Below are 55,721 nucleotides of genomic sequence, written 5' to 3' on the forward strand. Positions count from 1 at the left end.
ATCGGCGCTAACCGCGCCTCACGCTGGGTCCCGGCTTTCGCCGGGATGACGAAGAGAACGCGTTTCCAGTCAGAAGAAGTCCGCTCTAAAAAGCCCGGATCTGCATCTGGATCGGGCCTTCGGCGCGGCCATGGATGAACTGATCGACGTAAGCGTTGCCGCTATTGTCGATCTCCGACACAGGACCCACCCAGATCAGCTTGCCCTTGTAGAGCATGGCGATACGGTCGGCGATCTTGCGGGCGCTGGCCATGTCATGGGTGATGGAAAGCGCGGTGGCGCCCAGATCCTTCACGCATTTCACGATCAGGTCGTTGATGACGTCAGCCATGATCGGGTCCAGGCCCGTCGTCGGCTCGTCAAAGAAGATGATCTCCGGGTTGGTGCAGATGGCGCGGGCCAGGCCCACGCGCTTCTGCATGCCGCCCGACAGTTCGGAGGGGGAAAGGTTGGCGACATCAGGACCCAGGCCGACGGCACCTAAGGTGGCGACGGCACGCTCCCGTGCCTCCTTCCGGCCCACGCGCTGCCCCTGCATCAGGCCGAAGGCCACGTTTTCCCAGACGGGCAGGCTGTCGAACAGGGCGGCCCCCTGGAACAGCATGCCGAACTTGGCCATGGCGCGTTCACGGTCACGGCCCGTGATATAGGTCGTATCCTCCCCATCGATACGGATGCTGCCCGCATCGGGCTGCAGGATGCCCAGGATGCTTTTCAGCAGCACCGACTTGCCGGTGCCCGAGCCGCCGATGATCACCACGCTTTCGCCGCGCTGGATATCCAGGTCGACGCCGTCCAGCACCACCTTGGGCCCGAACGCCTTCTTCACGCCTTTCAGCGAGATCTTCGGCACATCCATATCCTGCGTCAGTTCCAAGGGCGCCATCGTCATGAGAAGAAGATCCCCGTCAGCAGGTAGTTCAGGACCAGGATAAGGATGGAGGCGGATACCACGGCATTGGTGGTGGCCGCCCCCACGCCCTGCGCGCCGCCGCGCGAGTTATAGCCGTGGTAGCAGCCCATCAGCGAGATGACGAAGCCGAACGCCGCCGCCTTCACCAGACCGGACACCACGTCCATGAATTCCAGATATTGCCAACTGTTGTTGATATAGCTCGACGCGTTGAAGCCCAGCCGGTAGACGGCCACCAGATAGCCGCCGAACACACCGATGATGTCGGCCACCAGCACCAGGATGGGCAGCATGGTGGTGCCGGCGATCAGGCGGGGCACCACCAGATACTTATAGGGGTTGGTGGAAAGCGTGGTTAGCGCGTCCACCTGCTCCGTCACCCGCATGGTGCCCAGTTCCGCCGCCATGGCGGCACCAATGCGGCCCGCCACCATCAGGCCGGCCAGAACCGGCCCCAGTTCACGGGTGATCGACAGAACCACGACGGTGGCGATGGCGCTTTCGGCGGAGAAGCGGGAGAAGCCGGAATAGCTTTGCAGCGCCAGCACCATGCCCGTGAACACGGCGGTCAGGCCGACGACGGGTAGGCTGTAATAGCCGATCTCCACCATCTGCCGACCGATATGCCGGAAATAGAAGGGCGGGCGCAGGCAATGGGCCAGGGCCGTTAGGGTGAACAGGGCCAGCCGCCCAGTCGCCTCCAGGAAGGTCAGGGTGGCACGGCCGATCGCGCTGAGGAAATTCATCTACCTGGCCTTCTGCTTGGGAGCGGAACCCACCCCATCGCTAGACAATGGGGTGTCTTCTGTCAATGTCGAGGGGAAGAGGGCACATGCCCATATTGCGCCGCACCCAAGCCAGTCCCGCATGGAGCCTTTGCATTTCTTTCCCTATGAAGGTTCTTGCCGCGTCGGTGATTTCGCCTTAAAACCGAAACATGAAATGAGCTGTCGGTGTTCCCAGTGGGTTCGCCGTTGCTTGAAACCTTTTACGGATGGACGGTCCCCCCGTGATGGCGGCAGACCAGATGACGGAACAGCAGAACAGCACGGGCCTCACCGCCCGCGCCGTTGGCCTGTCTGCATCTTCCATTCGTCGCGGCCGCCTTGTCCTGGCCGCCACCCTACGACTAATCACCCCCTGAGCGCCCGATGCTGTGCCGCCCTCGCTGCGGCGCGGCCCGCGATCAGGGGAAGAGGCGCCGGACCGGCGCCGCCGAAACCACATATTTCTTCTATCGATTTCGGTGCGGTGCCCCTGACAGGACCGTACCCGACGTGCCGCAAGGGACCAGGACATGAGCATCACCCGCGACAGCAACCGCGTCATCATTTTCGACACCACCCTGCGCGATGGCGAGCAGGCGCCCGGCTGTTCCATGAACCTGGATGAAAAGCTGCGCATCGCCACGGTACTGGAGGAAATGGGCGTCGATGTCATCGAGGCCGGTTTCCCCATCGCGTCGAACGGCGATTTTGAGGCCGTGCGCGAAGTGGCCCGCACCGTGAAGAATGCCACCATCGCGGCGCTGGCCCGCACGGCCCGCGCCGATATCGACCGCGCCGCCGAGGCCTTGCAGCTGGCGCAGCGCAAGCGCATCCACACCTTCATCTCCACCAGCCCCGTCCACATGAACTACATGTTGAAGATGACGGAAGAGGAGGTGTTGCAGCGCACCATCGATTATGTCGGTTATGCCCGCAACCTGACCGACGATGTCGAATGGTCCGCCCAGGATGGTTCCCGCTCTGACCGCGATTTCCTGTGCCGTACGGTGGAGGCGGCCATCAAGGCCGGCGCCACCACCATCAATATCCCCGACACGGTCGGCTATGCCCTGCCGGAAGAATATGCCGCCATGTTCAAGGACGTGATGACCCGCGTCCCCAATTCCGACAAGGCCATCTTCTCTGTCCATTGCCATAACGATCTGGGGTTGGCCGTCGCCAATTCCCTGGCCGGCATCGGCGTCGGTGTGCGTCAGGTGGAATGCACCATCAATGGCCTGGGCGAGCGGGCGGGCAACGCGTCGCTGGAAGAGATCGTAATGGCGCTGCGCACGCGCCATGACCTGATCGGTTGCACCACCGGTATCAAAACGGAACATATCACCCGCATTTCCCGTCTGGTTTCCACCATCACCGGTTTCCAGGTGCAGCCCAACAAGGCCATCGTGGGTGCCAACGCCTTTGCCCATGAAAGCGGCATCCATCAGGACGGCATGCTGAAGCACGCCGAGACCTATGAGATCATGACCCCGGAATCGGTGGGTCTGAACCGCTCCTCCCTGGTCATGGGCAAGCATTCGGGCCGCGCCGCCTTCCGCGCCAAGCTGAAGGAACTGGGCTATGACGATCTGGGTGAGAATGCGGTGAATGACGCGTTCGGCCGGTTCAAGGATCTGGCCGACCGCAAGAAGGACATCTACGACGAAGACATCATCGCCATCATGGATGATGAGGTCGGTCGTCAGCATGACCGCGTGCGTTTCCACGCCCTGCATGTCGTGGCCGGTTCGCGCGGGCCGCAGCATGCCGTGCTGGAACTGGAGATTGACGGCAAGCCCATCCCGCCGGTCGTGGCCTTCGGCAATGGCCCCGTCGATGCCGTCTTCAACGCCCTGAAGCTGGCCTTCCCGCATGAAGCGAAGCTGCAGCTCTATCAGGTGCATGCCGTGACCCAGGGTACCGACGCCCAAGCCGAGGTGACGGTGCGACTGGAAGAGGAAGGCAAGACCGTGAATGGTCAGGGTGCGGATGCCGATACGCTGGTGGCCAGCGCGCGCGCCTATGTGCATGCGCTGAACAAGCTGATCACCAAGCGTCTGAAGACTGCGCCCGTGGCAATGTCAGCGTAAATGCCATCTCCCTCAGGCGCCGGGCGCCGCCATCCGGCGGCTTGGCTTACGCGCACATGTGTGCGCGGGCCAGCGGTCGCTGGCCCCCAAAGGTCGTGGGAGATGACCCTTGGTATTTACGGCGTCGGATGACGGTTTCACGCGACTCCGATTCCACGACTTGAGTCAAACCCCCGTCGGACACCCTTCCGGCGGGGGTTTTTGCCATGTTTTTGCCACGAAGTTTGAGGGTCCAACAGCCCGAAAGGGGGTGATGCGGTGCCTGCACACCCTTCATGTGGCACTGCGAAGGGAACGGGGCGTGGAAATTCCGTTTCCAGGGCTTTCAAGGCTTGAGGGCGCCGCCCCAAATGGTCTATGCAACAAGCGCGACCCGGCATATCCGGGGCCCGGTCGCACCAAGGCGGCAGAATCCGGACATCAGAGATACGCTTAACCCATGTTTTCAAACCTGCTCGGTATGTTCTCCGCCGACATGGCGATCGACCTTGGTACGGCGAACACGCTCGTCTACGTGAAGGGTCGCGGCATCGTCCTCAATGAACCGTCGGTGGTCGCCATCCGCGACCTGCGGGGCAAGAAGCAGGTCTTGGCCGTGGGGGACGAGGCCAAGCTGATGCTTGGCCGTACGCCTGGCAACATCCAGGCCATCCGCCCGCTTCGCGACGGCGTCATCGCCGACTTCGAAGTTGCGGAAGAAATGATCAAGCATTTCATCCGCAAGGTTCACAACCGCCGCAGCTTTGCCAGCCCGGAAATCGTGATCTGCGTTCCGTCGGGTTCCACCGCCGTCGAACGCCGCGCGATCCAGGAAAGTGCCGAGGCTGCCGGCGCGCGCCGCGTTTCCCTGATCGAGGAACCGATGGCTGCCGCCATCGGCGCCGGCCTGCCGGTGACGGAGCCGACGGGCAGCATGGTCGTCGATATCGGCGGTGGCACCACGGAAGTGGCCGTCCTGTCGCTGAACGGCACCGTCCATGCCCGGTCCGCCCGCGTGGGCGGTGACAAGATGGATGAGGCCATCATCGGCTATATCCGCCGTCACCATAACCTGCTGGTGGGTGAAGGCTCGGCTGAGCGTATCAAAAAAGAAATCGGTTCCGCCTGCCCGCCGGAAGATGGTGAAGGCCGGGTCATGGAGATCAAGGGCCGCGACCTGATGAACGGCGTGCCCAAGGAACTGGTGATGAGCGAGCGGCAAATTGCCGAGAGCCTGGCCGAACCGGTCAGCCAGATCATTGAGGCCGTGAAGGTTGCCCTGGAACATACGGCGCCCGAACTGGCCGCCGATATCGTGGACAAGGGCATCGTCCTGACGGGTGGCGGCGCGCTGCTGGCCAACCTGGATTATGTCCTGCGCCATGCCACCGGCCTGCCGGTTTCCATTGCCGATGATCCGCTGTCCTGCGTAGCGCTGGGCTCCGGTCGCGCGCTGGAAGAGGAAAGCCTGCGCAACGTGCTGATTCGCATGTATTGATCGGTCCGCTATAGCGATCCGATATTTACACCATCGCGTTGAAGCGTTACTTTCACAAGGCACTGTAAGCCACCGATTTCGGTGGCTTACCCGATCACGGGACACCACCCCCCGGTGAAGACACGCAATAGCGGATCCGTCGTGCGCATCGCGGCCCCTCTTTGGGGGATGGTGCAGCGATTCTATTTTCCGCTGCTGATCCTGGCTGCCGCCGCCCTGATGATGATCGGGCATGTGAATGGCGGTGCGGTGGAACAGGCGCGCACGCGCGTCACCGATGCCGTTTCCCCGGTTCTGAACGTCATGTCGCGTCCGGCCTCCAGTGTGGCCGACGGGCTGGAATATTTCCGGCAGCTGGTCGATCTGCATGACGAGAATGCCCGCCTGCGCGAAGAGAATTCCCGGTTGCGGCAGTGGGAACAGGCGGCGCTGCGTCTGGATGCCGAAAACCGCTCCCTGCGCTCGCTCCTGTCCTTCAAGCCGGACCCGGCGGCGCGTGTGGTCACGGGCCGTGTCGTCGGTGATCCCGGCGGCGCCTTTGTGCGGACGGTCGTTGTCACCATCGGCGAACGCGATGGTGTGGCACGCGGTCAGGCCGTGATGTCGGGGCAGGGGCTGGTTGGGCGTATCGTGCAGGTCGGCGACTGGTCGTCGCGCGTGCTGCTGATCACCGATCTGAATGCCCGCATCCCCGTCGTGCTGGAAAGCAGCCGGCAGCGCGCCATGCTGGCGGGTGACAATTCCGACCATCCGCTGCTGACGTACCTGCCGCCCAACAGCGAGGTTACGCCGGGTGAGCGGGTGTTTACTTCTGGCCATGGCGGCCTGTTCCCGCCGGGTCTGCCCGTCGGCATTGTTGAAATCGGGGCCGGTGGCAAGCCCCGGGTCGTGCCTATGGCCGACCTGTCGCGTGTGGAGCATGTGCAGGTGGTCGATTTCGGCACCGTAGGCGGCGTGGCCGCCGAAGCGACGCAGCCCGGCGCGATGAAGTAAGGGGCACGGCCTTGGCCGGCGGATTGTTTAACCAGCTCGATCAGACGGCACGCAACCTTGTGCCCTTCACCGTCACTATCCTGGCCATGCTGGTCGGGATGGTGCCTTTGCCGTTGCCCGGCTATGCCATGGTGACGGTGCCCTTCATGCTGATGTGCCTGTTCTACTGGGTCATCCACCGGCCCGACCTGCTGCGCCCGCTGGTGGTGTTCGCCATCGGCCTGTTGCAGGACCTGATCGGCGGCACGCCCATCGGATCGACCTCCATGGTGCTGATGATGGCCTATTGGCTGTTAATCACCCAGCGCCGCTTCTTCCTGGGCCGGTCCTTCGTGATGCTGTGGATCGGTTTTGCATTGGTGGCCACAGGGGCGGCGGCGGTACAATGGTCGGTGTTCGCCCTGATGACGGCCAGCCTTCTGGACGCGCGGCCCGTGCTGGTGCAGGCCCTGATGGGCGTGGCATTGTTCCCGTTGATGGCCTGGCTGCTGCAAAGGCTGCACCGCGCCTATTTGAGCTGAGGGTAACCCATGTCGGCCTTTGACCGGGACGCCGAACGCCAGCGCATGCTGTCCCGCCGCACGCTGGTGCTGGGCGGGCTGCAGGGCGCTGCCGTGGCCACGCTGATGGGCCGGCTCTACTATCTCCAGATCGTGGAGAGCGACCGCTATACCGTGCTGGCGGAGGATAACCGCATCTCGCTGCGGCTGGTGGCGCCGCCCCGCGGCCTGATCACCGACCGGTTCGGCGTGCCGCTGGCCGTGAATGAGCAGAATTTCAGCACCATCATCGTGTCCGAACGCGCCGGCGACGTGCAGCAGATCCTGGATGAGGTGGGAAAGCTGATCCCCCTGACCGAGGCGGATGAAAGGCGCATTCAGCGCGATATCCAGCGCTCCCGCTCCTTCGCGCCTATCACCATCAAGGAAAACCTGACCTGGGATCAGGTGGCGGCGATTGAGGTTAATCTGCCCGACCTGCCGGGCGTGTCCATCGATGTCGGCCAGGTCCGCTCCTACCCGTTCGGCGAGGCGTTGAGTCATGTTCTGGGCTATGTCGGGGTGGCGGCGGAGAAGGATGTCGAAGGGTCCAGCGACCCGCTGCTGACCCTGCCCGGTTTCAAGGTGGGCAAGGGCGGCATCGAGAAACAGTATGATCAGGCCCTGCGCGGCGCCGCCGGCAACCGCCAGCTGGAAGTGAACGCGGTTGGCCGTGTCATCCGGGAACTGTCGCGCGATCCCGGCCAGCCGGGGCGCGAAGCGACACTGACCATCGATGCCAAGCTTCAGCATTATATGCACCAGCGCCTGTCGGCGGAGGAGAGCGCGGCGGCCATCGTCATGGATGTGAATACCGGCGGCATCCACGCGCTCTGTTCCAGCCCCAGTTTCGATCCCAACCAGTTCGCCATGGGTATCGGGTACGAGGCCTATCAGGCCTTGCTGAAGGATGAGCGTACGCCGCTGATCAACAAGGTGATCGCGGGCCAGTATCCGCCGGGTTCGACCTTCAAGATGCTGACGGCGCTGGCGGCCCTGGAATCAGGCATCGTCAATGCCGACCACCGCGTCTTCTGTTCCGGCCATATCGAGCTGGGCAGCCACCGGTTCCACTGCTGGAGCCGCAATGGCCATGGCACGCTGGACATGGTCGGCGCACTGATGAACAGCTGCGACGTCTATTTCTATGACCTTGCCGGTCGGATCGGCATGGACCGTATCGCCGACATGGCCCGCCGTTTCGGCCTGGGTGGCAAGGTCGGGCTGGAACTGCCGGGGGAGCGGCCGGGCCTTATTCCGGACCCGAAATGGAAGCGGCAGGCCCTGAAACAGCCCTGGCACCAGGGGGAGACGCTGATCGCGTCCATGGGCCAGGGCTATGTCCTGACCACGCCATTGCAGCTTGCCGTGATGACGGCGCGGCTGGCCAGCGGGCGGGCGGTACAGCCGCACCTGCTGAAATCCATCGAAGGACAGTTTGCCGAGACGACGGAATGGCCCGCCATCGATGTGAAGCCGGAAAATCTGGCCACCGTCCTGAAGGGCATGAACGCCGTCACCAATGTGCCGGGCGGCACCGGCTATCGTGCCCGCATCAATGTGCCGGGCATGGAGATGGCGGGCAAATCGGGCAGCGCCCAGGTGCGCCGCATTTCCATGGCCGAGCGTAATTCCGGCGTTATCAAGAATGAGAATCTGCCCTGGAAGGAACGTGACCACGCCCTGTTCGTGGCCTTTGCCCCTGTCCAGGCGCCGAAATATGCCTGTGCGGTGATCGTGGAACATGGCGGTGGCGGTGGTGCCGTGGCGGCCCCCATCGCCCGCGATATCCTTCTGGAATGCCAGATGCTGGAGGCGGCGCGCGCCACCGTCGCGCAGCAGCCGCCGCCGGCCACCGACACAACGCCGCCGGCCCCTAACCCTGCGGGAGAAACGCCATGACCCTGGACGTTTCCAGCGACAGCGCCGCCCTTTCCTTCACCGAGAAGCTTGCCCAGATACCCTGGTCCTTCGTGTTCCTGGTCACCATCGTGGCCTGTGTCGGCTTTGCCATGCTCTATTCGGCGGCCAACGGACAGATCGATCCCTGGGCGTCGCGTCAGATGCTGCGCTTTGCCGTCGGTCTGGCGCTGATGCTGTTCATCGGCATGATCGATATCCGGGTCTGGATGAAGATGACCTACCCGCTCTATGGGCTTGTCCTTGTGCTGCTGATCGGCGTGGATCTGTTCGGATCGGTGGGCAAGGGGGCGCAGCGCTGGATCGACCTGGGCTTTGTGCAGTTGCAGCCGTCAGAGATCATGAAGGTCACGCTGGTCATGGCGCTGGCCCGCTATTTCCATGGCGCCTCGCTGGAGGATACGGGCCGCATCCCCTATTTGATCGTGCCGCTGCTGATCGTGGGGGCGCCGGTCGCCCTGGTGCTGGCGCAGCCGAACCTGGGCACGTCGCTGATGCTGATCATGGCGTCGGGGGCGATGTTCTTCCTGTCGGGTGTGCGCTGGTGGAAATTTGCGCTGGTGATCGGCGCCATCCTGATCGCCATCCCGCTCAGCTGGCAGTTCCTGCTGCACGATTATCAGCGCGACCGGGTTGAGACCTTCCTGGACCCCGACAGCGACCCGCTGGGCACCGGCTATCACATCACGCAGTCGAAGATCGCCTTCGGGTCGGGCGGGCTGACGGGGAAGGGGTTCCTGCAGGGCACGCAGAGCCATCTGAACTTCCTGCCGGAAAAGCAGACCGACTTTATCTTTACCATGCTGGCGGAAGAGTTCGGGCTGGTCGGGTCGGTCAGCTTCCTGGTGCTGTATTGCCTGCTGCTGCTGTTCGGTTTCGTCATCGCGGGGCGATGTAGACATCAGTATGGGCGGCTTCTGGCGCTGGGGCTGACGGTCAACCTGTTCCTCTATCTTTTCATCAATGTCGCCATGATCATGGGTCTGATCCCCGTGGTGGGCGTGCCGCTGCCGCTGATCTCCTATGGCGGGACGGCGACCCTGGCCGTGATGGTGGGCTTTGGCCTGCTGATGTCGGTGCATGTCCACCGGGATGTGCGTATGTCCCGCCGCGGCCTGGGCGATTTGTAACAGGGCATGCCGCCAGCGCAAATCTCGGTCGCTGAAAAAAGCACCATTCCCTGCATCGAAAACTATCGACAAGGGGAAATCCCTTTGCTACACAGCGCGCCTCGCCACGGTGAACGCCCTGGCGGGGCCGCGAAAGCGGATGTGGATTGGGCGCATAGCTCAGTTGGTAGAGCAGCTGACTCTTAATCAGCGGGTCCAAGGTTCGAGTCCTTGTGCGCCCACCAACCTTCCTCCCATCTCAAAGAAATCACTGCGTAGATAGTTCTGGCGCCCCTGCAAGGGGTGGTCTGTCTGCGCATCGCCTTGATCCCGCCCCGATCCCACGTCACCATGCCCGTCAGGGGGTATGGGAATTTGCAAGGGAAGGAGGACGCGGGATCATGCGTCACCATCTGTTACTGCCGCTGCTGGCCCTGCTTTGTGCCGGCCCCGCCATGGCATCCGAGAATGCCGCGACGCCGGACAAGGCACGCGAAACCTGCATCGACTCGCGCCGCATCAATGGCTGGACCTCGGAAAACGACCGATCGATCGTTGTCACGCTGGGTGCCAAACAGCGCTACCGCATGGAATTGAGCGGGTCGGCCAGCGTCTTCAATGTGGACAGCCAACCAAACCTTGCCTTCATTCCGCGCAGCGACGGCTCGCTCTGTGCCGGCTGGGGCCATGTCGGGGTGGAGGGGCAGCGCATTCCCATCCTGTCCATCACCCGCCTGACGGACCCGCCGCCCAAGGCTGCTGCGGCCGCACCATCGGAGAAATGATTTGCTATCGCCCGCCTTCGTCCCATTCCGCACCACCGTCTGCGGCATCCAGGAACTGCCCGGCCATGCATTGGCCGGGGTGACCCACCTTGTCTCCATCCTGGACCCGGACCGGGAACCGCTGACGGCGTTCGACGATTACGGGCCGCATCACCGCATCGACCTGCGATTCGACGATGTCATCATCGAACTGCCGGAACGGATGGCGCCGCTGGACCGGCATCTGGAACGGGTGCTGGCCTTCGGGCAGCGTCTGACGGCAGAGGCGGGGGCGCAGGACCATCTGCTGGTCCATTGCCATATGGGCATTTCCCGCTCCACTGCCGCCATGGCCCTGATCCTGACCCAGGCCCGTCCCGACCGCCCGGCGGTGGAGGCCCTGGCGGAGGTGGTGCGCATCCGCCCCCAGGCTTGGCCCAACCTGCGCATGCTGGAAATCGGCGGCGACATCCTGGGCCGGCGTCGCGAACTGCTGGACGCCGTTCGCGAGGTCTATCAGCGCCGCGCCCAGGGGCAGGCCGACTGGGTCCGGTTCCTGCGGGAGAACCACCGCGAGCGGGAATTGACCCATATGGGATGACCCAGTGCCGAATGCCGTAGGTCAGGTCGAGGCGTAAGCCTCGCCCTGACCTACGGGTTGGGGCTGCCGACGATCCGGTCGAACGCGGCCTTCACCGCCGCCGCTTTGGTTCGCAAGGTGGCTTCCACCGTCTCGAACGGGGTGCCTTCGGGCAGGTCGGGGAGGGCGGCGCGGGCGAGGCCGGCTTTCAGGCCGGGCGGGGCCTTGGCGGCATCGAATCCGCCTTCGACGGTCAGGCGCAGGAAGCCCTGAACACGGCGCCAGGTCTTGTGTGCGTCGATCAGCAGGTTCGCCGTCTCCACATCGATAAAGCCGCTGTCGCCCAGCCAGGCCAGCGCGCCGGTTGTATTGGGGTCGATGATTTCCGGGCGTTCCGGGGCGTGCAGCAGGGTCAGGTATTGGGCGATGAACTGGATATCGATCATGCCGCCGCGCACATATTTCACGGTCCAGATATCGTCCGTATGGTGCTGCTGATCGATGCGGCCACGCATGGAGGCCACGTCCTCGCGCAGCTTCGCGGGATCGCGGGGTCGGGTCAGGACCGACACGATCTCTGCTGTCAGATGCCGGCGCAGACTGTCTGGTCCGGTTACAACCCTAGCGCGGGTCAGGGCCATATGTTCCCAGGTCCAGGCGCTATCGCGCTGATACTTGGCGAATCCATCGAAACTGACGGCCAGCGGCCCGGCATTGCCGGATGGACGCAGGCGCATATCAACCTCATACAACTGCCCCTCCGCGGTATGGGCGGTGATGGCATTGACCAGACGCTGCGTCAGCTTGATGAAATAATCGTTGGGGGACAGGGGCTTGGCCCCATCCGACTGCACCACGTCATCCGGCACCTTATAGACCGTGATCAGGTCCAGGTCAGAACGCAGCGACAGGGAGCGGGCGCCCAGGCGTCCTAAGCCCAGGATGGCCATGCCCGCACCGGGCAGGCGGCCATGGCGCTTGGCAAACTCCTCCTCCACCGCGCGCTGAAGACCGGACAAGCCCACCTCGGCCACATCGGTCAGGAAGGCGCCCAGACGGTCGGCGTCGCTGACATGGCGCAGGATATGGACGCCGGCCCGGAAGCGATGTTCGTTGGTCCAGCGGCGGGTGAGGTCCAGCACCTCCTCAAAATAATGCGCGCCGCCAACCAGGGCGTCGAATCCGGCCTCCAGCTCCTCGCGTCCCGGCAGGGTGCCGAAAAAGCCCGGCAGCAGGACGGCATCCAGCGCCTGCGGCTGCCGCGCCAGCTGTTCGGCCAGACGGGGCGCGGTGCCCATCACCTCTGCCACCAGATCCAGCAGATTGGGGTTGGCATAGAACAGGCTGAATAGCTGCACCCCCGCCGGCAGGCGAGAGAGGAACTCATCAAATTTCAGGAAGGCTTGATCGGGCTGGGCCGTCTTGCCAAAGGCCGCCAGCAGCGTGGGGACCAGCTCGGTCAGCAGTTCGCGTGCCCGCTGGCTGCGCGTGGCGCGGTAGCGGCCATGGTGCCAGGCCCGGATCTGCCCCGCCACGGCGGACGGGTTGGCATAGCCCATGCCGCGCAGCGTCTCCATCGTGTCGGGATCATCCTCCGTGCCCGTGAAGACCAGACTGCCGGAGCCGGACAAGGCGGGGCTTTCGGAAAACAGATGGTCGTAATGATCCTCCACCACCGTCAAGGTGGCCATCAACCGGTCGCGGAAGGATTGGGTGTCGGGAAAGCCCAGGAAGGCGGCGATGCGGTCCACCCCGTCATCGGTCTTGGGCAATTGGTGGGTCTGCTGATCATCCACCATCTGCACGCGGTGTTCGACGGTGCGCAGGAAACGGTAAGCCTCTGACATGTCATCGGCCACCCGCTGTTCCACGCGGTCGGCGGCAACCAGGGCGTAGAGCGTCTCCACCGTCCCGCAGGTGCGCAAGGAACGGTCGCGTCCACCGAAGATCAATTGCTGGGTCTGGGCGAAGAATTCGATCTCGCGGATGCCGCCGCGCCCGATCTTGATATTGTGGCCGTTGACGGTCTTTTCCCGGTGGCCCTTATGTGCGCCGATCTGCCGCTTGATGGAATGGATGTCCTGGATGGCCGCGAAATCCAGGTTCCGGCGCCAGATGAAGTGCCGGATGATATCCATGAAGCCCTTGCCGGCTTCCAGATCGCCGGCCACGGGCCGCGCCTTGATCATGGCCGCGCGTTCCCAGTTCTGGCCCAGGCTGCTGTAATAGGCTTCTGCCGCAGAAACGCTGACCGCAACGGGTGTGGCGCCGGGATCGGGGCGCAGCCGCAGGTCGGTGCGGAACACGTACCCATCGGCGGTGCGTTCATCCATGATCCGCACCATTTCGCGCGTGGCCCGCACGAAATGTTTCGTCATCTCCCCGTCCGGCACCTGCACGATGCCATCGTCATACAACACGATCAGATCGATGTCGGAGGAGTAGTTCAGTTCGCGCGCGCCGAACTTTCCCATGGCCAGGACGATGTAACCGCTGCCTTTTTCAGGTTGTTCGGTGTCCGGAACGATCAGGCGGCCCATGGAAACCAGCTGCCGCAGCGCCACGCGCACCGCCAGCTGAAGGGTGGCCTGCGCGAAATCGGACAGGGCGCCCGTGACCTTTTCCAAGGGCCAGTCGCCACCCATGTCGGCCAGCCCGATCAGCAGGGCGGCGCGGCGCTTGGCGATGCGCAGGGCCTTCATCAGCTTGTCGGCACTGGTCTGTGCGCCATGATCGCGCCACAGTGCCTGGACAAGTTCGTCAAAGGCCGCGTCGAAGCCGATTTCCAGCAATTGCCGGAAGAAACCCATCTCCCGTACCAGGGCATGTCCCAGGAACGGGCTGTTGGCGAACACTGCTTCCAGCACGCGCTTTCCATGGGGATCGGCGGCGTAGGAACGGGCGAAGGCGGCGAGATCGGGATCACATCCCGGACCCGCCGCTTCATGCCAATGTTCCAGTCCGACGGCGGCACGTTGCGGATCGCCAAGGCGGGGAAGGGATTCTTGATTGAACATCGGGTGTCTACCGGGCTATCCCAAGCGGACCGCATGGGCGGGGGGCCAGACTGCCCACCGACCCTTGTTCAGGTCAAGCTGCCCGTAACGCCCGGCGCAACCCGCCGGAGAACCGAGATCGATGCTGCGTCGCACTGCCCTTATCCTGCTTGAACTGGTCACCGGCCTGTTGCTCGTGGTCCTGTTGGCGGGCGGGTATCTGGCGTTCCGGTTGACGCAGCAGGGGCCCATCGGGGTGGATTTTCTCACCCCCTACCTGACACAGGAACTGTCGCGGGAAGGGCCGGTCACGCTGGAGATCGACCGGACGGAACTGGCCTGGGTCGGGTTTGGTACGCCCATTGATATCCGGGTGAAGGGGGTGGAGGCGCATGGCGCCAGCGGCGCCCTGCTGGCCGCCGTGCCGGAAATGCGCCTGGGCCTGTCGGTGCCGGCCTTGCTGCGCGGGCGGGTGGCGCCCACGCGCATCGATCTGGTCGAACCCAGCCTTTATGCCGAACGCACCGCCGATGGCGGCTTCCGCCTGGATATCGGCAGCGATAGCTCCGATCCGGAGGCAGGCGCGCGGATTCTGGCCGATTTGATCGACCAGATGCGCCGGCCCCCCGATCCGGAAGCGACCATGGGTGCCTTGCGCGACCTGCGGATCACGCGTGGCAAGCTGGTGGTGGCCAATCTGGCGACGGAGACGAAATGGCAGGTGCCGCGCCTGGACATGCGCCTGCGCCGCGATGTGCGGGGCGTGCGGGGCACGGCATCCGCCGATATCGACATGGGCGCCAAGATCAACCAGATCGCGGCGGAGGTCACCTGGCGGGCCGAGGATGGCGCCATTACCCTGCGCAGCGGGATGGCCGACATTGTGCCGGCGGAATTTGCGGAGATTGCCCCCGTCCTGCATCCGCTACGCGCGCTGGACGTGACATTGGCCGGCACCGTGATGCTGGAACTGAAATCCGACCTGACGCCTGTGAATCTCGTCCTGGGCCTGACGGGGGGCAAGGGCACCCTGTCGCTGCCTGATCAACTGCCGGAGCCGCTGGCCTTTGACCGGGTGGAACTGCATGGCACGCTGGATGATGCGGGGCGGCATCTGGAACTGACGCGGTTCAACCTGGACATGGCCGGTCCCGCCGACCTGACCATCAGCGGCAATGCCCGCCAGCGGGACAAGAACATCGAACTGGCCCTGACGACCGAGATCACGGGCCTGCCCATGGCGGACCTGCATCGCTACTGGCCCAAGGGTGTGAAGGACAATACGCGCGACTGGATGGTCGGCAATCTGGCCGACGGCACCTTCGACCGCACGGTATTCAAGCTGGAAGGGTCAGGGCCGGTCGATGATCCCGGCGCCTTCCATGTTGCCTCCATGCAGGGGGAGTTCGCGCTGTCGGGCTTTACCGTCCATTACCGCCGGCCCCTGCCGCCCGTCACCAACGTGTCGGCGACGGCGACCTTCGACGGCAAAAGCTTTGATATCGCTGTCAAGGATGGCGCCCTGCTGGATATGAAGGCCGGGCCGGGGATGATCCGCATCCTGGGGCTGGATACCGAGAATGACCACCGTATCGATATCCGTGTGGCCCTGGAGGGGCCGCTGTCATCGGCGCTGACGGTGCTGGACCATCCGCCGCTGGGCTATGCTGCCAAGGTCAATCTGGTGCCGGAAAGGGCATCGGGACAGGCCAAGGCGGAACTGCATTTCGCCTTCCCCCTGGTGGCCGCCCTGACCATGGACATGGTGCAACTGGATGGCAAGGCCAGCCTGACCGGCGTGGCCGTGCCCGACATCGTGGCCGATATCGACGCGACCGAGGGCGTGCTGGAACTGGCCGTCACGGGCCATGACCTGAACATGACGGGCACGGCCCTGCTGAACGGTGTGCCGGCACAGGTGGAATGGCTGGAGAATTTCCCCGCCGATGCGCCCATCGGCACACAGGTGCGGGCGCGCGGCCGCCTGGATGATGAACAGCGCCGCCGCTTCCGCCTGGATTTTCCCGATTGGCTGAACGGGCCGGCGGGCGTGGACATGGTTTATACCAGCGAACGCACGCCCGAAGGCCGGCAGCAGACCATCCAGGCCGATATCGACATCACGCCATCGGTGCTTCGCATCGATGCGATGAAGTGGAAGAAGGAAGCGGACAAGCCGGGCCAAGGCCGGGTGACGGTGAAGTTCAAGGATGGCAAGCCCATCCTGATCCCCGCCTTTGTCGTGACGACGGAGGAACTGGCCGCCATCGGTTCCATGGAACTGCGCGCGGCGGATTATGGCCTGTCGCATCTGCTGCTGACGCAGTTCAAGCTGGGCGACAGCGATGCGCGTATCGATATCCGCGATACCGACGGCAAGGGCGGTCTGGCCATCGATGTGAAGGGCGACAGTTTCGATGTCCGCCCCTTCCGGGGCAAGAACAAGGGGCCGGATGGCAAGGTCATCCCGCCCGATCCGGTGGAGGAGGCAGCGCCCAAGACGCCGCTATCGATCAGCTTCGATCTGGGCCGGGCCATCATGGGCGATGATGGCAGGGAAATCCGTCAGGCCAAGGGCCGGATGGAGCGGGACACCAATATCTGGTACCGCACCGACCTGGACGCCCAGGTGGGGGAGACGGGGTTCTTGCGGGTGCGCTATGCCCCCGATCCCGCCGATGGCCGCATCCTGACGCTGGTCGCCGAAACCGATGATGCCGGGGCCACCTTGCGCGGGCTGGATGTCATCAGCCAGATCAAGGGCGGCCAAATGACCCTGTCGGGCCGATCACAGGCCGATGATCCGGGTCAGTCCCTGGTGGGCAAGGCCAGCCTGACCAATTATCAGGTGCAGGACGCGCCCGTGCTGGCGCGCTTGCTGTCCGCCACGTCGCCGCGTGGATTCGCCAATTTCATGTCGGGTCAGCCCATTGCCTTCTCCCGCCTGTCGGGGGATTGGCTGTGGCACAAGGACGGGATCACCCTGCGTGAGATGCGGACATCGGGATCGCAGGTGGGCCTGACCCTGGAAGGCAATATCGATATCAAGCGTGACGACGTGGCCCTGCAGGGCACCATCGTGCCCTTCACCACGGTCAACAAGCTGCTGGGCGTGATCCCGCTGCTGGGTGACCTGCTGGTGGGCGGGGAAGGGCAGGGGCTGTTCGCCGCGACCTATAGCGTGAAGGGGCCGACGGACAAGCTGGATGTCGGGGTCAATCCGCTGGCCGTTCTGGCGCCGGGCTTCCTGCGCAACCTGTTCTTCCTGCCGCAGCCGGCGGGTGAGGATTTGCCGAAGGAGGCGAAGCCGTAGGTCAGGTCGAGCCGCAGGCGAGCCCTGACAGAAAAGGATTGAAAGCCATGCTGTCAGGGCTCGGCTTTCGCCTCGACCTGACCTACGCGTGTCGCTCCAAGCGCTTGAGCGCCATCTCCCGTGGCACCAGAACCGCCGGCCAATCATCCTGCATGATGTTTTCCAGCAGCAGGCCCTCATCCCCCACGCTGGCGGCGTAAAGGTTGCCGACGCGCCGCTCCGGTCGTTCGCCCCCCGTCAGGCCGGTGATGAAGGCGGCGATGCCGTCCGCATCGCCCCCCATGTCGGTTTGCAGCCAGTCGGCCAGCCATTCTTCGGGATCGTGGATCATTGCGGGCAGCTCTCGCCCATCTGCGGGAAGGCGGTATTGATGCGGCCATCGTCAAATTCCGCAAAACGGATGACGAAACGCTCCCCGCCCGGCCCGGTGCAATATTTCGGGTCCGGCTTGGCGGGTGCTGAACAGCCCAGCTTGCCCCAGGGCTTGCCCGGCGCGTGGCTGTGTTTGACGGCGTAAAGGATGGAGTTCGTCACCTGCTCCACACCGCAATTGTCGGGGTAGAAGGTGGAGTTCTTGGATTTACCGTTCTCGAAAAACACCTTGGTGTTGTAGAGGCCATCGGCCTGCGGCGGCTGGGCCTGCACCTCCTTCACCGGTGCCGTGTCGATGATGGCGCGGCTATGCATGCCGACGACATCGCCGTTCTTCTTCACCTCCCCGCACAAGACATGGCGCAGGTTCAGCGACGGGCTGGTCTGGCTCCACCCGAAGCTTTCATCCTCGCAGGAGGGCTTTTCCATCGCCCCGGCGGCACCGCATGCCGCCAAAGCGAAGACCAACACCGCCAACCGGACCATCCGCACCGCCATTATCCGCCCCTATGAAGTTGTGGAAGCATCGTCTATGGGTGACCATATCATTGCCGATGGTTTGCAGGAGAGGGCTGATGAAGCGGGAACGGCTGGTACGGGTGGCGCTGGCGTGCCTGATCGGGCTGATCATGGCGGCGGTCATCGCCTGGATGACCATCCGCCATGATCAGCGGCAGGCGGGCGGCGTGGCCACCAATGTGGCACCGGCCAGCATTGGCGGGCCGTTCACCCTGACCACCCATGATGGCCGCGTCGTGACGGATCAGGATTTCGTGGGCAAGTACAAGCTGGTCTTCTTCGGCTACACTTTCTGCCCCGATATCTGCCCGACGGAGTTGCAGACCATCGCCCAGGCGATGGACCTGATGGGCGACTCCGGCGCCGATGTGCAGCCGCTGTTCATCACCATCGATCCGGAGCGCGATACCGCACCGGTGCTTGCCGACTATGTGAAGCTGTTCCACCCTTCCATCATCGGCCTGACCGGAACGGCGGAGCAGATTGCCGCCGTGGCCAAGGCTTACCGCGTCTATTACGCCCGTTCGCAAGGCGAACCGGACCCGACGCAATATCTGATGGACCATTCCACCTTCGCCTATCTGCTGGCACCCGACGGGTCATTCGTGACCGTTTTCGCCAAGGGCAGCACGCCCGAACAGATGGTCGAAGCGATCAACGCCTACCGCTTGCGCGGGCGTTGAACAGCGCTTTCGTGTAACGAAACGCGGGCCGTTACCGGCATTTCGGGGGCTAAATCACCGGTTTGACGGGCAAAAGGTATGATGCGCTGCGGCATCGGACCTATGCGCGGGGTGGAAATCCAGGTTTTTCAAATACTTAAGGTGGGGTGCCTTACCCTTGACAGTATCCGGGCCTAACCGTATGGTGCCGCCGCTTTCGCACGGTATCCAACTTCTGGCGGAAGGGAGCCCGCTTCATGTCCGATGAGCGTCCGCCCCCGTCTCTGGAGGAACTGGATACCCGCCTGCGTGAGGCCCGCCGCAACGCCGGCATGGACCTGCCCGACCCCGAACAGGGGGCCAGTGGCAAGAACGTGTCGAACGGTGATATGGCGCTGGGCCTGCGTGTCGGGGTGGAACTGGTTGCCGGTGTGCTGTTCGGGCTTGCGCTTGGATATGGCATCGACTGGTGGCTGGATACGAAACCCTGGGGGATGATCATCATGATCTTCCTGGGCGCGATTGCCGGATTTATGAATGTGTACCGCCTGACCTCCGGTCAGGGGTATGCGGCGGGGTTCGACAAGTCCCAAAAGCGGGACGGTGGGGAGTAGGGCATCGTGGCTGGTCCTTTGGAGCAATTCGAGATCAAGCGGCTGGTCAACCTGCCGGTTGGCAATCTTGATCTGTCCTTCACCAATTCCTCTTTGTGGATGGTGATTGCCGTTGTGGCCTCGACCTTCCTGCTGGTCTATGGCATGCGCGGTCGCGCCCTGGTTCCGGGCCGCGTGCAGTCCATCGCCGAGCTTCTGTATGAGTTCGTGGCAGAGATGGTGCGTGACAATGCCGGCCCGCAGGCCCGCAAGTTCTTCCCCTTCATCTTCTCGCTGTTCATCTTCGTGCTGTTCGGCAACGTCCTGGGTCTGATCCCCGGTTCCTTCACCTTCACCAGCCATATCATCGTGACCTTCGCGATGGCGCTGTTCGTGTTCGTGGTGGTCACCGTCGTTGCTTTCGTGAAGCACGGGCTGCACTTCTTCCACTTCTTCCTGCCGCATGGCACGCCGCTATGGCTGGCGCCGCTGATCGTTCCCATCGAACTGATCTCCTACTTCGTGCGCCCCATCAGCCTGTCCATCCGTCTGTTCGCCAACATGCTGGCCGGCCACACCATGATGAAGGTCTTCGCGGGCTTCACGGTGTCGATGGTCGCCGCTGGTGGTGGCATGGCTGCGGTTGGTATGCTCCCGGTTCTCCTGAATGTCGCGCTGTTCGCCCTGGAATTCCTGGTCGCCGGCATTCAGGCCTACATCTTCGCGCTGCTGAGCTGCGTGTATCTGCGTGACGCGCTGGAGATGCACTAAGCATCTCCAACGTCCAACCCGTCTTTTCCAAGAGACACTTCCAACCTAGAGGAACTTCAAAATGGAAGCTGAAGCCGCAAAGTTCATCGGTGCCGGTCTCGCCATGTTCGCCCTGCTGGGCGTCGGTATCGGCCTGGGCAACCTGTTCTCCGGCCTGTATCAGGCTGCTTCGCGTAACCCGGCCGCTCTGAACTCCTACAAGACCTTCGTCTTCATCGGCTTCGCGCTGACCGAAGCGACCGGTCTGTTCGCGCTGGTTATCGCCTTCCTGATCCTGTTCGCCTAATCGGCGGACAGTTTCTTAGAACCGGTGCCCTCGGGCGCCGGGGCTTCAGCGCCGGGATCGCCGCCGCTGCCGGGTATCAGATCCGACAGCGGCGGTTGCTCTATGGGCCCTATGGTCCTTTACTTGAGCTTTTCCTTAAAGGCGCTGATGGGAATTTGGCGTGATCGGCCTTCATGGACCGGTCAGCAGTGAATGGGTGCTTCTATGCCTGTCCAACGCTTTTCGCGGCTGTATGTCGGCGCCTCGGCGGCGCTTGCCACGGCCATCGTCTTCGCGGCGCCTGTCCTGGCCGCTGCCGAGGGCGAGCATGCCGAGCATGCCAAGAAGGGCCTGCCGCAGCTCAACCCGGATAGCTTCGCCTCTCAGGTCTTCTGGTGGGTGCTGACGTTCGGCCTGCTGTTCTGGCTGATGTCCAAGGTGGCGCTGCCGCGCGTCGCCGAGGTGCTGGAAGCCCGCCAGGAAAAGATCTCCAACGATCTGGAGAAGGCGTCGGCCCTGAAAGCCGAAGCCGAGGGCGTGATGCAGGCCTATGAAAAGGCCCTGTCGGAAGCCCGCGCCAACGCGCAGAAGGAAATCGCCGCTTCGGTGGCCGCTTCCGATGCCGAGGCCGCGCGCCGCAACACGGAACTGGGCACCGGTCTGGCTGCCAAGACCCGTGATGCCGAAGCCCGCATCCAGACCGCCAAGCAGGAAGCGCTGTCCAATCTCAGCAGCGTCGCCGCCGAGGCCGCCCTGGCCGCGACGGAACGTCTGTCGGGTGCCGTCCTGTCGGCCGATGCCGCCAGTGCAGCGGTTGAATCCGTGCTGAAGGAGCGTGCGTGATGTTTGCAAGCAGCACTTTCTGGTACGCCGTTGCGTTCGTCATCTTCATCGTCGGTGTTGCCCGCCTTTCCGGCAAGGGCATCCTCGGCAGCCTGGACGCCCGCAGCAAGCGCATCGCCGATGAGCTGGAACAGGCCCAGAAGCTGCGCGAAGACGCGCAGGCCGCTCTGGCGCAGTTCCAGCGCAAGCAGCGCGACGCCCTGAAGGAAGCCGAGGCCATCGTGGCCCAGGCCCGCGAAGAAGCGTCCCGCATCCGTGCCCAGGCAGCGTCCGATCTGGAAGCCGGCCTGAAGCGCCGCGAGCAGCAGGCCGTCGACAAGATCGCCCAGGCCGAAGCGCTGGCGCTTCAGCAGGTCCGTGATCTGGCCGTCGAAATCGCCGTTCAGGCGACCGAGAAGCTGCTGGTGCAGAATGTCGACGAAGCCCGCAATAGCGCGCTGGTCGACGCCGCCATCACCGAACTGCCGGCCAAGCTGCACTGAGCGGCTGAACGGTTCGAGTTACGGAAAAGCCCGCCGAAAGGCGGGCTTTTTTGTTGGTCAAATCGGTTGGCGGATGTTCGTGATGCTAAGTCCCAGATCGTTGGACAGCTGACACCAAGCCCCATCGGCGGCCAAAACAATAGCGCGTTTTTCCTTCGCGAGAGCAAGACACGCGCGATCACCCAATGAAAGGCCCAGCCGTTTCGTGCTGATCCGCATGAGACCTGCTGTTCTGGCTTGTTCAATCGAAAAGCTGATGACGCGCAGGCCAAGGCGTTCAACGACGTCTGAAATGAAGGGCGGCGGCCAGCCGTCTTCTTGCAGCTTGCTGACGATCTCAGCCAAGTTAACAGTACTCACCAAGCCACCTGGTAGGGCCTCCGCAACCTGCTCAGCCCCACGCTCCCGTTTCAGTAAGGCGAGTACTGCCGAACTGTCTAAGACGATATCATTCTCCACGAGCGGCACGGCGTTCCGCAATCAGCTCGTCGGCTAAACTGCGTGAGGGATCCCCGAACCGCACCGCCAGCGCCTGCAAATCTGCAATAGCTTCGACCAGCGATTCCGTCACGAGCTTTCCTTCATGCACCCGTGTCACCGTTCGCTGGTTGAGCGGTAGATGGTTTGCCGCGGTTCTCATAGCGGTGCCTTCTCAGAACCACTCAACAATATGCCGTTCAACGCGATTTGCCATCGCGACGTTCTGCCAAACCAACCCTCACGCCGCCTTCGTGCCGCCGACCGTCAGGCCGTCAATGCGCAGGGTGGGCTGGCCGACGCCGACGGGTACGCCCTGGCCGGCCTTGCCGCAGACGCCGATGCCGGGGTCCATGGAACTGTCATTGCCGATCATGGTGACCTTGGTCAGCGAGTCGGGGCCATTGCCGATCAGGGTGGCACCCTTGACCGCCGGTCCCAATTTGCCATCTTCGATCAGATAGGCCTCGCTGGCGGAAAACACGAACTTGCCAGAGACGATATCGACCTGACCGCCAGAGAAATTGGCGGCAAAGATGCCGCGCTTGACCGAGGCGATAATCTCGTCGGGCGATTTGTCGCCGCCGCGCATCACGGTGTTGGTCATGCGCGGCATGGGCATGTGGGCATAGCCCTGGCGGCGGCCATTGCCCGTGGGCTTCACACCCATCAGCCGGGCGTTCAGCCGGTCCTGCATATAGCCCTTCAGGATGCCATCCTCGATCAGGACGGTGCACTGGCTGGGCGTGCCTTCATCATCCACGGTGATGGACCCGCGCCGCCCCTCGATGGAACCATCATCGACGACGGTAACGCCGGGGGCGGCCACCCGCTGGCCCAGCAGGCCGGAGAAGGCCGACGTCTGCTTGCGGTTGAAATCGCCCTCCAGGCCGTGGCCGATGGCTTCATGCAGCAGGATGCCGCACCAGCCGGGGCCCAGCACGACCGGCATCTCACCGGCCGGCGCCTCGATGGAGCCGAGATTGATCAGCGCCCCGCGCAGCGCCTCATCGACATAGCCCTGCCACACCTCGGGCTCCAGGAACTGCTGATAGGTGCGGCGCCCGCCGGCCCCGTGGCTGCCCGATTCCATGCGGTCGCCATCGGCCACGACGACCGAGACGTTCAGGCGGACCAGGGGGCGGATGTCGGCCACCCGGCTGCCATCGGCGCGGATGATCTGCACGGCCTGCCATTCACCCGACAGGGAGGCGGAGACCTGCCGCACGCGGGCGTCCTTGGCGCGGGCATAGGCGTCGATCTGTTCCAGCAGCTTCACCTTGGCTTCGAACGGCACCAGGACCAGGGGGTTGTCGCTGGCATAGAGCAGACGGTTGGTGCCGATCGGCGCCTCGGCCATCATGCCGCTATGGCCGGCATGAACGGCGCGGACCGTGTCGCCGGCGCGGCGGATGGCATCCTCCGTCAGAACCGAGGCGTGGGCGTAGCCGGTGGCCTCATCAGCGACGGCGCGCAGGCCGAATCCCTGGCTGGTGTCGAAGGACGCACTCTTAAGCTTGCCATCGTCCCAGGCGAAGCTTTCGCTCTGCGCATATTCCAGGAACAGTTCGCCATCATCGGCGCCGCGCAGCGCGTTGGTGACCAGTCCGCCCGTGCGGCCCAGGTCAAGGCCGGCCTGATTGAAGAAGATTTCATCGGTCTGGGACAGAAGCGACATGGCGCGCGGCCTTCCTTGGCAACGGATATAAGGTCTTCCGTCAGAATGGCGATGCGTTGCGCCGCTGGCAAGGCTGCCGGGCACTGCCATGCGCCAGATCAATTGCCCGGTCCCCTGCGACGCAATGCCCATCGGCCTTGCAGGGCGGGGATGGCGGACGATCTTGCCGTTTGTGGGTGCTTGCCTGTATGGTCTGCGACGATATGTGCGCCCCATCCTGGTGGCGCATATGTTGTTCGTGAGCCCCACGCGCGTGTAGTGTCCCGCCGAAACGGTTTGATCCGTTCCGGGTCTGCGTCACGCCGCGACTTTCCCGCCCACCGCCATTGGCGGGTGGTGGAGGGGATGGGCGGGCGGTCCGGCTGGCTCAAGCGGGGGACAACCTCCGGCAACGACGAGAGTGGTAAGGGATGTCTGTAAGCAAGATCGGCGCCGCTGTGACGGCCCTGTATGTCAGCGCGATGGTCGGGGGCTCGGCCTTGGCGCAGGAGGCGGCCAAGGCCGTCGGTGCGCCGCACCCCAAGCAATTGGGTTTTCAGGAAGCGGCTTCGCCCGTGATGGAGCGGCTGCATGATTTCCACAACATCCTGCTGTGGACGATCATCGCTATCGCCGTGTTCGTCACCCTGCTGCTGCTCTATGTGATGATCCGCTTCAACAAGAAGGCGAATCCGGTGCCGTCGACCACGACGCACCACACCTGGCTGGAAGTGGCCTGGACGGGTATCCCCGTTCTGATCCTGCTGCTGATCGCCATCCCGTCTTTCCGCGTCCTGTACTATATGGACAAGGCGCCGAATCCGGAGCTGACGGTCAAGATCACGGGCCATCAGTGGTACTGGAGCTTCGAGTATCCCGACCATGAAGGCTTGGCCTTCGAGTCGCGGATGATCCCCGAAAATGAAATCCAGCCGGGCCAGCTGCGCCTGCTGGAAGTTGACAACCGTATCATCGTGCCGGTCGGCGTTGATGTGCGGGTCCTGGTCACGGGCGCCGACGTCATCCACTCCTTCGCCATTCCCGCTCTGGGCGTGAAGAAGGACGCGATGCCGGGCCGCCTGAACGAGACCTGGTTCAACGTCACCCGCGAGGGTGTGTATTACGGACAGTGCTCCGAAATCTGCGGCACCGGCCATGGCTATATGCCGATCGCCGTCGAGGCTGTGTCCAAGGAGCGCTTCCAGGAATGGCTGGGCCAGCAGAAGCAGGCCTTCAACAGCAATGGCTCCGCGCCGCGTCAGGTCGCTGAAGCGACCGCGCAGTAACGGTTCGGAAGAGAGGGTAATACCATGGGTGCTGTCACCGGGGCGCACGCCCACGATCACCACGATCACAAGCCTGGCTTTGTGAAGCGCTGGTTGTTCTCGACGAACCACAAGGATATCGGCACGCTTTATCTGTATTTCTCGGTGCTGGCAGGCCTCATTGGCGGCCTGTTCTCCGTGATCATGCGCCTTGAGCTGCAGGATCCGGGCATCCAGTACATGATGGCGTTCGGCGCCGACACCGGCCAGCAGTGGAACGTGTTCATCACGGCCCACGGCCTGATCATGGTGTTCTTCGTGGTCATGCCCGCGCTGATCGGCGGTTTCGGCAACTGGTTCGTGCCGCTGATGGTCGGCGCGCCGGACATGGCCTTCCCGCGCCTGAACAATATCAGCTTCTGGCTGATCGTTCCGGCCTTCCTGCTGCTGCTGGGTTCCGCCTTTGTCGGTCCCGGCGCCGGTACGGGCTGGACCGTCTATCCGCCGCTCTCCTCTTCGGAGTACGGCCATAGCGGCCCGTCGGTCGACATGGCGATCTTCGCCCTGCATCTGGCCGGTGCGTCGTCGATCCTGGGTGCGGTGAACTTCATCACCACGATCTTCAACATGCGCGCACCGGGCATGACGCTGCACAAGATGCCGCTGTTCGTCTGGGCCATGCTGGTGACCGCGTTCCTGCTGCTGCTGGCCGTGCCCGTCCTGGGCGGCGCCATCACCATGCTGCTGACCGACCGCAATTTCGGCACGGATTTCTTCAATCCGGCCGGCGGTGGTGACCCGATCCTGTTCCAGCATCTGTTCTGGTTCTTCGGTCACCCCGAAGTGTACATCATGATCCTGCCGGCCTTCGGCATCGTCTCCCACATCATCTCGACCTTCTCCAAGAAGCCGGTGTTCGGTTATCTGGGCATGGCCTATGCCATGGTCGCCATCGGCGTCGTCGGCTTCATCGTGTGGGCCCACCACATGTTCACGGTCGGCCTGTCGGTCGATACCCGCGCCTACTTCACCGCTGCCACCATGATCATCGCTGTCCCGACGGGCGTGAAGATCTTCTCCTGGATCGCCACCATGTGGGGCGGCTCCATCGAGTTCAAGGTGCCGATGGTCTGGGCGATCGGCTTCATCTTCCTGTTCACCATCGGTGGCGTCACGGGTGTGGTGCTGGCCAATGGCGGCATGGATATCGCCATGCACGACACCTACTATGTGGTTGCGCACTTCCACTATGTGCTGTCGCTGGGTGCCGTGTTCGCGATCTTCGCCGGTTACTATTACTGGGTTGGCAAGATGTCGGGCCGTCAGCATCCGGAATGGGCGGGTCACCTGCACTTCTGGACGACTTTCATCGGCGTGAACCTGATTTTCTTCCCGCAGCACTTCCTGGGCCTGGCCGGCATGGCTCGCCGTATGCCCGACTATCCGGACGCGCTGCACTTCTGGAACATGATCTCCTCCTACGGCGCCTACATCTCCTTCGGTTCGACCGTGTTCTTCTGTGTGATGGCCATCTACACGCAGCTGTTCGGTCGCAAGGTCGAAGGTGACTATTGGCAGACCGGTGGCACGACGCTGGAATGGACCCTGTCCTCCCCGCCGCCGTTCCACCAGTTCGAGATCCTGCCGAAGATCAAGTAAGCAGGACCGGGGCCTTCACCGGCCTTGATCCCTCGCAGACACCGCGCGGCGGGCGACCGCCGCGCGGTTTTGCCAAGTACCCCCAAGTTCAGTTCCTTTTGAGCGTGTGAAGAGACCATCATCATGACCGACAGCGTGATCGCCCCCGAGATCATGGACAGTCCGGTGTCCAGCGGCACGGTGCGCGACTATGTTGCGCTGCTGAAACCGCGCGTCATGTCGCTGGTTGTTTTTTCCGGCCTCGCCGGCATGGTGGTGGCCCCCGGTCACCTGCATCCGGTGCTGGCCATGGTTGCCGTGCTCTGCATCGCGCTGGCCTCCGGCGCTGCTGGTGCCATCAACATGTGGTATGACCGCGATATCGACGCGATGATGGACCGCACGGCCAAGCGGCCGATCCCGCAAGGGCTGGTCCCCGCCGATGAAGCGCTGGCCTTCGGCATCATCCTGACCATCGCCTCGGTCGCCCTGATGGGCCTGGCTCTCAACTGGGTTGCCGCCGGCCTGCTGGCCCTGGCGTCGGGTTTCTACATTTTCATCTATACGATGTGGCTGAAGCGGCGGACGCCGCAGAACATCGTCATTGGCGGTGCCGCCGGGGCTTTCCCCCCGATGATCGGCTGGGCCGCGGTGACCGGTGATGTGTCGCTGGCCTCCATCGTGCTGTTCGCCCTGATCTTCTTCTGGACCCCGCCGCATTTCTGGGCGCTGGCCATCTTCCGCAAGCTGGATTACCAGCATGCCGGTGTGCCGATGCTGCCCGTCGTCGCCGGTGAGCGTGAGACGAAGAAGCAGATGCTGATCTACACGCTGATCCTGCTGCCGCTGGCGATCAGCCCCTATTTCCTGGGTATCGGTGGCCTCACCTATCTGGCCGGCTCGATCATCCTGGGTCTGGCCTTCGTCGCCTATGCGGTCCAGGTGCTGCGCAGCGAGGATCACAAGCCGGCCAAGCGCATGTTCGCCTTTTCCATCCTTTACCTGTTCCTGCTGTTCGCGATCCTGATCGGCGAACATCTGGCGGTCTAAGCGGGGAGGCAGGACAATGACCGATCAACAGAACCAGGGCCCGGCCCGCAAGCATGGTGGCGATACAGAGCTGCATCGCCGGCAGCGCGGCAAGAACCTCGCCGTTCTCGCGGCCCTGTTTGCCTTCGTTGCCATCATCTATGTGGTGGCCATGGTGCGGATGAGCGGAGGGACCTTCCCATGAGCGACAAGCCGGGTAATTCCCTGGATCTGGGTCTTCGCAATACACGCATGGCGGTGAAGCTGGGCGTGGTCGTGGCCGGGATGATTGGCCTGTCCTTCGCATCGGTGCCGCTGTACGACATGTTCTGCCGGGCGACGGGTTTCGGCGGCGCCACGATGGTGGCCGAGAAGGCCCCTGACAAGGCGCTGGAGCGGGTGGTCACGGTGCGGTTCAATGCCGACGTGAACAATTCCATCAATTGGGAATTCAAGCCCGATACCCATGCGGTCGATGTGCATGTGGGTGAGGCGATGACCATCGCCTATCGGGCAAAGAACCTGGAAGATCGTACCGTCATCGGCACTGCGACCTACAATGTCACGCCGGAAAAGGCGGGGCAGTATTTCAACAAGATTCAGTGCTTCTGCTTTACCGAGCAGAAGCTGGAGCCCGGACAGTCGATCGACATGCCGGTTAATTTCTATGTCGATCCGGCCATGGCCGACGACCCGGAAATGGCCGATGTGAAGACCATTACACTGTCCTATACCTTCTTCCGCGCCGCTGATCAGAGCGCTGCGTTGCCGAGCCCGGGGAAGGGTGCGGCAGCCGGACCACTGGACGGCGCGAATGGGAAGGATTACCAAGGGAATGCCCAAGGTTCGGTGGATAAACCGACCTCCGGTGCTGCCCCGGGGAACAGGTCGTAAGGCCTGCGCCCACAAGTCACGTATGATCCAAAGTTCCTTGGTTTGAGGGAAAAGAGAGATGGCTGACGTCAACGCCCATATCGGTGGCGGCAATACCGGGGATGGCATTCCGCAGCCCTACCACCTGGTCAATCCGAGCGCCTGGCCCATGCTGAGTGCGTTCGCCGCTGGCCTGCTGGCCACGGGTCTGGTCATGAAGTTCCATGGCCATGGCTGGTACCTGCTGGCCGCCGGCCTGACCGCCGTGCTGGGCTGCATGTTCGGCTGGTGGCGCGATATCGTGAAGGAATCGGTGGTCGAGAAGGCCCATTCCCCCGTCGTGAAGATCGGCCTGCGCTATGGCATGTCGCTGTTCATCGCGTCGGAAGTGATGTTCTTCTCCGCCTTCTTCTGGGCCTTCTTCGACGCTTCGATCTTCCATAACGAAGTGATCCAGTATGCCCGTGTTGAGGCGAATGGCGGCGTGTGGCCGCCGAAGGGTACCGTTCCCTTCAACCCGTTCGACCTGCCGTTCCTGATGACCGTCATCCTGCTGCTGTCCGGCACCACCGTGACCTGGGCGCACCATGCGATGGTGGAAGGCAAGATGAAGGAGGCCGCCAGGGCTCTGGGCATCACCGTCCTGCTGGGCGTGATCTTCTCGGGCTTCCAGGCCTATGAGTACAGCCATGCCACTTTCGGCTTTGGCGCCAACGTCTATTCCTCGGCCTTCTTCATGGCGACCGGCTTCCACGGTTTCCACGTGCTGATCGGCACGATCTTCCTGGCCGTCTGCTATTTCCGCACCAAGAAGGGCCACTTCACCGCCGAAAGCCATTTCGGTTTTGAAGCCGCCGCCTGGTACTGGCACTTCGTGGACGTGGTCTGGCTGTTCCTGTTCATCTCCATCTACTGGTGGGGTGCCGGTGGGGCCTGGGTCGCCCACTGATCCGGGGCGGGGGCTTCCCCGTGACGGAGACGCCATCCTCCCTGCTCAGCGTGGGTTTGCGGTGCCGCTGCCCACGCTGCGGCCAGGGTGCCCTGTTCAAGGGCTTCATGCGGGTCGTCGACCGCTGTCCGGTATGTGGCCTTGATGTGGCCGCCGCCGACAGCGGGGACGGCCCGGCTGTTTTTCTGATCTTCATCCTGGGCTTCACGCTGGTCCCCGCCGCCTTGATCTTCGCCTTGAAGGTCGATTGGCCGCTTTGGGTCCTGCTGCTGCTCTGGGGTCCGATCATCATTGGCGCCACGCTGGGCCTCATGCGTCCGGCCAAGGCGCTGACCATTGCCGCCCAGTATCGCTATCGCCGGGATCAGTTCGGCGAGGATCAGGATGAGGGCGGGGAGGGCTGAAACCCATGTCCGCCGCCCGTCGTCAGTTCCGACCGCGCCTGATCCCCTCCATCGCCGCCTTCATCGCGCTCGCCATCCTGCTGGGTCTGGGCACGTGGCAGGTGGAGCGGCTGGGCTGGAAAACCGATCTGATCCGCCGTGTAGAGGCCGGGTTGGCCGCCGATCCGGTGGAACTGCCCGCCAGCATCGACAGACCCGCCGATTGGGACTATGTCCGCGTCCGGGTCACGGGGCGCTTTCTGCATGACAAAGAGGCCACTATCGGCCCCCGCCTTTATCCCCGGCCCGATGGTCGGCAGGAACAGGGCGTGCATGTCCTCACCCCCCTGGTACGCGATGACGGGGCGGGTACCGTCCTGATCGACCGGGGCTGGGTGCCGCTGGACAAGCGTGATCCCGCCAGCCGCGCGCCGGGCCAGGTGGAGGGCAGCGTCACCATCAGCGCCATTGCCCGCGTGCCGCAGGACCGGGTTTTCATGCAGCCCGATAATGACCCCGTCACCCGCACCTTCTTCTGGTTGGATATGCAGGCGCTGGCCGGTATCGCCGGGGTGGAGCGGTTGGCACCCCTGGTCCTGCAGGCCGATGCCACCGCCAACCCTGGCGGTCTGCCCATCGGCGGGCGTACCATTGTCGCCCTGAAGAATGACCATCTCTCCTACGCGCTGACCTGGTACGGGCTTGCCCTGACCCTGATCGGTGTGTTCATCGCCGCCAGTTTTCGCCGCCGGGAAGAACCATGAATCTGTCCGCCTATGCCGCCCTGGAAAAACATTTTGCCCGCCGCGCCGGGTTGCAGGGGGCCTTGGGCATACTGAACTGGGACAGCCGGACCATGATGCCGACGGCGGCATCCCCCGCCCGCGCCGATCAGGTGGCGGCATTGGAGGGCGCCATCCATGGCGCGCTGATGGACCCCGCCGTGGCCGACTGGCTGGACCGTGCCGAATCCGATGCCGGCCATCTGGATGACTGGCAGCGCGCCAATCTGTCGGAGATGCGGCGGGAGCACCTTCTGGCCACTGCCGTGCCCGCCGATCTGGTGGAAGCCAATGCCCGCGATGCCGCCCGGTGCGAGATGGTCTGGCGCACGGCCAAGGCGGAGAATGATTTCAATCTACTGTTGCCGCACCTGCAAAAGGTCCTGAACCATCAGCGGGAGATCGCGGCGGCCAATGCCGCCATGCTGAATTGCGGCCTCTATGACGCGCTGCATGAGCTTTATGAGCCGGGCAGCCGCGTGGCGGACTTTGGCCCCGTCTTCGACGATTACGCCGCCTTCCTGCCGGGTTTCCTGGCAGAGGTTGAGGCGGTACAGGCGGACGAGCCCCGGTCGGAACCGTTCGAAGGGCCGTTCCCGGTGGAGGCGCAGCGTGCGCTGGTGCAGCGTCTGGCCGGCATCCTGGGCTTTCAGGGACGGGTGGATCAGTCGCTGCACGCGTTTTGCGGCGGGGCCACGGGCGATGTGCGCATCACCACCCGCCTGGACCCCGATAATTTCTTCAAATCGCTGAAATCTGGCCTGCATGAGGCGGGGCACGCGCTTTATGAGATGGGCCGGCCCGCCGCCTGGACAGCGCAGCCGGTGGGACAGGCGCGCGGTCTGGGCGTGCATGAAAGTCAGAGCCTGACCTTTGATATGCAGGTGGGTCGCCATCCGCGCTTCCTGGAATGGCTGGCCCCGCAACTGGCCGAGGCATTCGGGCGGGAGGGGGATGCCTGGTCGGCGGAAAACCTGCGCCGCCGCTTCCGCCGCGTGGACCGCACCTTCATCCGGGTGGACGCGGATGAGGTCACCTATCCCGCCCATGTCATCCTGCGCTGGCGTCTGGAACAGGCGCTGATCGAAGGGCGGATGGAGTTGATGGACCTGCCCGACGCCTGGAATCAGGGCATGCGGGACCTGCTGGGCATCACGCCGCCCGATCTGGCCCATGGTTGCCTGCAGGATATCCATTGGCCCAGCGGGGCCTGGGGCTATTTCCCCACCTACACGCTGGGCGCCATGATGGCGGCACAGCTGTTCCAGGCGGCATCCGCCTCGATCCCCGATTTGGCCGATCAGATCGGGCGTGGGGATTTCCGCGATCTGGTCTCTTGGCTGGGCGAGAATGTCCATCGCTGGGGTCGGTACCTGTCGGCCCGCGACATCCTGATCCGCGCGACCGGCAAGCCCCTGGATGCCGGCATCTTCAAGGCGCATCTGCGGGCGCGTTATCTGTAGAGCTGTTTTCGGTTTACCGAAAGCAGCTCCGGTGGCGACTGCCACCGCGCCGCACGTGCGGCGTAAGCCAAGCGGCGGATGCCGCGCCGGCGTTTGAGGAAAACGAACGGGCGGGGTGCGTTACCGTCCCCGCTTCACCTCATTGACCATCTTGTCCAGTTCCTGAAGGAACTTGCTCTTGTCGGCCTTGGTCATGGGGGCGTTGCCGCCCTGGACCACGCCCATATCGCGCAGATCCTGCATCAGGGCGCGGCTGGCGAGTGCCGAGCCGATATTGGCAGCTGTAAAGGGGCGACCATTATTGCCCAGCACCTTGGCGCCCGCATCCAGACAGCGCTTGGCCAGCTGGATATCGGCGGTCACCACGATGTCGCCGGCCCCGCAATGTTCCGCAATCCAGTTATCCGCGGCATCGAACCCGTCGGACACGACGACCATCCGCACCAGCCCGCCTGGTGGCACGCGCAGCGGACCATTGGCCACCAAATGTACCGGCATGCCATACCGTTCGGCGACGCGGAACGTCTCCTCCTTCATGGGGCAGGCATCGGCATCGACATAGATTTCTTGCATGGGCGCGTTCCTTGGCTTCTGTCGGCTTTATAGCAGAGGGCAAACCCTTGCCAAGCGGGCCGGCGTCGGTCACAAACCGGGACACCCCTTTCATGGCGGCATTCTTGGACCAGCAACCAGACCCACCCCCCTTTGCCTGTCAGGAATGCGGGGCCTGCTGCGCCTATGCCGCCGACTGGCCGCGATTCTCGCTGGAGGAGGATGCCGACATTGCCCGCATCCCGGAGGCGATGGTGGCACCAGATGGATCGGGCATGCGCTGGACCGGGGAACGCTGTGCCGCTCTGTCCGGCACGGTGGGGGAGCATGTGGCCTGTACCATCTATGCCGACCGGCCCATCGTCTGTCACGATTGCGTGGCCGGCGACGAGGCCTGTCTGATGGCGCGCGAACGGCATGGAATGTCGATCACCCTGCCATGAACTCCTTGCCATGAAACCGTAACGCATCCGCCCTATGGTCCGTAGCAGACCGAAAGAACGGATGTCGATATGCGCCTTTTTGCCCTGCTGATCCCCTTGATTCTGGCCGCCTTTCCTGCGGCCGCCTTTGATCTTCAGGCCCATCGCGGCGGTCGTGCCCTGTGGCCGGAGAACACCCTGCCGGCCTTTGAGCGGTCGCTGGAATTGGGTGTCGATACGCTGGAACTGGATACGGGCGTCACCAAGGATGGTATCCTGATCATCGCCCATGACCGGCATGTCGATGCCAATCTGGCCCGCTGCAAGGGCCAGTGGGTGGAGGGACCGCAGCCCACCTGGCACAGCCTGACCCTGGCCGAGGTGCAGGCCATTGATGTGGGGCGCATCCGGCCCGACGGCGCCTATGCCAAGCGCTTCCCCCGCCAGATGCCCATGGATGGCACGCGGGTGCCGACACTGGCATCCCTGTTCGATCTGGTGAAGAGGCGGAGCGATACCAAGGTTCGTTTTAATATCGAAACGAAGATTGATCCCACCAATCCGGGCGATAGTATCGATCCCGAAACGTTTGCCACCCAGCTGGTACGGCAGGTGCGCGACGCGGGTCTGGCGGACCGGGTGACCATCCAGAGCTTTGACTGGCGGACCCTGCAGGTGGTGCGGCGCATCGCGCCGGAGATCGCTACCGCCTACCTGACCATCATTGATCCGGAAGAAAGCAACGTCTCCATGACGGGCAGCAGCCCCTGGACCGCCGGCTTTGACCCCGTCCGCCATGGCGGCAGTCTGCCGGCGGCGATCAAGGCGGCGGGCGGGGCGGTCTGGTCACCCTATCACCTGAACCTGACACCGGAACTGGTGAGGGAGGCGCAGGGTCTGGGCCTGAAGGTCATCCCCTGGACCGTCAATGATCCCGCCGATATGAAGCGGCTGATCGAATGGGGCGTGGATGGGTTGATCACCGATGATCCGGTGACGGGCAAGCAGGTGTCGGGGCGTTGAGGTGGTGTGTTGTCGCATAAGCGTAGCGCATGCGACAGGATCACACCACATCCCCCAGCCAGCGCGAGGTCACCGGTTCCAGATTGCCCCGCCAACGTGCGATCTCTTCGGCAACCTGTTCCAGGGCGCGTTGGTCGCGATAGCGTTTGCGGGCGCGGTTATTGTCGCCCTTGGCCTGCATGGCGGCCAGACGGGCCGACACGCGCGGATCGCCGATAATCACCTGACGCCAGCGGTCCAGGCGGAGTTCGGCGGTGCAGTCGACAATGGCCTGGGTGCCGGGACGCCGGCCCAGCTTGATGGCGGCGGGCGCCAGACGGGCGGCCACCGACAGGGACACATCCTCCGGCATGCCGGGGAACACGGCCCTCACGGCCTCAGCGATGCTGTCTTTCAGGTCCGCGCCGCGCTGCTTGTCATCGCGCGCCACGCGCTTGGCCGAGACCTCCATGCGGCGGCGGCTATGCGCCATGACCTGTTCGGCCACTTCCTGAGCATCGGCATCCAGCCACAGGACGGGACTATCGGCCAGAAGATCGGCCACCGGGGCGGGCAGGGCAGGGTGGAACCCATCGGCCACAAAGGCCAGTCGCAGCTTGATCAAGGATTTCAGGGCGCGTTCGCGGCCCGCATCGGCGGACAGGAACGCGGCTTGTGACACGGGCGCAGCCTTCAACAGGCTGTCCAGCGCCTCCAGGTCGCCACCGGTCCAGCGGCGGCCCTGCAGCAGCCGTTCGGCCCGGTCGCGCAAAAGCGCACGGCCCGCATCGCGCGGATGTGCGGGTGCCACCTCGATCAGCTTCCACACCGTATCGACCAGCCGGGCCACGGCCCAGCCGGCATGGATATCGAGGGGCCGGTCGGTCGTGAAGGCGCCGTTGGGCAGGTTCCAGACGTCACTGACGCGGATCAGGCCGCTGCCATCCAGGAACGCCTCCCCCCCGGGGGAGCGGTTGATGACCGGCCAGCTGGCGACCAGTCCGGCCAACCCCTCTGGCATGCCGGAGGGGCGGTCCCATTCACCAAGACGGATAAGGCCCAGATCCACTGTCACCTCAGTAGTGCCCTTCAATGGCAGCGATGAACCGGTCGAACAGATAATGGCTGTCCTCCGGGCCGGGGCTGGCTTCGGGATGGTACTGCACCGAGAAGACGGGACGGCCCGACAAGCGGATGCCTTCATTGGTGCCGTCGAACAGGGAGACGTGGGTGACCTCCACCTCTTCCGGCAGGCTTTCGCGCAGGACGACGAAGCCGTGATTCTGGCTGGTGATCTCCACCACGCCCGACGCGATATCCTTCACCGGATGGTTGGCGCCGCGATGGCCCTTTTCCATCTTCACGGTGCGACCGCCCAGCGCCAGGGCCAGCATCTGGTGACCCAGGCAGATGCCGAACACGGCCTTGCCGCTATCCACCAGCCGCGCAATGGTCGGCACGGCATATTCGCCCGTGGCCGCGGGATCGCCGGGGCCGTTGGACAGGAAAATACCGTCGGGGTTCAGCGCCAGGATTTCCTCTGCCGTCGTGGTGGCCGGGACCACCGTCACCTTACAGCCCGAGGCGGCGAGGCAGCGCAGGATGTTGCGCTTGGCGCCGAAATCCATGGCGACGACATGATGCTTCGGCTCGGTCTGCTTGCCGTAGCCGTCCTTCAGGGACCAGATCGATTCGTCCCAGCTATAGGTCTGGCGGGTCGTCACGTCCTTGGCCAGATCCATGCCTTCCAGGCCGGGCCAACCTTTAGCCATCTTCACCAGGGCGTCGATATCGAACACGCCATCGGGCGAATGGGCGATCACGCCGTTGGGCGCGCCATTGTCGCGGATGCGGCGAGTCAGGCGACGGGTGTCGATGCCCGACAGGCCGACCAGATTATGGCTTTTCAGCCAGGCATCCAGATGCTGCGTGGCGCGCCAGTTGGCGGGTTCGGTGATGTCGGCCTTGATGATCAGACCGCGCGCCACCGGCGTCACCGTCTCGATATCTTCCGGATTGGTGCCGACATTCCCGATATGGGGGAAGGTGAAGGTGATGATCTGACCGGCATAGGACGGGTCGGTCAGGATTTCCTGATAGCCCGTCAGGGAGGTGTTGAAGCACACCTCACCCACGCTGTGGCCCACGGCGCCCACACCGCGTCCCCAGAAGACCGAACCATCGGCCAGGACGAGAACGCCCGTGGCTCCCTTGGGAGCGGGCGCGCGGGTGGGGGAACCCATCGGCGGGGTGTCGGACATGGCGGGCACCTTTATCTGCGAGATCGGCGCCGGAGCGCCGGTGAAAAGGCCGTGCCTTCCCGCCCGAAAGGCGGGGCGGCCTGCCCGCAGTCGCGTCGCGGGTCCGATCATCCGCCGGGTAATCCCGCCGGGCGAAGGGCCGCGCCGATGCCGCGCGCCGGCCAGGGCCGGTACGGTTCTGAAGGTGAATTAGCCATTCGGGCGCGCGGGGTCAACCAACGTGGGCGCGCCCCTGCCACGCGCCATCATTGGGTGTCGCATCACCGGCGCCGGAAGGGGTGTTTCCATGCGGCGACGCGAGCCATTCCTATTCGCTGGCATCCGATGGCCTGTTTGGATAATGTTGCCGGCTGTTTCACCTGTACCCTGGAGTTATCCAATGCTGCGCCAGACGCTGAACGAAGCCCTGAAGGATGCGATGCGCGCCAAGAACAGCCGCGGCGTTGCCACCCTGCGGCTGATCCTGGCGGCGTTGAAGGACCGCGATATCGCGGCGCGCACCAGCGGCAATCAGGATGGCATCGATGATGCCGCCATCCTGTCGATGCTGCAGACCATGGTGAAGCAGCGCCGCGAAAGCATCATCATGTATGAGCAGGGTGGCCGTACCGAGCTGGCCCAGCAGGAGCGGGAAGAGATCGACGTGATCGAAGCCTTCCTGCCCAAACAGCTGAGTGAGGATGACACCCGCGAAGCCATCGCCGCCCTGATCGCCGAGTTGGGTGCCACCGGCGTCAAGGATATGGGCAAGGTGATGGCCGAACTGCGCGGTCGTTTCGCGGGCCAGATGGACTTTACCAAGGCCAGCGCCCTGGTGCGCGAAAAGCTGGCCAACTGATCCTGTGATGCCCATCCGGCTGCTGCTGCCGGGTGATGAGGGCCGGCTGGATGCCTATCTGGCCCGTCATCCGGCGACATCCATGTTCCTGCGTTCCAATGTGCGGCGCGTCGGGCTGGCGGATCGGGCCGAGCGCTATCATGCCCGCTATGCGGCGCTGGTGGATGGCGATGGCGCCGTCCACGGCGTGGTGTCCCATGCCTGGAACGGCAACCTGCTGATCCAGGCGAAGCCGGACGACGCCATTGGGCTCGCGCGCTTTCATCTGGCGGCGGGCGACCGTGCTGTGGCCGGGATCATCGGGCCGCTGCCGGCGGTGCGCGCGGTGCAGACCCTGTTCCCCGACCGGCCCCTGTTGAAGGATGGGGCGGAGGATCTGTTCGACCTGCCTTTGTCCGATCTGAAGGTGCCATCAGCGCTGGCTGACCGCACGCTTTCATGGCGGCGGGCCGACGCCGGCGATATCCCGCTGCTGTCATCCTGGCGCGTGGGCTATTGCCTTGAAACGCTGGGGGACGTCGACAGCGCGCATATGCGCACCCGCGCCGCCGCCGATGTGGCCGCCTGGGTCGTGGCGGGTGATGCGTTTGTGGTGATGGGGGTGGACGGTGTGCCACTGTCCATGGCCACCCATAATGCCCGCGTCCCCGATACGGTGCAGATCGGCGGGGTCTGGACGCCGGTGCCGCTGCGCGGTCGGGGACTGGCGCGGGCCGTGGTGGCAGGTGCCCTGCTGGCGGCACGGGATGATGGGGCCGAAACGGCGGTCCTGTTCACGGCCAGGCAGAATGAGCCGGCCCGCCGGGCCTATCTGTCGCTGGGTTTCCGCATCATCGGCGACTATGGGATCGTGCTGCTGGGATAGGGCGTTTCCCTTTGCCCGGCGCGGCTTTCAGGCCCATAATCGCCTTGTCCCGTGAAGCAGAGGCAGGGCCATGGATGACGGCGTGATCAGCGCGGATGATGCCGGTCGCAACTTCGACAGGCTGCTGGCGCAGGTGGAGGCGGGACAATCCCTGACCATCACCCGCGATGGCCGCCCCGTGGCGGTAGTGATGCCGGTTGCTGAGGTTGAGGAGGAAAAGCCATCGACGCATGATCGTCTCATGAGCTTGCTCCGTCAGGGCCTTCCCCTGGATTTTCATGGCGGGATTGACCGCGAGGAATTGCATCGTCGATGAAGGTCGCCATCGACACAAATGTGCTGGTTTATGCAGTTTCATCTACGGGTGACAGCATCAAGCATGCGCGGGCCTTGTTCATCATTGACCGCTTGGGGCGGGGTAAGAACGGCATCCCACCTATCCAGGCACTTATTGAGTTCTCAGCTGTCGTGCTGCGCAAGAAGCTCGCGAATCCGGATGCAGCCCATGTGTATGTTGAGGCATTTAATGCCGAGTTTCCGACTGCGGGTACCCTGACAGAGGATGTGCTTACAGCCTTACGTGCCCATCGCGATCATGGCCTTTCCATCTGGGATGCCATGATCTGGTCTGTTTCCCGCCGGGCCGGGGCTGGCATGCTGCTCAGTGAGGATTTTCAGGATGGGCGGGGTGCTGGACGGGGTTCGCTTCGTTAATCCATTCAATCCGGCCAATGACCCGTTGATCGACGCCATCCTCACACCTTGATGTCCACGCCCTTGGACGCGTCCTCCCGCGTGACCATGCGGCCATCCAGGGAGATGAAATATTTTGCCGACTTGGTCAGCTGATCCGGGTTGAGGCCCATAGCGGTCAATTCTTCCCACATCGGGGCAAGATTTTCCTGGTTGCGGTACTTGTCCGTGATGGCGTCGATGGCCTTCTGCGTGTCGGCGGGCACGAAGGGCAGGTAGCCGCGCTCATTGGCGGGCAGGGCCATCTGGAAGGCCAGCGGTGGGTCGCCGTCCTGGCCATATTTGCGGCCATGGGTCATCTCGAATTCCCGCTGCCGACGTTGGATTTCGTTGTTCCGCGCGGCGTCATAGGCCTCGCGCTCCTTCTTCAGCCCCGCCATCTCCTCCTTTTGCTGCGCCGCCGGGTCGGGCGGTGCTGTGCCCGTCTTGGCGGCGGGGGCCTGGGTCTGCGTGCTGGTGGGTGACTTCACCTGCAGCCGCGACAGGATCGCGGAGGAGGAGAACATGGAGCTGATATTCATGGCGCATGCCCTTCGTACGGGAAACTTTGTTTCCAAGGGCAAGCAATCTCCGTACCGACGAATTTCGAACCAAATTGGATTTATCCACAGGCTGTGAATCATGGGGCCATCTGGGCACGGATGCCGGTGCGCGTGGCATTGGGGCCACCGCCTGGGATATGCTCCCTGGCTGATCCGCATTCGAAGCCTTTGAGATATCAGCCCCGATGGCCTTGCCGCCGCAGTTCCTGGAAGAGTTGCGTTCCCGCCTTTCCGTGTCGGAAGTGGTGATGAAACGCATGCGCCTGCAAAGGGCTGGGCGGGAATTCAAAGCCCCGTGTCCCTTCCACAATGAAAAGACGCCCAGTTTTTATGTAAATGACCAAAAGAATTTCTTTCATTGTTTTGGTTGTGGGGCTCATGGCGATCAAATTGGATTTGTCATGCGCCATGATAACTTATCATTTATGGAAGCTGTAGAGCATCTTGCTAGTGAAGCTGGTCTGCAAGTGCCGCAGGCCAGCCCGCAGGAGCGCCAGCAATATGAGCGGCAGAAATCGCTCTATGACCTCGTCGAGCGCGCTACCAAATATTATGAGCGCGAGTTGTTCAGCCCCAGCGGGCGCAACGCGCTGGATTATCTGCGCCGTCGCGGCCTGGATGAGGAGGGGATTGCCCGTTTTCGTCTGGGCTATGCCCCGCAGGAGGGCGGGCCGTTGCGCGCCCTGCTGCTGGAGGCCGGGTATAGCGAGGCTGACATGGTGGAGGTCGGCCTGTTCAAGCGGGCCGAGGCCGGGCGGCCCATCCGCAATTTCTTTTGGAACCGCGTCATGTTCCCCGTCACCGACCGGCGGGGGCAAGTGGTGGCGTTCGGCGGGCGTATCCTGGAAGGCGATGGGCCGAAATATATCAATTCCGCTGAGAACCCTTTGTTCCACAAGGGTAACCTTCTCTACGGCATGTCGCGCGCCCGGCAGGCGGCGGCGGACGGTCAGCGGCTGATCGTCACCGAAGGCTATATGGACGTCATCTCCTGCGTGCAGGCGGGGTTCGGGGGGGCGGTGGCCCCGCTGGGCACCGCCATGACGGAGACGCAGATCCAGGTGCTGTGGAAACTGGCACCGGAGGGGCAGCGCAACCCCATCCTGTGCTTTGACGGCGACAATGCCGGGCGGCGGGCGGCACAGCGGGCCGTGGAAAGGGTGCTGCCCATCCTGGTGCCCGACGCCACCGTCCGCATCGCCTTCATGCCCGACAAGGAAGACCCGGACAGCCTGATCCGGTCGGGCGGGCCGGATGCGTTCACCGCCATCCTGGACCGCGCTCTGTCGCTGGAGGATTTCATCTGGGAGATGGTGCGCCAGGGCGAGGACCCGAAGACGGCGGATGGCCGCCTGCGGATCGAGACCGGCATCAACCAGATGATGGAGAAGGTCACCGACAAGTCGGTGCAATACAGCTACCGCTCCGTCCTGCGCGAGAAGCTGCGCGCCGCCATCCGGGCCAGTGGGGGCGGGTTTGGCGGTGGGTTCGGCGGGCTAGGGGGGGATCGGGGCGGCGGGCGCCCGCGTCGGCTGATGCCCGGCGACGTGCCCGTCAGCCGCCTGTGGGACAGCCGTTTCCGGTCCGGCACCTTGCGCACCGAACCGCGCCGGCGCGAACGCTATCTGGTGCTGACCATCGTGCATCATCCGGATCTTTTTCAGGATGTGGGGGAGACGCTGGCCGGCGCGGAATTCGCGGATGGCGAGATGGAGGCGCTGCGCCAAGCGCTTGTTGCATGCCTAACCGCCGAATCAACACTTGACGCGGAGGCTTTGAGACGCCACCTGTCTGGTCGTGGTTTTTCCGAGACGCTGGATAGTCTGCTGAATGCAGACATGCCGAAATTCGCGCAACCAGGAGCGTCGTTCGAAACCGCGAAGAGTGGCTGGCAGGAGGTTTGGCTGAGTTCCGAGGATGGTTTGCTTCAACGCGAGCTGCGCGATGCCGAGAGACGGTTTGCCGAGACATTCAGTGAGGATGATCTGGCACGATTACGCGCGCTGCAACGGGAGCTGCTGATTCTCCGGGGCCATGCCGATGACCTGACGGAAGGGGACGGATAATGGGCGGGCGGCCGAGCATTCGGGCGTCGTGCGACGCATTTGTCCTGCAAAACTGTGTCTTGGCGAACACAGTTTCCAGCCTCTTGCCAAAGTTATAGCCAGGAAGAGTTTCGTCGGATGACCGGGCCCTTGCCCGAGTCGTCCATTTGCGTTTACCGGTGGCAGCCTTAAGAGTGCGGGGGCAGCGAACGAATGGCGACGAAAGCGGCGCAGACGGCAGAAGTGTCGGAGCAGCGGGAAGAGGAAGCCAATGGCCCTCTGATGGACGGCATGGCCATTGCCGTCAAGAAGATGATCGCGCGCGGCAAGGAGCGTGGGTACGTCACTTATGACGAACTCAACGCGGCTTTGCCGCCGGACAGCTCCTCGTCCGAACAGATCGAAGACACGATGGCCTTGCTGTCCGAAATGGGCATCAACGTCGTCGAGGCCGAAGAAGCCGATGAAAGCAGCGGCAACGAAGGTGAAGGCGAAGGCCGTCAGTCCGGTAACCTGGACGATGACGATATCGGCCGCACCGACGATCCTGTGCGCATGTATCTGCGCGAAATGGGGTCGGTGGAGCTGCTGAGCCGCGAGGGCGAAATCGCCATCGCCAAGCGCATCGAGGCCGGCCGCGAGATGATGATCGGCGCGATCTGTGAATCGCCGCTGACCATTCAGGCCATTATCGAGTGGCATCAGTCGCTGCAGGACGGCAAGATGTTGCTGCGCGACATCATCGATCTGGACGCCTCCTATGGCGTGGACCCGGAAGCCGGTGAACTGCCGCCCGAAGCGCTGGACGGTCCCGCCGCCGAGCGTGAGGAAGAGGAAGGTGAGCGCCCGGAGGGCGAGGGAGCGGCGGCTGGTGAAGCTGAGGAGGAGGGCAATGTCTCCCTCTCCGCTATGGAAGCCGAGCTGAAGCCCAAGGTTCTGGAGACCTTCGGCAAGATCGAGGAAACCTATGAGCGTCTGCATAAATTGCAGGAAGAGCGCCTGGGCCTTTTGCAGAGCGGTCAGGACCTGCCCAAGGGCTCCGACAAGAAGTACGACAAGGTGAAGGCTGAACTGACCGAACTGGTCAATTCCGTGCGCCTGAACAATGGCCGTATCGAACAGCTGGTCGAACAGCTCTATGCCCTGAACCGCAAGCTACTGGGCTTTGAAGGCCGTCTGCTGCGTCTGGCGACCGATTGCCGGGTGAAGCGCGAAGACTTCCTGCAGCACTATTACGGGTCGGAACTGGACCCGAAATGGCTGGATCGCTGCAAGAGCATCTCCAAGGCCTGGGCCAAGTTCGCTGAGCGTTCGTCCTATGAGGTGGGCCGCGTCCGTGAGAGCATCTCGGAAGTGTCCAGCCAGGCGCGTCTGCCCATCGGTGAGTTCCGCCGCATCGTCTCCACCGTCCAGAAGGGCGAGAAGGAGGCGAGCCGTGCCAAGAAGGAGATGGTGGAGGCCAACCTTCGCCTCGTGATCTCCATCGCCAAGAAGTACACGAACCGTGGCTTGCAGTTCCTGGATCTGATCCAGGAAGGCAATATCGGCCTGATGAAGGCTGTGGATAAGTTCGAGTATCGGCGCGGTTACAAGTTCTCCACCTATGCCACCTGGTGGATCCGGCAGGCGATCACCCGTTCGATCGCCGACCAGGCCCGCACCATCCGCATTCCCGTGCACATGATCGAAACGATCAACAAGCTGGTGCGCACCAGCCGCCAGATGCTGCACGAGATCGGGCGCGAGCCGACGCCGGAAGAACTGGCCGAACGTCTGATGATGCCGCTGGAAAAGGTCCGCAAGGTCCTGAAGATCGCCAAGGAGCCGATCTCCCTCGAAACGCCGATCGGCGACGAGGAAGATTCGCATCTGGGCGATTTCATCGAGGACAAGAACGCCGTTCTGCCGCTCGATGCCGCCATCCAGGCGAACCTGCGCGAGACCACGACCCGTATACTCGCTACGCTCACCGCCCGTGAGGAGCGCGTCCTGCGCATGCGTTTCGGCATCGGCATGAACACCGACCACACCTTGGAAGAGGTGGGGCAGCAGTTCAGCGTGACGCGCGAACGTATCCGTCAGATCGAGGCCAAGGCGCTTCGCAAGCTGAAGCACCCGTCCCGGTCGCGCAAGCTGCGCAGCTTCCTGGATACGTGACCGGTCCTTTCTCCGTCATGTTTCCATTGACAGTCAGGCCCCCGCTTAGGCGGGGGCCTTTCTGATTCAACGACGATGGATTGCGTTCCCGAGCCGATGAAGTTTAGGTTGGTCCGCCGTCAATCGTCCGGACTCATCCGATGTCTCTTGAACTCGCCGCACTCGTCAAGCTGATCGCCGGTCAGGTTCGCAAAGGTCAGCAAATCAGCCTTTCGCCTGAAATCGGGATGTCTATCGTGCGAACGGATGGCGGGCCGGAGGATCTGGTGATGCTGTTCGCGAGCGAGATGGCGAAGGCGCGGCCCAACGCCAAGCTCCTGCGGGTCTATGAAGCCATTCTCGCGGATGTTTTCATGGAATTGGTGCAAGGTGCGAAGGCGGAACGCGCCGGGATGTCGCAGATCCTGCTTAATATCGAGGCCGTGATTGCCAACCTGTTGCAGCAGGGACGCCTCCTCCCGGACAGCCTGCTGGCCTTGCTGCGGCTTTTCCAGGCCGTTGGACATGTTCCTGGGGAGGCGTTTCGCGATATCCTGATGAATACGGCGCCGTCCGACACGCAGGATCTGGATATCGACGGCGTGATTGATGCGTTGGCCCAGACGATCCAGGGAATGGATGGGGACATATTCGCGGTCCATCAGGAGATGGCCCCCATGCTGTCCGCCATGCCCGCACCGGTGCGCGGGCTCCTGGGCTTTGAGCTGCTGACCAACGACAAGAACCCGTCGGTGCGCGCCCTGGGCTTGGCCTGGTTGTTCGATGAAGAGGAAGAGGTTCGGCACCGCGCAGCGGAGGGACTTCGTCAAGTTGCGGAACGCGGGCTTTTGACGCCGGAGATGCTGCGCCGGCTGATCCTGTCACGCAATCTGCTGCCGGCCACCCTGCATCCTGATATCGATGCCGCCATCAAGGCGGCCCGGATGAAGGGATTGGATTGCCCGCCATTGCCCGCACCTGCTGTGATCGAGTTTCTCGCGTCCGGCATAGATGGCGCCGGCGCGCAAAGCCTGTTTGTACAGATGAAGCAGGGGCGCAAGCAGGCGCTTGTCTCCATTCTGCTCAAGCTGGACCATGGCGTGCTGGACGCCTGGGTGAAAACCGGCATGTCCAAGGCGGAAATGTCATCGATACTGGACGAGGTGGATGCCCATATGGGCTTGAATCTCTCCGGCCCCCTGTATCTGCGTCAGGCACTCGGCCATTTCCTGGCCATGAATGTTGAGACGGGGCAGGCTATTCCCTTCGGCCTGTTGCAGGTGGCCGAAATATTGGCCCTGCCGTCCCTGACACCCGAAAGGCAGCCGGCCAGCCAGGACATGCTGCGTGACATATTGGCAGGGGTGCCCGGTGAACTGACGGACGCCAAGGCATTCGAGCAGGCCCTGAAGATAAGCGGCCATTGGATCGCAAGCCTGCCGATCGCAGCGTCGTGGTTCGAAAGCGACCCAGGGATTGATCGCCTGCTTAAAGGCAAGAAGCGGTCGCGGCAAAAGCAGGTTGAAGCAATATTGCAGGAATGGTTGCCCGGCAGGCGGGATCGCTGGATCGACATCCTGACCTGGACGGGGCTCAGCATGCGGGAAGGCGACCGCAAGAACCTGTGGGTCGATTACCTGCTGATGGCGCGGGCCTTGGCCGAAGGCCAACACCCATCAACACTGCCCTTCATGCGGGATGTCGCAACCAACACCGTCAAGGCATGGCGGTACGAGAGCGGCATGCGCTGACGGTCGCCCGCACCCTTCTGCCCATGATCAATAAACCAGCTCGTCCTCGCCCTTGCCGCTGGCGATGACGATTTCGCCGCGCGCGGCCATGTCCTTGGTCAGCTGCACCATGTACATCTGCGCCTCGTCCACGTCGCGCAGGCGGATGGGGCCCATGGCGCCCATATCCTCGCGCATGATCTTGGCCGCGCGTTCGGACATGTTGGTGAAGAACAGATCCTTCAGCGTGTCCGATGCGCCCTTCAGGGCGGTGGCCAGCTTCTGCTTGTCCACGCTGCGCAGCAGGGTCTGGATGCCGCTTGGGTCCAGTTTCGACAGATCCTCAAAGGTGAACATCAGGGCGCGGATACGTTCGGCGCTGTCGCGGTTGCGTTCTTCCAGGGCCGCGATGAACCGGCTTTCGGTGTTGCGGTCAAAGCTGTTGAAGATTTCCGCCATCATCTCGTGCGCGTCGCGGCGGTTGGTGCGGGCCAGGTTCGACATGAATTCGGTGCGCAGCGTGCGCTCGATATCGTCGATAACTTCCTTCTGCACCGCTTCCATGCGCAGCATACGCATGATGACTTCCATCGCGAAGCTTTCGGGCAGAAGCTGGAGCACGCGGCCCGCATGGTCGCCCTTGATCTTGGACATGATCACGGCGACGGTCTGCGGATATTCGTTTTTCAGGTAGTTGGCCAGCACCTGCTCGTTCACGTTGGTCAGCTTGTCCCACATGGTACGACCGGCAGGACCACGGATTTCCTCCATGATCTGGTCGACCTTGTCCTTGGGCAGGACCTTGGTCAGCAGGCGCTCCGTACTGTCGAACGAACCGACCAGCGAGCCGGTGGAGCTGATCTGCTCCGCGAACTCGACGAACAGGCGCTCAACCAGATTGGAACTGACCGAGCCGAGATTGGCCATGGTCTGGGACAGTTCCTTGATCTCGTCATCGCCCATCAGGGCGAACAGCTTCGATGCGATTTCCTCGCCCAGCGCAAGCATCAGGATGGAGGCCTTTTCAGGCCCGGTCAGGCCACGATAATCCTCACGAACGCGCATCGCCATGGCGGCCACTCCAACACTACGAAGGCCGGCAGGAAAGGCCGGTCCAAACACCTGGCGCGGAATCTAGCACACCGATTCGCCAAGGTGAATCCGTCACGTACACGAAAGCGTATTGGTTACGGTCCGCCGGCCAGCGTGCGGCGGCGTTCTTCCCAGCTGACTTCATCCGCGATGGGGGAAATGGGGCTGCGCGGCAGTTCGGCCTTCATGCCGGGGCAATCCCGTGGCCCGTCATAGGCACGGCCCGCCAGATAGCCAATGGTGGACCCCACGCCGGCCCCCGCCAGTCCCTTGGCGGCGGTGGTCACGCTGCTGTCATTATCATCGCCCAGTGCCATCCCGGCCATCAGGCCGACGGCAGCCCCGATCCAGGTCCCGGCCTGCGCGCCCTTCTGGCTGCGTCCGGTACAGGGTGGCGGCAGTGCTTCGCGCACACGCAGGTCGGCATTATCCAGGGATACGATCTCCCCTGGAAGCGGATCGGTGCTGGGCAGGGGCTTAAAGCTGTTGGCAGGGGTATCGGCGGCAAAAGCGGGCTGAAAACTCAGCAGGCAAAGGATCGTGATCGCTAAGCCGCCCGCTTTCATGATGTCACCGGCGCCCGTCCCAGAATTCCAGCGGCGCCGACACGGACGGGGCACCCAGGATATTGCCGCCATACTTATGGCGCAGGAAGCTCTCGTTATAATTCAGGCGCGGCGTGCCATAGGAATAGCCATAGGGCGTGTAGTAGCCGCGATTGTTGGAATAAAACGGCTCGGCGTCATACCCGATCTGCCCGTCGCCCAGCAGCTGGTTCGACCGGCGGGCGCCATATCCGCTGCTGAAGGACGGCATGTTGCCGCTGACCGACAGGCTGAACCCATCCGGCAGGCGGGTGCTGTTCTCCCCCGACAAGGCCAGGGCGGCGGCAGCGGCGGCATCGGCACCGGGGCGGGCATAGGATTGGGCGGCGGCGCGTTCACCGGGCGTCACGTCGCGGCTGATCGGCTTGAAGGTATTCACGGGCTTGCCCGCTTCGTCCGCCAAGGCCGGCGCCGACATCGGAACAGCCACCAGCAGGGCGGCAATACCGGCGGCGCGGGTGTGACGGGTGACAGCGTTACGCATCGCAATTCTCTCCACTGCCGGGGCGGTGCCTGTCCTGAAGACCGGGGCAGCGCCACAATCGGGGGAACCGGGCCGTCCCACGGACGCCCGCATCATGTCCCTAAGGTCATGCCTCGTGGCGTCCACGTCAAGGGGGCTAAGCGCTTTCTTGCCCAGAAATCCCCTTTGCCGCAGATGGCTTCATGCCAAATTGAACAATGATCAAGGCTGAATTATGGCGATGGGCGGCATGGGAGCCGGGGAACGGCCATGGTGGCGGGCAGGGTTTTCACCGTGCTAGCTTGCCGTGACAATGCCAGAGACCCCGATCCCCCCATGTTGTACAGCCTTTATCGCGGCCTGACGCATCTGGCCGGCCCGGCCATTGGCCGGCTGCTGGACCGGCGTGCCGCGCATGGCAAGGAAGATCCGGCCCGCCGGCATGAACGGCTGGGCCGTCCGCTGCTGCCCCGTCCGGCGGGGCGGCTGGTCTGGGTCCATGCCGCCTCGGTGGGGGAGGCGCTGGCGGTGCTGCCGCTGGTGGATCGGCTGCTGTCACGGGGGCCGCAGGTGCGGGTGATGGTAACGACGGGCACGGTGACGTCCGCTGCGCTGATGGCAAGGCGGCTGCCGGGGCCGCGTGCGTTCCATCAATATGTGCCGGTGGACCTGCCCGGCGCCGTCGATGGCTTCCTGGCCCATTGGCGGCCCGATCTGGTGCTGTGGGTGGAATCGGAATTCTGGCCCAATCTCCTGTCTGCCATCCGGCGGGCCGGCATTCCCTGTGCCCTGGTCAATGCGCGCCTGTCGGCCAAAAGCTTTGGTAATTGGCGGCGCTTTCCGCGCGCCGCCCGGCGGCTTCTGTCCGTGTTCCAACTGGCCCTGGCCCAGACGGGGGTGGAGGCGGAACGGTTGTCGGCGCTGGGCATTGCGGATGTGCGGGCCGTGGGCAATCTGAAATATTCAGCCCCGCCCTTGCCCGCCGATCCGGCGGCGCTGGACACCCTGTCGGCTGCCATCGGCCCCCGCCCCGTCTGGACCTTTGCCAGCAGCCATGCGGGGGAGGAGGCGATGGCCATCGCGGCGCAGGCGGAACTGCGCCGGCACCTGCCCGACGCGCTGCTGCTGCTGGTGCCGCGCCATCCCGACCGGGGGGGGGAGGTGGCGGGGATGCTGTCCGCTGCCGGCCTGTCTTTTTCCCGCCGCAGCGAGGGTGGGCTACCGGGGGCGGGGGATGCGGTCTTCCTGATGGATACGCTGGGGGAGATGGGGCTGGTCTTCCGTCTGGCACCGGTCACGGTGATGGGCGGGTCCTTCATGCCCGTGGGAGGGCATAACCCCATCGAACCGGCCCTGCTGCACAGCGCCGTCATCCATGGCCCGCATATGTTCAATTTCGCGGAAGTTGCGGCGGAGATGCAGGCGGCTGGCGGGCTTCTGCCCCTGGCCGGCCCCGAACAGATCGCCGATGCCGTGGCGGGCCTGCTGTCCGATCCTGTGCGGCGACAGGCGCAGGCGGAGGCGGCACGAGAGGTGGCCCTGCGCAATGCCACGGCCATCGACCGGGTGATGGCCGCACTGGCACCGCTGCTGAACCGGGCGGGGGTGGGCTGATGCGCGCCCCTGCCTTCTGGTACGCCCCGCCGGGCCTGCTGTCGGCGCTGCTGACGCCGCTGTCATGGCTGTGGCGGGCGGGTGCCGTGCTGCGGTTGCGGGTACCGGTGAAGGCGCCGGTGCCGGTGCTGTGCGTTGGCAATCTGGTGGCGGGCGGGGCCGGCAAGACGCCCGTGGTACGGGACCTGACGGCGCGGCTGCGCGCGCGTGGTGTGGCGGCGGCGTCGCTGTCGCGCGGCCATGGCGGGCGCATGCGGGGGCCGCTTGCCGTGGACCAGGCCCATCACCACGCAATGGATGTGGGGGATGAGCCGCTGCTGTTGGCCGCTACGGGTGCCGCCTGGGTCGGGCGGGACCGGGTGGCGGCGGCCAAGGCCATGGTGGAGACGGGTTTGGGCGCCATCATCCTGGATGATGGATTTCAGAACCAGGCCCTGCATAAGGATCTGTCGCTGATTGTCGTCGATGCCGGGGCCGGGTTCGGCAATGGCCGTGTCATGCCGGCGGGACCGCTGCGGGAGAGTGTAGCCGGCGGGTTGAAACGCGCGGATGCGCTGGTGGTCATCGGCGATGGGCCGGGTCTGGCGGCGGCGCGGTCCGTGGCGGGCGCGCTGCCCGTGCTGACGGCCCGGCTTCTGCCCGATCCGGCGGCGCTGGCGCCATTGCGGGGCCGGCCCTTGCTGGCCTTTGCCGGGATCGGGCGGCCTGCAAAATTCTTCGCAACCCTGCGCGACGCCGGGCTGTCGGTGGTGGCGGAAAGGGCGTTTGCCGACCATCACCCGTTCCGTGCGGCGGACCTGTCCGCCCTGCTGGCACGGGCGCAGGCGCTGGGCGCCACGCTGGTGACGACGGAAAAGGACGCGATGCGCCTGTCCCCCATCTGGCGGCCGCGTGTGGCGGTGCTGCCCGTCCGTCTGTCCTGGGATGATCCTGTGGTGGTGGAGGGGCTGCTGGACCGGTTGATGGAGACGCGCCATGGCTGACCACAGCCGCCTGCGCCGCCGGTTCGACCGGGTGGTCGGCTATCGTCTGCAAGCCGCTTTCGTCTGGCTGTTCATCGCGACCATGCGCCTGCTATCGCCCGAACAGGCATCGGACCTGGGCGGCGGCCTGCTGCGCCGGATCGGCCCGCGCCTGTCGCGGTCGCGGCGCATGCGGCGTGATATCGCCCGCGCGCTGCCGGGGCTGGAACCGGCGCGCGTCGATGCCATCATTACCCAGGCCTGGGACAATCTGGGCCGCACCTTTGCCGAATATGTGCATCTGGACCGTATCGCGGCGGATTTCGACCGGCATGTGCAGGTGACGGGGTTGGAGCATCTGCAGGCGCTGGTCGGCGATGACCGGCCCGGCATCGTCTTCACCGGCCATTTCGCCAATTGGGAACTCTGCGCCATGGTGTCGGCGCGGGTGGGCCTGCACCTGACCTATGTGTTCCGCAAGCCCAACAATCCGTTCGTGGCCGAGATGCTGGCCCGTGCCCGCGCCCCCCTGGGTGGCACCATGGTGCCCAAGGGGCGGGAGGCGGCGCGCGGCCTGATGGCGGCCATCCGGGCCGGTGGGCATGTCGGCCTGCTGGTCGATCAGAAACTGAACGAAGGGCCGCTGGTGCCGTTCCTGGGGCGGGAGGCGCGGACGGGCACGGTCCTGGCCGATCTCGCCCTGCGCTATGACGCGCCCGCCGTGCCCATCCGCGTGGTGCGGACCGGCGCGGCGCGGTTCCGCGTCACCATCCTGCCGCCGCTGGAATTTGCCCGGACCGGGGATGTGAAGGCCGACACGCTGTCCGCCATGAAGCAGGTCAATGCCCTGCTGGAAGAATGGGTGCGCGACGATCCCGGCCAATGGATGTGGCAGCATCGGCGTTGGCCGGAGTGAGGCCCGTTGCGAAATTTCGACGGATCGTAGCGCGGATTAGCGAAGCGTAATCCGCGGAGCGACGCCGGGGTTTCCGCGGATTACGGCTACCGCCTAATCCGCGCTACAAGACCCGTGTGCGCAAAGATCATTGGTCATGAGCGACCCTCACTCATAAACCGCGTAGTATTTCTTTGCCGGCTCCAGGATGTCCCATACGCCGGTAAAACCCGCCGGCATGACAAAGGCGTTGCCCGCCACGAACCTGCGTTCGGTGCCGTCATCGCCCCGCACCACGACCACGCCTTCCAGCAACTGACAGAACTCATTCTCCGTGAAAACCACGCGCCAGGAACCGACGGCCCCTGTCCAGATGCCGCAATTGAAACGGCCATCGGCGCTGCTGAACCGGTTGCTGACGGACTGTACCGGGTCGCCGGTCAGGATGCGGTCGGCGGCGGGGCGGTAGGTTTCAGCCGCCGGGCCGGGATCACTCAGCACCGTGACGGCGGGGAACTGGCTGGTCATCATCAAACTCCTATCGCCTGTCCTTGAAGAAATCGCGCAGCAGGCTGGCGGCCCGCGCCTCCCCGAACCCGCCATAGGCGTCGGGCGCGTGGTGGCAGGTCGGCTGCTGGAAATAGCGGGGGCCATGATCGACGGCCCCGCCCTTGGGATCATAGGCCGCGAAATAGACCCGCCGCAGCCGGGCAAAACTGATGGCGCCTGCACACATGGCACACGGTTCCAGCGTGACATACAGGTCCAGGCCGGGCAGGCGCGGGCTGTTCAGGGCGGATGCGGCCTGACGGATGGCCAGCACCTCGGCATGGGCCGTGGGGTCGGACAGTTCTTCTGTCCGGTTGCCGGCGGAACCCAGCACGCGGCCCGTGGCCGGGTCCACCACGACGGCGCCCACCGGCACCTCGCCCCGCGCCGCCGCCTGTTCGGCTTCGGCAAAGGCAAGGTCCATGGGGGTGGGGGCATTGGGAAGGTCGGTCATGATGCGCGCAAGGCTGCATGGGACGGTCGCGCCCGTCAAGGCGGGGGGTGGCTTGCGGCAATCTTGTTTCGCGCGTAATCTCCGCGCCCATGTCCCAGAACAGCTATGACCCCTTGCGTCAGGTGCCGGTTGATGCCGTTGCCGACGAAACCGACCCTGATGCCGCGCCCGAGCTTGCCGGGGGTGAACGCATTGCCAAGCGCCTGGCCCGTGCCGGCGTCTGCTCCCGCCGCGATGCCGAACGCTGGATCGCCGAAGGCCGCGTCCGCGTCAATAATGTGACCCTGGAAAGCCCGGCTTTCCTGGTCCGCGATGGCGACCGTATCCAGGTGGACGGCCAGAATGTGGGGGAGCCGGAACCCACCCGCCTGTGGCGCTATCACAAGCCGGAAGGGCTGGTGACGACGGCGCGGGATGAGAAGGGCCGGGCCACCGTCTTCGACCATCTGCCGCACACCATGCCGCGCGTCATCTCTGTCGGGCGGCTGGACCTTGCGTCGGAAGGGCTGCTGCTGCTGACCAATGACGGGGCGTTGGCCCGGCATCTGGAACTGCCCTCCACCGGCTGGCTGCGCCGCTACCGTATCCGCGTGCATGGCGTGCCGACGCCGGAAACCATGCGCAAGCTGGAAGAGGGCGTGGTTGTTGAGGGGCTGGCCTATGGCCCCATCGAAACGGTGATCGATCGCACCGTCGGCTATAATTCCTGGCTGACCGTGGGCCTGCGCGAAGGCAAGAACCGGGAGGTTCGCCGCGTCTTCGAATGGCTGGGCCTGCCCGTCAGCCGCCTGATCCGCGTCGCCTATGGCCCGTTCCAGCTGGGCAAGCTGGACCCCGGCGCCGTGGAAGAGGTGCCGCGCCGCGTCCTGCGCGACCAGATGCCCGATTTCTTCCCCGTGGAGGAAGAACCGGCACCCGCCGATGGTGCGGCCAAGCCGGCACCGGGTGCCGCCCCGCGCATGCGCTATGACCGGCTGCCCAAGGCCATGGAAGCCGCCGCCCCGGCCAGCGCCACCAAGGGCAGGGCCAAGCCGTCCGCCGCCAAGGCCCGAGACAGTGTCGAGCGGCTGATGGGCGGGGCGCGCAAGGCCTCCTCATCCTCCGCCGCGCCCAAGCGCACGGCCCCGCCGTCGCGGGTGGAAGCCGAAGTGCCAAAGGCTGCCCGTCGTGGGGCCGGGGATAATTTGAGCGACAGCGCGCGTCGTGCCGTCGCCAAGCTGGACCGGGCCCTGGCCGGCGCCGACATCCCCGATGACGACGCCCCCGCCCGCCGCGGGCCGAAGCCGGCGGCCAAACGCGCCGCCGCCGCGGCGCCTGCCAAGCCGGCCAAGGATGCTGGCGATAAGGGCGGCGGCAAGCCGGTCTCCCCCAGGTCCCCGCAGAAGGCCCCCAAGGGTGGAGCGCCGCGTGCGGATCGTCGCCGGTAAGCATCGTGGTCGCCGGCTGGAAACACCGGCGGGCCGTGACGTGCGCCCGACCAGCGACCGGACGCGTCAGTCGCTGTTCAACATCCTGTCGCATGGCGACTGGATGGAGGATGGCAGCGACGTGTTGGACGGGGCCGATGTGCTGGACGCGTTCTGCGGCACCGGCGCCCTGGCGCTGGAGTCGCTGTCGCATGGTGCCGCCCGCGCGGCCTTGCTGGACAAGGCCCGCTCCTCGCTGGACATTGCGCGCCGCAATGCGGAGATGCTGGGGGAGGGGGCGCAGTGCCGCTTCATCCTGGGCGATGCCGCCAAGCCGCCAGCAGCCCCGTTTGCGGCGCGGCTGGTGTTTCTGGACCCGCCCTATGGTCAGGACCTGTCGCCGCCGGCCCTGACCGGCCTGTCACGTGCCGGCTGGATCGCGCCGGGTGCCCTGGTCTGTGTGGAGATCGGGGCAGAGGATGCCCTTGCGCCGCCGCCGGGGTTCGATGCGCTGGATGCGCGCGACTATAGTCAGGCGCGCATCCATTTCCTGCGCTACCGGGGTTAGGGCGGACTTCTTTTGACTGGAAGCACCCCTTTACGACATCCCGGCTTGGCGCCGGGATGACGAAAAGGGGTGCTTCCAGTCAGCGTAAACCCGATAAAATTCAGGCGGCGACCATGGAGGGCGAGGCAACCTCCACCCGGTCGCGGCCATTTTTCTTGGCCGTGTAGAGCGCTTCATCCGCGCTATCCAGGATCAGGTCGAAACTGGCGGGTACCGGCCCGACGCCCGTGCTGGCCAGACCGATTGAGACAGTGACATGGCCATGCGGGCTGCCGCTGTGGCGGATGCCCAGGGCGGCCACTGTTTCCCGGATACGGTCGGCCACGGCGCGCGCGCCGGTCAGATCGGTTTGGGTCAGCAGGACCGCGAATTCCTCCCCCCCGATCCGGGCTGCAAGATCGCCGCCACGCGCCACGGCGCGAGTGATAGCCAGCGCCACCGACCGCAGGGTCGCGTCGCCCGCGCCATGGCCATAGGTGTCGTTGAAGCTTTTGAACAGGTCGATATCGATCATCAGGATCGCTGCATCATGCGGCATGCGGGTGACGCGCGCCTGTTCCCGCCGCAGCATGTCATCGAACATGCGACGGTTGGCGATACCGGTCAGGGGGTCGGTAGTGGCCATCCGTTCCAGCCGGGCATTGGCATCGGCCAGCGCCAACTGTACGCGCAACCGCTGCCGGCTTTCCCGATACAGCAGGCTGATCAGGGTGATGATACCGCTGATCAACAGGGCGGATGTCAGGCCGATGGTCCAGGCCTTGCGCTGCCAATGTCCGTAAACAAGGTCCAGCGACTGTGCCAGGCTGACCCGCATGGTGGAGCCGGCGACGGCGGTGGAAACGACAAGCCGCGTGTCGTTCAGCGCCCCCGGTTCCTCATAGATGGCCAGCGGTTCCCCGACGATGGCCTGCAGGTGGGAATCCTGGCGCAGATCGCGGCCAATGGCCAGCGGGTCCGCCGGCTGCCGGGCTAGGATGATGCCCTGATCCAGAAACAAGGTCAGGGCCGCTCCCTCATCCAGTTGCAGGTCGGTCAGCAACCCATCGAAATAGGTCAGCAGCATGGAGGCGACCACCACCCCCCGGAACGATCCATCCGGGCGGTTCAGCCGCATGGACAGCACGATCACCGGGTCCTTGGTCGTGGCCGAAATCAGCGGGCCTGTGATCAGCATGGCGGGATCGTTATGGTCCCGGTGATAGGCGAAATAGGGCCGCCAGGCCCGGCTTTGCCCCCTGACGTCATTGCCGCCCGATTCTGCCTCAATGATCCCGTTCTCATCCGTCACGAACAGCACGCCCAGCGCCTTGGGCGCGGCGGTGTGGGAAAACAGGACCATGTCGCGCAGATGTTCGGGCACCTGCTGGAAATCAGGTGAGGTTACCGTGTCGCGCAGGGACGACAGGACGAAGCGGAACAGATCGACATGCCGGGAAATATCGCGGGCAATGGCGCCCGTCAGGTTCACCGCCGCTTCCTG

Annotated in this window: 56 protein-coding genes and 1 tRNA gene (1 of these 57 running past the window's edge); 39 read left to right on the top strand and 18 right to left on the bottom strand. The window is 64.2% G+C overall.

Features of this window, described 5'->3' with window-relative positions; genetic code table 11:
• Positions 1–85: 85 nt before the first annotated feature.
• Both ACODSP_RS00005 and ACODSP_RS00010 read right to left on the bottom strand, forming a co-directional pair.
• The gene (locus tag ACODSP_RS00005) at positions 86–892 is read right to left on the bottom strand and encodes an ABC transporter ATP-binding protein (RefSeq protein ID WP_488963596.1); all 807 of its coding nucleotides are present in this window, start codon (positions 890–892) and stop codon (positions 86–88) included.
• Positions 889–1,659 (bottom strand): MlaE family ABC transporter permease, encoded by a 771-nt coding sequence (locus tag ACODSP_RS00010; RefSeq protein WP_102111685.1) that lies wholly within the window; start codon positions 1,657–1,659, stop codon positions 889–891. The genes ACODSP_RS00005 and ACODSP_RS00010 overlap by 4 nt, the downstream gene beginning before the upstream one ends.
• Positions 1,660–2,210: 551 nt before the next feature.
• Between ACODSP_RS00010 and ACODSP_RS00015 the strand changes: the two genes are divergently transcribed.
• The 9 genes from ACODSP_RS00015 to ACODSP_RS00055 all read left to right on the top strand — a co-directional run bounded on the left by ACODSP_RS00015 (position 2,211) and on the right by ACODSP_RS00055 (position 11,173).
• Complete coding sequence (locus ACODSP_RS00015) at positions 2,211–3,770, top strand: 2-isopropylmalate synthase (RefSeq protein ID WP_488963597.1); 1,560 nt, start codon at positions 2,211–2,213, stop codon at positions 3,768–3,770.
• A 439-nt stretch (positions 3,771–4,209) separates the two neighbouring features.
• Positions 4,210–5,247, top strand: a complete 1,038-nt coding sequence (locus tag ACODSP_RS00020; protein ID WP_054167055.1) for a rod shape-determining protein — start codon at positions 4,210–4,212, stop codon at positions 5,245–5,247.
• A 114-nt stretch (positions 5,248–5,361) separates the two neighbouring features.
• On the top strand, positions 5,362–6,240 hold the full coding sequence (gene mreC, locus ACODSP_RS00025; protein WP_488963598.1) for a rod shape-determining protein MreC: 879 nt from the start codon (positions 5,362–5,364) through the stop codon (positions 6,238–6,240).
• Positions 6,241–6,251: 11 nt separating this feature from the next.
• Positions 6,252–6,761, top strand: coding sequence for a rod shape-determining protein MreD (gene mreD, locus ACODSP_RS00030; protein WP_488963599.1), 510 nt, complete (start codon positions 6,252–6,254; stop codon positions 6,759–6,761).
• A 9-nt stretch (positions 6,762–6,770) separates the two neighbouring features.
• Positions 6,771–8,681, top strand: coding sequence for a penicillin-binding protein 2 (gene mrdA, locus ACODSP_RS00035; protein ID WP_488963600.1), 1,911 nt, complete (start codon positions 6,771–6,773; stop codon positions 8,679–8,681).
• Positions 8,678–9,829: a rod shape-determining protein RodA gene (gene rodA / locus ACODSP_RS00040; RefSeq protein WP_488963601.1), complete on the top strand. Its 1,152-nt coding sequence runs from the start codon at positions 8,678–8,680 to the stop codon at positions 9,827–9,829. Before mrdA ends, rodA begins: the two co-directional genes overlap by 4 nt.
• 148 nt (positions 9,830–9,977) lie before the next feature.
• Positions 9,978–10,053, top strand: a tRNA-Lys gene (locus tag ACODSP_RS00045).
• Positions 10,054–10,209: 156 nt separating this feature from the next.
• A complete protein-coding gene (locus ACODSP_RS00050; RefSeq protein WP_488963602.1) occupies positions 10,210–10,593 on the top strand; it encodes a DUF6491 family protein in 384 nt (127 codons plus the stop codon).
• A gap of 1 nt (position 10,594) precedes the next feature.
• Positions 10,595–11,173: a tyrosine phosphatase family protein gene (locus ACODSP_RS00055; RefSeq protein ID WP_488963603.1), complete on the top strand. Its 579-nt coding sequence runs from the start codon at positions 10,595–10,597 to the stop codon at positions 11,171–11,173.
• A gap of 50 nt (positions 11,174–11,223) precedes the next feature.
• Here ACODSP_RS00055 and ACODSP_RS00060 read toward each other — a convergent pair whose 3' ends face one another.
• Positions 11,224–14,169 (bottom strand): bifunctional [glutamine synthetase] adenylyltransferase/[glutamine synthetase]-adenylyl-L-tyrosine phosphorylase, encoded by a 2,946-nt coding sequence (locus ACODSP_RS00060; protein WP_488963604.1) that lies wholly within the window; start codon positions 14,167–14,169, stop codon positions 11,224–11,226.
• A gap of 121 nt (positions 14,170–14,290) precedes the next feature.
• On the opposite strand from ACODSP_RS00060, the gene ACODSP_RS00065 reads away from it, so the two are divergent.
• Positions 14,291–17,461, top strand: coding sequence for a YhdP family protein (locus tag ACODSP_RS00065; RefSeq protein ID WP_488963605.1), 3,171 nt, complete (start codon positions 14,291–14,293; stop codon positions 17,459–17,461).
• 82 nt (positions 17,462–17,543) lie between these two features.
• On the opposite strand, the gene ACODSP_RS00070 is transcribed toward ACODSP_RS00065, so the two are convergent.
• Positions 17,544–17,792 carry a hypothetical protein gene (locus tag ACODSP_RS00070; RefSeq protein WP_488963606.1) on the bottom strand — a complete coding sequence of 83 codons (249 nt, stop codon included), beginning with the start codon at positions 17,790–17,792 and terminating at the stop codon, positions 17,544–17,546.
• Complete coding sequence (locus tag ACODSP_RS00075) at positions 17,789–18,331, bottom strand: EndoU domain-containing protein (RefSeq protein ID WP_488963607.1); 543 nt, start codon at positions 18,329–18,331, stop codon at positions 17,789–17,791. Before ACODSP_RS00075 ends, ACODSP_RS00070 begins: the two co-directional genes overlap by 4 nt.
• 77 nt (positions 18,332–18,408) lie before the next feature.
• Between ACODSP_RS00075 and ACODSP_RS00080 the strand changes: the two genes are divergently transcribed.
• From ACODSP_RS00080 to ACODSP_RS00105, 6 genes are all read left to right on the top strand, one after another.
• Positions 18,409–19,035: an SCO family protein gene (locus ACODSP_RS00080; RefSeq protein ID WP_488963608.1), complete on the top strand. Its 627-nt coding sequence runs from the start codon at positions 18,409–18,411 to the stop codon at positions 19,033–19,035.
• Between the two features lie 236 nt (positions 19,036–19,271).
• Positions 19,272–19,628, top strand: coding sequence for an AtpZ/AtpI family protein (locus ACODSP_RS00085; protein WP_488963609.1), 357 nt, complete (start codon positions 19,272–19,274; stop codon positions 19,626–19,628).
• 6 nt (positions 19,629–19,634) lie between these two features.
• The gene (locus ACODSP_RS00090; RefSeq protein ID WP_054167068.1) at positions 19,635–20,378 is read left to right on the top strand and encodes a F0F1 ATP synthase subunit A; all 744 of its coding nucleotides are present in this window, start codon (positions 19,635–19,637) and stop codon (positions 20,376–20,378) included.
• A gap of 61 nt (positions 20,379–20,439) precedes the next feature.
• A complete protein-coding gene (locus tag ACODSP_RS00095) occupies positions 20,440–20,664 on the top strand; it encodes a F0F1 ATP synthase subunit C (protein ID WP_054167069.1) in 225 nt (74 codons plus the stop codon).
• Between the two features lie 204 nt (positions 20,665–20,868).
• Positions 20,869–21,486, top strand: a complete 618-nt coding sequence (locus ACODSP_RS00100) for a F0F1 ATP synthase subunit B family protein (protein ID WP_488963610.1) — start codon at positions 20,869–20,871, stop codon at positions 21,484–21,486.
• Positions 21,486–21,968, top strand: a complete 483-nt coding sequence (locus tag ACODSP_RS00105; protein WP_488963611.1) for a F0F1 ATP synthase subunit B family protein — start codon at positions 21,486–21,488, stop codon at positions 21,966–21,968. The genes ACODSP_RS00100 and ACODSP_RS00105 overlap by 1 nt, the downstream gene beginning before the upstream one ends.
• A gap of 57 nt (positions 21,969–22,025) precedes the next feature.
• Here ACODSP_RS00105 and ACODSP_RS00110 read toward each other — a convergent pair whose 3' ends face one another.
• From ACODSP_RS00110 to tldD, 3 genes are all read right to left on the bottom strand, one after another.
• Positions 22,026–22,436, bottom strand: coding sequence for a type II toxin-antitoxin system VapC family toxin (locus ACODSP_RS00110; protein ID WP_488963612.1), 411 nt, complete (start codon positions 22,434–22,436; stop codon positions 22,026–22,028).
• A complete protein-coding gene (locus ACODSP_RS00115; protein ID WP_488963817.1) occupies positions 22,417–22,539 on the bottom strand; it encodes a hypothetical protein in 123 nt (40 codons plus the stop codon). Before ACODSP_RS00115 ends, ACODSP_RS00110 begins: the two co-directional genes overlap by 20 nt.
• A gap of 147 nt (positions 22,540–22,686) precedes the next feature.
• Positions 22,687–24,123 (bottom strand): metalloprotease TldD, encoded by a 1,437-nt coding sequence (gene tldD / locus ACODSP_RS00120; RefSeq protein WP_488963613.1) that lies wholly within the window; start codon positions 24,121–24,123, stop codon positions 22,687–22,689.
• 410 nt (positions 24,124–24,533) lie between these two features.
• Here tldD and coxB point away from each other — a divergent pair, with 410 nt between their 5' ends.
• From coxB to ACODSP_RS00165, 9 genes are all read left to right on the top strand, one after another.
• Positions 24,534–25,388: a cytochrome c oxidase subunit II gene (gene coxB, locus ACODSP_RS00125; RefSeq protein ID WP_488963614.1), complete on the top strand. Its 855-nt coding sequence runs from the start codon at positions 24,534–24,536 to the stop codon at positions 25,386–25,388.
• Positions 25,389–25,412: 24 nt separating this feature from the next.
• On the top strand, positions 25,413–27,026 hold the full coding sequence (gene ctaD / locus ACODSP_RS00130; protein ID WP_488963615.1) for a cytochrome c oxidase subunit I: 1,614 nt from the start codon (positions 25,413–25,415) through the stop codon (positions 27,024–27,026).
• Positions 27,027–27,149: 123 nt separating this feature from the next.
• Complete coding sequence (cyoE, locus tag ACODSP_RS00135; protein WP_488963616.1) at positions 27,150–28,055, top strand: heme o synthase; 906 nt, start codon at positions 27,150–27,152, stop codon at positions 28,053–28,055.
• A gap of 16 nt (positions 28,056–28,071) precedes the next feature.
• Positions 28,072–28,239, top strand: a complete 168-nt coding sequence (locus ACODSP_RS00140) for a hypothetical protein (RefSeq protein ID WP_488963617.1) — start codon at positions 28,072–28,074, stop codon at positions 28,237–28,239.
• Positions 28,236–28,928, top strand: coding sequence for a cytochrome c oxidase assembly protein (locus ACODSP_RS00145; RefSeq protein ID WP_488963618.1), 693 nt, complete (start codon positions 28,236–28,238; stop codon positions 28,926–28,928). Before ACODSP_RS00140 ends, ACODSP_RS00145 begins: the two co-directional genes overlap by 4 nt.
• Before the next feature lie 58 nt (positions 28,929–28,986).
• Positions 28,987–29,856, top strand: coding sequence for a cytochrome c oxidase subunit 3 (locus ACODSP_RS00150; RefSeq protein ID WP_488963619.1), 870 nt, complete (start codon positions 28,987–28,989; stop codon positions 29,854–29,856).
• Positions 29,857–29,876: 20 nt separating this feature from the next.
• Positions 29,877–30,260, top strand: a complete 384-nt coding sequence (locus ACODSP_RS00155; RefSeq protein ID WP_245924190.1) for a DUF983 domain-containing protein — start codon at positions 29,877–29,879, stop codon at positions 30,258–30,260.
• Between the two features lie 5 nt (positions 30,261–30,265).
• Positions 30,266–31,003, top strand: coding sequence for an SURF1 family protein (locus ACODSP_RS00160; RefSeq protein ID WP_488963620.1), 738 nt, complete (start codon positions 30,266–30,268; stop codon positions 31,001–31,003).
• The gene (locus tag ACODSP_RS00165; protein ID WP_488963621.1) at positions 31,000–32,484 is read left to right on the top strand and encodes a carboxypeptidase M32; all 1,485 of its coding nucleotides are present in this window, start codon (positions 31,000–31,002) and stop codon (positions 32,482–32,484) included. The genes ACODSP_RS00160 and ACODSP_RS00165 overlap by 4 nt, the downstream gene beginning before the upstream one ends.
• 120 nt (positions 32,485–32,604) lie before the next feature.
• Here ACODSP_RS00165 and ACODSP_RS00170 read toward each other — a convergent pair whose 3' ends face one another.
• Entirely contained in the window at positions 32,605–33,057 is a 453-nt protein-coding gene (locus tag ACODSP_RS00170; protein ID WP_488963622.1) for a YaiI/YqxD family protein, read from the bottom strand.
• A gap of 92 nt (positions 33,058–33,149) precedes the next feature.
• Between ACODSP_RS00170 and ACODSP_RS00175 the strand changes: the two genes are divergently transcribed.
• Together ACODSP_RS00175 and ACODSP_RS00180 are read left to right on the top strand one after the other, a co-directional pair.
• On the top strand, positions 33,150–33,479 hold the full coding sequence (locus ACODSP_RS00175; protein ID WP_488963623.1) for a YkgJ family cysteine cluster protein: 330 nt from the start codon (positions 33,150–33,152) through the stop codon (positions 33,477–33,479).
• A 69-nt stretch (positions 33,480–33,548) separates the two neighbouring features.
• The gene (locus ACODSP_RS00180) at positions 33,549–34,481 is read left to right on the top strand and encodes a glycerophosphodiester phosphodiesterase (RefSeq protein WP_488963624.1); all 933 of its coding nucleotides are present in this window, start codon (positions 33,549–33,551) and stop codon (positions 34,479–34,481) included.
• Between the two features lie 40 nt (positions 34,482–34,521).
• Here ACODSP_RS00180 and ACODSP_RS00185 read toward each other — a convergent pair whose 3' ends face one another.
• Entirely contained in the window at positions 34,522–35,535 is a 1,014-nt protein-coding gene (locus ACODSP_RS00185; protein ID WP_488963625.1) for a hypothetical protein, read from the bottom strand.
• Between the two features lies 1 nt (position 35,536).
• Positions 35,537–36,721: a glutamine-hydrolyzing carbamoyl-phosphate synthase small subunit gene (carA, locus tag ACODSP_RS00190; protein ID WP_488963626.1), complete on the bottom strand. Its 1,185-nt coding sequence runs from the start codon at positions 36,719–36,721 to the stop codon at positions 35,537–35,539.
• Between the two features lie 379 nt (positions 36,722–37,100).
• On the opposite strand from carA, the gene ACODSP_RS00195 reads away from it, so the two are divergent.
• The 4 genes from ACODSP_RS00195 to ACODSP_RS00210 all read left to right on the top strand — a co-directional run bounded on the left by ACODSP_RS00195 (position 37,101) and on the right by ACODSP_RS00210 (position 39,138).
• Entirely contained in the window at positions 37,101–37,559 is a 459-nt protein-coding gene (locus tag ACODSP_RS00195; protein ID WP_488963627.1) for a GatB/YqeY domain-containing protein, read from the top strand.
• Positions 37,560–37,566: 7 nt separating this feature from the next.
• Entirely contained in the window at positions 37,567–38,424 is an 858-nt protein-coding gene (locus tag ACODSP_RS00200) for a GNAT family N-acetyltransferase (RefSeq protein WP_488963628.1), read from the top strand.
• Between the two features lie 70 nt (positions 38,425–38,494).
• Positions 38,495–38,740: a type II toxin-antitoxin system Phd/YefM family antitoxin gene (locus tag ACODSP_RS00205; protein ID WP_488963629.1), complete on the top strand. Its 246-nt coding sequence runs from the start codon at positions 38,495–38,497 to the stop codon at positions 38,738–38,740.
• Positions 38,737–39,138 (top strand): PIN domain-containing protein, encoded by a 402-nt coding sequence (locus ACODSP_RS00210; protein WP_488963630.1) that lies wholly within the window; start codon positions 38,737–38,739, stop codon positions 39,136–39,138. The genes ACODSP_RS00205 and ACODSP_RS00210 overlap by 4 nt, the downstream gene beginning before the upstream one ends.
• Before the next feature lie 41 nt (positions 39,139–39,179).
• Here ACODSP_RS00210 and ACODSP_RS00215 read toward each other — a convergent pair whose 3' ends face one another.
• Complete coding sequence (locus ACODSP_RS00215) at positions 39,180–39,698, bottom strand: hypothetical protein (RefSeq protein ID WP_488963631.1); 519 nt, start codon at positions 39,696–39,698, stop codon at positions 39,180–39,182.
• A 206-nt stretch (positions 39,699–39,904) separates the two neighbouring features.
• On the opposite strand from ACODSP_RS00215, the gene dnaG reads away from it, so the two are divergent.
• From dnaG to ACODSP_RS00230, 3 genes are all read left to right on the top strand, one after another.
• Entirely contained in the window at positions 39,905–41,785 is a 1,881-nt protein-coding gene (dnaG, locus tag ACODSP_RS00220; RefSeq protein ID WP_488963632.1) for a DNA primase, read from the top strand.
• A gap of 192 nt (positions 41,786–41,977) precedes the next feature.
• The gene (gene rpoD, locus ACODSP_RS00225) at positions 41,978–43,921 is read left to right on the top strand and encodes an RNA polymerase sigma factor RpoD (RefSeq protein WP_488963633.1); all 1,944 of its coding nucleotides are present in this window, start codon (positions 41,978–41,980) and stop codon (positions 43,919–43,921) included.
• A 227-nt stretch (positions 43,922–44,148) separates the two neighbouring features.
• The gene (locus ACODSP_RS00230; RefSeq protein ID WP_488963634.1) at positions 44,149–45,651 is read left to right on the top strand and encodes a DUF7401 domain-containing protein; all 1,503 of its coding nucleotides are present in this window, start codon (positions 44,149–44,151) and stop codon (positions 45,649–45,651) included.
• A 27-nt stretch (positions 45,652–45,678) separates the two neighbouring features.
• On the opposite strand, the gene fliG is transcribed toward ACODSP_RS00230, so the two are convergent.
• From fliG to ACODSP_RS00245, 3 genes are all read right to left on the bottom strand, one after another.
• Positions 45,679–46,701 carry a flagellar motor switch protein FliG gene (gene fliG / locus ACODSP_RS00235; RefSeq protein ID WP_054167087.1) on the bottom strand — a complete coding sequence of 341 codons (1,023 nt, stop codon included), beginning with the start codon at positions 46,699–46,701 and terminating at the stop codon, positions 45,679–45,681.
• Positions 46,702–46,817: 116 nt separating this feature from the next.
• A complete protein-coding gene (locus ACODSP_RS00240) occupies positions 46,818–47,288 on the bottom strand; it encodes a hypothetical protein (protein WP_488963635.1) in 471 nt (156 codons plus the stop codon).
• A gap of 4 nt (positions 47,289–47,292) precedes the next feature.
• On the bottom strand, positions 47,293–47,811 hold the full coding sequence (locus tag ACODSP_RS00245) for a hypothetical protein (protein ID WP_488963636.1): 519 nt from the start codon (positions 47,809–47,811) through the stop codon (positions 47,293–47,295).
• A 315-nt stretch (positions 47,812–48,126) separates the two neighbouring features.
• On the opposite strand from ACODSP_RS00245, the gene ACODSP_RS00250 reads away from it, so the two are divergent.
• The 3 genes from ACODSP_RS00250 to ACODSP_RS00260 are packed head-to-tail and all read left to right on the top strand — an operon-like array spanning position 48,127 to position 51,282.
• On the top strand, positions 48,127–49,404 hold the full coding sequence (locus ACODSP_RS00250; RefSeq protein ID WP_488963637.1) for a 3-deoxy-D-manno-octulosonic acid transferase: 1,278 nt from the start codon (positions 48,127–48,129) through the stop codon (positions 49,402–49,404).
• Positions 49,404–50,387 (top strand): tetraacyldisaccharide 4'-kinase, encoded by a 984-nt coding sequence (gene lpxK / locus ACODSP_RS00255; protein WP_488963638.1) that lies wholly within the window; start codon positions 49,404–49,406, stop codon positions 50,385–50,387. The genes ACODSP_RS00250 and lpxK overlap by 1 nt, the downstream gene beginning before the upstream one ends.
• Positions 50,380–51,282 carry a lipid A biosynthesis lauroyl acyltransferase gene (locus ACODSP_RS00260; protein WP_488963639.1) on the top strand — a complete coding sequence of 301 codons (903 nt, stop codon included), beginning with the start codon at positions 50,380–50,382 and terminating at the stop codon, positions 51,280–51,282. The genes lpxK and ACODSP_RS00260 overlap by 8 nt, the downstream gene beginning before the upstream one ends.
• Before the next feature lie 147 nt (positions 51,283–51,429).
• Here ACODSP_RS00260 and ACODSP_RS00265 read toward each other — a convergent pair whose 3' ends face one another.
• On the bottom strand, positions 51,430–51,792 hold the full coding sequence (locus ACODSP_RS00265) for a cupin domain-containing protein (protein WP_488963640.1): 363 nt from the start codon (positions 51,790–51,792) through the stop codon (positions 51,430–51,432).
• 7 nt (positions 51,793–51,799) lie between these two features.
• Entirely contained in the window at positions 51,800–52,264 is a 465-nt protein-coding gene (locus ACODSP_RS00270) for a nucleoside deaminase (protein WP_054167092.1), read from the bottom strand.
• An 89-nt stretch (positions 52,265–52,353) separates the two neighbouring features.
• Here ACODSP_RS00270 and ACODSP_RS00275 point away from each other — a divergent pair, with 89 nt between their 5' ends.
• Complete coding sequence (locus tag ACODSP_RS00275) at positions 52,354–53,691, top strand: pseudouridine synthase (RefSeq protein ID WP_488963641.1); 1,338 nt, start codon at positions 52,354–52,356, stop codon at positions 53,689–53,691.
• Positions 53,672–54,238: an RsmD family RNA methyltransferase gene (locus ACODSP_RS00280; protein WP_488963642.1), complete on the top strand. Its 567-nt coding sequence runs from the start codon at positions 53,672–53,674 to the stop codon at positions 54,236–54,238. Before ACODSP_RS00275 ends, ACODSP_RS00280 begins: the two co-directional genes overlap by 20 nt.
• Before the next feature lie 100 nt (positions 54,239–54,338).
• On the opposite strand, the gene ACODSP_RS00285 is transcribed toward ACODSP_RS00280, so the two are convergent.
• Positions 54,339–55,721, bottom strand: the 3' portion of a protein-coding gene (locus ACODSP_RS00285) for a sensor domain-containing diguanylate cyclase (RefSeq protein WP_488963643.1). It continues 174 nt past the right edge of the window; only the last 1,383 of its 1,557 coding nucleotides appear in the window; its start codon lies off the right edge, out of view — the gene reads right to left on this strand; it ends in the stop codon at positions 54,339–54,341.

This window comes from Niveispirillum sp. FG156, assembly GCF_057809555.1.

Bases quoted from the DNA above. Each gene is read 5' to 3' on its own strand.
- ACODSP_RS00205 (WP_488963629.1), top strand. From the start codon at position 38,495: ATGGATGACGGCGTGATCAGCGCGGATGATGCCGGTCGCAACTTCGAC.
- ACODSP_RS00095 (WP_054167069.1), top strand. From the start codon at position 20,440: ATGGAAGCTGAAGCCGCAAAGTTCATCGGTGCCGGTCTCGCCATGTTC.
- ACODSP_RS00070 (WP_488963606.1), bottom strand. From the start codon at position 17,792: ATGATCCACGATCCCGAAGAATGGCTGGCCGACTGGCTGCAAACCGAC.
- ACODSP_RS00270 (WP_054167092.1), bottom strand. From the start codon at position 52,264: ATGACCGACCTTCCCAATGCCCCCACCCCCATGGACCTTGCCTTTGCC.
- ACODSP_RS00275 (WP_488963641.1), top strand. From the start codon at position 52,354: ATGTCCCAGAACAGCTATGACCCCTTGCGTCAGGTGCCGGTTGATGCC.
- ACODSP_RS00260 (WP_488963639.1), top strand. From the start codon at position 50,380: ATGGCTGACCACAGCCGCCTGCGCCGCCGGTTCGACCGGGTGGTCGGC.
- ACODSP_RS00265 (WP_488963640.1), bottom strand. From the start codon at position 51,792: ATGATGACCAGCCAGTTCCCCGCCGTCACGGTGCTGAGTGATCCCGGC.
- ACODSP_RS00065 (WP_488963605.1), top strand. From the start codon at position 14,291: ATGCTGCGTCGCACTGCCCTTATCCTGCTTGAACTGGTCACCGGCCTG.
- ACODSP_RS00100 (WP_488963610.1), top strand. From the start codon at position 20,869: ATGCCTGTCCAACGCTTTTCGCGGCTGTATGTCGGCGCCTCGGCGGCG.
- ctaD (WP_488963615.1), top strand. From the start codon at position 25,413: ATGGGTGCTGTCACCGGGGCGCACGCCCACGATCACCACGATCACAAG.
- ACODSP_RS00015 (WP_488963597.1), top strand. From the start codon at position 2,211: ATGAGCATCACCCGCGACAGCAACCGCGTCATCATTTTCGACACCACC.
- ACODSP_RS00150 (WP_488963619.1), top strand. From the start codon at position 28,987: ATGGCTGACGTCAACGCCCATATCGGTGGCGGCAATACCGGGGATGGC.
- rpoD (WP_488963633.1), top strand. From the start codon at position 41,978: ATGGCGACGAAAGCGGCGCAGACGGCAGAAGTGTCGGAGCAGCGGGAA.
- ACODSP_RS00140 (WP_488963617.1), top strand. From the start codon at position 28,072: ATGACCGATCAACAGAACCAGGGCCCGGCCCGCAAGCATGGTGGCGAT.
- cyoE (WP_488963616.1), top strand. From the start codon at position 27,150: ATGACCGACAGCGTGATCGCCCCCGAGATCATGGACAGTCCGGTGTCC.
- ACODSP_RS00075 (WP_488963607.1), bottom strand. From the start codon at position 18,331: ATGGCGGTGCGGATGGTCCGGTTGGCGGTGTTGGTCTTCGCTTTGGCG.
- ACODSP_RS00010 (WP_102111685.1), bottom strand. From the start codon at position 1,659: ATGAATTTCCTCAGCGCGATCGGCCGTGCCACCCTGACCTTCCTGGAG.
- ACODSP_RS00105 (WP_488963611.1), top strand. From the start codon at position 21,486: ATGTTTGCAAGCAGCACTTTCTGGTACGCCGTTGCGTTCGTCATCTTC.
- ACODSP_RS00005 (WP_488963596.1), bottom strand. From the start codon at position 892: ATGACGATGGCGCCCTTGGAACTGACGCAGGATATGGATGTGCCGAAG.
- ACODSP_RS00160 (WP_488963620.1), top strand. From the start codon at position 30,266: ATGTCCGCCGCCCGTCGTCAGTTCCGACCGCGCCTGATCCCCTCCATC.
- lpxK (WP_488963638.1), top strand. From the start codon at position 49,404: ATGCGCGCCCCTGCCTTCTGGTACGCCCCGCCGGGCCTGCTGTCGGCG.
- coxB (WP_488963614.1), top strand. From the start codon at position 24,534: ATGTCTGTAAGCAAGATCGGCGCCGCTGTGACGGCCCTGTATGTCAGC.
- ACODSP_RS00080 (WP_488963608.1), top strand. From the start codon at position 18,409: ATGAAGCGGGAACGGCTGGTACGGGTGGCGCTGGCGTGCCTGATCGGG.
- tldD (WP_488963613.1), bottom strand. From the start codon at position 24,123: ATGTCGCTTCTGTCCCAGACCGATGAAATCTTCTTCAATCAGGCCGGC.
- ACODSP_RS00145 (WP_488963618.1), top strand. From the start codon at position 28,236: ATGAGCGACAAGCCGGGTAATTCCCTGGATCTGGGTCTTCGCAATACA.
- ACODSP_RS00240 (WP_488963635.1), bottom strand. From the start codon at position 47,288: ATGAAAGCGGGCGGCTTAGCGATCACGATCCTTTGCCTGCTGAGTTTT.
- ACODSP_RS00245 (WP_488963636.1), bottom strand. From the start codon at position 47,811: ATGCGTAACGCTGTCACCCGTCACACCCGCGCCGCCGGTATTGCCGCC.
- mrdA (WP_488963600.1), top strand. From the start codon at position 6,771: ATGTCGGCCTTTGACCGGGACGCCGAACGCCAGCGCATGCTGTCCCGC.
- ACODSP_RS00165 (WP_488963621.1), top strand. From the start codon at position 31,000: ATGAATCTGTCCGCCTATGCCGCCCTGGAAAAACATTTTGCCCGCCGC.
- ACODSP_RS00195 (WP_488963627.1), top strand. From the start codon at position 37,101: ATGCTGCGCCAGACGCTGAACGAAGCCCTGAAGGATGCGATGCGCGCC.
- ACODSP_RS00175 (WP_488963623.1), top strand. From the start codon at position 33,150: ATGGCGGCATTCTTGGACCAGCAACCAGACCCACCCCCCTTTGCCTGT.
- ACODSP_RS00060 (WP_488963604.1), bottom strand. From the start codon at position 14,169: ATGTTCAATCAAGAATCCCTTCCCCGCCTTGGCGATCCGCAACGTGCC.
- ACODSP_RS00020 (WP_054167055.1), top strand. From the start codon at position 4,210: ATGTTTTCAAACCTGCTCGGTATGTTCTCCGCCGACATGGCGATCGAC.
- rodA (WP_488963601.1), top strand. From the start codon at position 8,678: ATGACCCTGGACGTTTCCAGCGACAGCGCCGCCCTTTCCTTCACCGAG.
- dnaG (WP_488963632.1), top strand. From the start codon at position 39,905: ATGGCCTTGCCGCCGCAGTTCCTGGAAGAGTTGCGTTCCCGCCTTTCC.
- ACODSP_RS00085 (WP_488963609.1), top strand. From the start codon at position 19,272: ATGTCCGATGAGCGTCCGCCCCCGTCTCTGGAGGAACTGGATACCCGC.
- ACODSP_RS00230 (WP_488963634.1), top strand. From the start codon at position 44,149: ATGTCTATCGTGCGAACGGATGGCGGGCCGGAGGATCTGGTGATGCTG.
- ACODSP_RS00215 (WP_488963631.1), bottom strand. From the start codon at position 39,698: ATGAATATCAGCTCCATGTTCTCCTCCTCCGCGATCCTGTCGCGGCTG.
- carA (WP_488963626.1), bottom strand. From the start codon at position 36,721: ATGTCCGACACCCCGCCGATGGGTTCCCCCACCCGCGCGCCCGCTCCC.
- ACODSP_RS00210 (WP_488963630.1), top strand. From the start codon at position 38,737: ATGAAGGTCGCCATCGACACAAATGTGCTGGTTTATGCAGTTTCATCT.
- ACODSP_RS00180 (WP_488963624.1), top strand. From the start codon at position 33,549: ATGCGCCTTTTTGCCCTGCTGATCCCCTTGATTCTGGCCGCCTTTCCT.
- ACODSP_RS00250 (WP_488963637.1), top strand. From the start codon at position 48,127: ATGTTGTACAGCCTTTATCGCGGCCTGACGCATCTGGCCGGCCCGGCC.
- fliG (WP_054167087.1), bottom strand. From the start codon at position 46,701: ATGGCGATGCGCGTTCGTGAGGATTATCGTGGCCTGACCGGGCCTGAA.
- ACODSP_RS00200 (WP_488963628.1), top strand. From the start codon at position 37,567: ATGCCCATCCGGCTGCTGCTGCCGGGTGATGAGGGCCGGCTGGATGCC.
- ACODSP_RS00170 (WP_488963622.1), bottom strand. From the start codon at position 33,057: ATGCAAGAAATCTATGTCGATGCCGATGCCTGCCCCATGAAGGAGGAG.
- ACODSP_RS00050 (WP_488963602.1), top strand. From the start codon at position 10,210: ATGCGTCACCATCTGTTACTGCCGCTGCTGGCCCTGCTTTGTGCCGGC.